Annotated in this window: 57 protein-coding genes and 1 pseudogene (1 of these 58 only partly in view); 19 read left to right on the top strand and 39 right to left on the bottom strand. The window is 44.0% G+C overall.

Translation table 11 applies throughout. The features are described 5' to 3' along the window. Nucleotides 1-439 carry the 5' portion of a PAP/fibrillin family protein gene (locus F6K57_RS14605; protein WP_293025551.1) on the bottom strand. Its footprint begins 146 nt before the window's first position, so only the first 439 of its 585 coding nucleotides appear in the window; its start codon is at nt 437-439; its stop codon lies off the left edge, out of view. 73 nt (nt 440-512) lie between these two features. Here F6K57_RS14605 and F6K57_RS14600 point away from each other — a divergent pair, with 73 nt between their 5' ends. From F6K57_RS14600 to F6K57_RS14590, 3 genes are all read left to right on the top strand, one after another. After that, nucleotides 513-734, top strand: coding sequence for a DUF3134 domain-containing protein (locus F6K57_RS14600; RefSeq protein ID WP_293025549.1), 222 nt, complete (start codon nt 513-515; stop codon nt 732-734). A gap of 475 nt (nt 735-1,209) precedes the next feature. Beyond that, on the top strand, nt 1,210-2,589 hold the full coding sequence (locus tag F6K57_RS14595; RefSeq protein ID WP_293068717.1) for a transposase: 1,380 nt from the start codon (nt 1,210-1,212) through the stop codon (nt 2,587-2,589). 231 nt (nt 2,590-2,820) lie between these two features. Continuing rightward, nucleotides 2,821-4,788 (top strand): ATP-binding protein, encoded by a 1,968-nt coding sequence (locus F6K57_RS14590; RefSeq protein ID WP_293068714.1) that lies wholly within the window; start codon nt 2,821-2,823, stop codon nt 4,786-4,788. Here the strand turns inward: F6K57_RS14590 and F6K57_RS14585 are convergent. The 4 genes from F6K57_RS14585 to F6K57_RS14570 are packed head-to-tail and all read right to left on the bottom strand — an operon-like array spanning nt 4,764 to nt 5,804. Next, nucleotides 4,764-5,006: a hypothetical protein gene (locus F6K57_RS14585; protein WP_293068711.1), complete on the bottom strand. Its 243-nt coding sequence runs from the start codon at nt 5,004-5,006 to the stop codon at nt 4,764-4,766. The two genes, F6K57_RS14590 and F6K57_RS14585, sit on opposite strands and share 25 nt — an antisense overlap. Nucleotides 5,007-5,010: 4 nt before the next feature. After that, nucleotides 5,011-5,343, bottom strand: a complete 333-nt coding sequence (locus F6K57_RS14580) for a type II toxin-antitoxin system HicB family antitoxin (RefSeq protein ID WP_293044348.1) — start codon at nt 5,341-5,343, stop codon at nt 5,011-5,013. Beyond that, nucleotides 5,340-5,594, bottom strand: a complete 255-nt coding sequence (locus F6K57_RS14575; RefSeq protein ID WP_293025542.1) for a type II toxin-antitoxin system HicA family toxin — start codon at nt 5,592-5,594, stop codon at nt 5,340-5,342. The genes F6K57_RS14580 and F6K57_RS14575 overlap by 4 nt, the downstream gene beginning before the upstream one ends. A 36-nt stretch (nt 5,595-5,630) precedes the next feature. Continuing rightward, the gene (locus tag F6K57_RS14570) at nt 5,631-5,804 is read right to left on the bottom strand and encodes a hypothetical protein (protein ID WP_293068708.1); all 174 of its coding nucleotides are present in this window, start codon (nt 5,802-5,804) and stop codon (nt 5,631-5,633) included. 162 nt (nt 5,805-5,966) lie between these two features. On the opposite strand from F6K57_RS14570, the gene F6K57_RS14565 reads away from it, so the two are divergent. Then, entirely contained in the window at nt 5,967-7,307 is a 1,341-nt protein-coding gene (locus F6K57_RS14565; RefSeq protein ID WP_293025539.1) for a DUF4157 domain-containing protein, read from the top strand. A 312-nt stretch (nt 7,308-7,619) separates the two neighbouring features. On the opposite strand, the gene F6K57_RS14560 is transcribed toward F6K57_RS14565, so the two are convergent. The 6 genes from F6K57_RS14560 to F6K57_RS14535 all read right to left on the bottom strand — a co-directional run bounded on the left by F6K57_RS14560 (nt 7,620) and on the right by F6K57_RS14535 (nt 12,011). Then, on the bottom strand, nt 7,620-8,384 hold the full coding sequence (locus tag F6K57_RS14560; protein ID WP_293025537.1) for a hypothetical protein: 765 nt from the start codon (nt 8,382-8,384) through the stop codon (nt 7,620-7,622). A gap of 179 nt (nt 8,385-8,563) precedes the next feature. Then, complete coding sequence (locus tag F6K57_RS14555; protein ID WP_293068704.1) at nt 8,564-9,358, bottom strand: DUF3598 family protein; 795 nt, start codon at nt 9,356-9,358, stop codon at nt 8,564-8,566. A gap of 76 nt (nt 9,359-9,434) precedes the next feature. Next, entirely contained in the window at nt 9,435-9,950 is a 516-nt protein-coding gene (locus F6K57_RS14550) for a hypothetical protein (protein ID WP_364302890.1), read from the bottom strand. 104 nt (nt 9,951-10,054) lie between these two features. Next, a complete protein-coding gene (locus F6K57_RS14545) occupies nt 10,055-10,330 on the bottom strand; it encodes a DUF3598 family protein (RefSeq protein WP_293068699.1) in 276 nt (91 codons plus the stop codon). Next, nucleotides 10,327-10,602: a hypothetical protein gene (locus F6K57_RS14540; protein WP_293025529.1), complete on the bottom strand. Its 276-nt coding sequence runs from the start codon at nt 10,600-10,602 to the stop codon at nt 10,327-10,329. The genes F6K57_RS14545 and F6K57_RS14540 overlap by 4 nt, the downstream gene beginning before the upstream one ends. A 167-nt stretch (nt 10,603-10,769) precedes the next feature. Then, the gene (locus F6K57_RS14535) at nt 10,770-12,011 is read right to left on the bottom strand and encodes a hypothetical protein (RefSeq protein ID WP_293068696.1); all 1,242 of its coding nucleotides are present in this window, start codon (nt 12,009-12,011) and stop codon (nt 10,770-10,772) included. Nucleotides 12,012-12,322: 311 nt separating this feature from the next. On the opposite strand from F6K57_RS14535, the gene F6K57_RS14530 reads away from it, so the two are divergent. After that, nucleotides 12,323-12,499, top strand: a complete 177-nt coding sequence (locus tag F6K57_RS14530) for a hypothetical protein (protein WP_293068693.1) — start codon at nt 12,323-12,325, stop codon at nt 12,497-12,499. 274 nt (nt 12,500-12,773) lie between these two features. Next, complete coding sequence (locus F6K57_RS14525; RefSeq protein WP_293025525.1) at nt 12,774-13,055, top strand: YiaA/YiaB family inner membrane protein; 282 nt, start codon at nt 12,774-12,776, stop codon at nt 13,053-13,055. 313 nt (nt 13,056-13,368) lie between these two features. Here the strand turns inward: F6K57_RS14525 and F6K57_RS14520 are convergent, their stop codons facing one another. Further along, nucleotides 13,369-13,788 (bottom strand): helix-turn-helix domain-containing protein, encoded by a 420-nt coding sequence (locus tag F6K57_RS14520; RefSeq protein ID WP_293068690.1) that lies wholly within the window; start codon nt 13,786-13,788, stop codon nt 13,369-13,371. A 291-nt stretch (nt 13,789-14,079) separates the two neighbouring features. Here F6K57_RS14520 and F6K57_RS14515 point away from each other — a divergent pair, with 291 nt between their 5' ends. Next, nucleotides 14,080-14,256 (top strand): hypothetical protein, encoded by a 177-nt coding sequence (locus F6K57_RS14515; protein ID WP_293068687.1) that lies wholly within the window; start codon nt 14,080-14,082, stop codon nt 14,254-14,256. A gap of 176 nt (nt 14,257-14,432) precedes the next feature. Here F6K57_RS14515 and F6K57_RS14510 read toward each other — a convergent pair whose 3' ends face one another. Further along, nucleotides 14,433-14,690 carry a hypothetical protein gene (locus F6K57_RS14510; protein ID WP_293025519.1) on the bottom strand — a complete coding sequence of 86 codons (258 nt, stop codon included), beginning with the start codon at nt 14,688-14,690 and terminating at the stop codon, nt 14,433-14,435. Nucleotides 14,691-14,960: 270 nt separating this feature from the next. On the opposite strand from F6K57_RS14510, the gene F6K57_RS14505 reads away from it, so the two are divergent. Continuing rightward, nucleotides 14,961-18,104: a HEAT repeat domain-containing protein gene (locus F6K57_RS14505; protein ID WP_293068684.1), complete on the top strand. Its 3,144-nt coding sequence runs from the start codon at nt 14,961-14,963 to the stop codon at nt 18,102-18,104. Nucleotides 18,105-18,202: 98 nt separating this feature from the next. Then, complete coding sequence (locus F6K57_RS14500; RefSeq protein ID WP_293068681.1) at nt 18,203-18,385, top strand: hypothetical protein; 183 nt, start codon at nt 18,203-18,205, stop codon at nt 18,383-18,385. A gap of 42 nt (nt 18,386-18,427) precedes the next feature. Here the strand turns inward: F6K57_RS14500 and F6K57_RS14495 are convergent, their stop codons facing one another. The 3 genes from F6K57_RS14495 to F6K57_RS14485 are packed head-to-tail and all read right to left on the bottom strand — an operon-like array spanning nt 18,428 to nt 19,509. Continuing rightward, on the bottom strand, nt 18,428-18,874 hold the full coding sequence (locus F6K57_RS14495; RefSeq protein ID WP_293068678.1) for a ferredoxin: 447 nt from the start codon (nt 18,872-18,874) through the stop codon (nt 18,428-18,430). After that, a complete protein-coding gene (locus tag F6K57_RS14490; RefSeq protein ID WP_075903446.1) occupies nt 18,874-19,260 on the bottom strand; it encodes a DUF1257 domain-containing protein in 387 nt (128 codons plus the stop codon). Before F6K57_RS14490 ends, F6K57_RS14495 begins: the two co-directional genes overlap by 1 nt. 39 nt (nt 19,261-19,299) lie before the next feature. Next, on the bottom strand, nt 19,300-19,509 hold the full coding sequence (locus F6K57_RS14485; protein WP_071108026.1) for a DUF2997 domain-containing protein: 210 nt from the start codon (nt 19,507-19,509) through the stop codon (nt 19,300-19,302). 528 nt (nt 19,510-20,037) lie between these two features. On the opposite strand from F6K57_RS14485, the gene F6K57_RS14480 reads away from it, so the two are divergent. Continuing rightward, nucleotides 20,038-21,078: a saccharopine dehydrogenase-like oxidoreductase gene (locus tag F6K57_RS14480; protein WP_293068673.1), complete on the top strand. Its 1,041-nt coding sequence runs from the start codon at nt 20,038-20,040 to the stop codon at nt 21,076-21,078. On the opposite strand, the gene F6K57_RS14475 is transcribed toward F6K57_RS14480, so the two are convergent. The 5 genes from F6K57_RS14475 to F6K57_RS14455 all read right to left on the bottom strand — a co-directional run bounded on the left by F6K57_RS14475 (nt 21,056) and on the right by F6K57_RS14455 (nt 26,628). After that, entirely contained in the window at nt 21,056-21,232 is a 177-nt protein-coding gene (locus F6K57_RS14475; RefSeq protein WP_293068670.1) for a hypothetical protein, read from the bottom strand. The two genes, F6K57_RS14480 and F6K57_RS14475, sit on opposite strands and share 23 nt — an antisense overlap. Nucleotides 21,233-21,474: 242 nt before the next feature. Beyond that, entirely contained in the window at nt 21,475-22,122 is a 648-nt protein-coding gene (locus F6K57_RS14470; RefSeq protein ID WP_293068667.1) for a hypothetical protein, read from the bottom strand. A gap of 4 nt (nt 22,123-22,126) precedes the next feature. After that, nucleotides 22,127-23,344 carry a type II secretion system F family protein gene (locus F6K57_RS14465; RefSeq protein WP_293068664.1) on the bottom strand — a complete coding sequence of 406 codons (1,218 nt, stop codon included), beginning with the start codon at nt 23,342-23,344 and terminating at the stop codon, nt 22,127-22,129. Between the two features lie 62 nt (nt 23,345-23,406). Next, the gene (locus tag F6K57_RS14460; protein ID WP_293026952.1) at nt 23,407-24,525 is read right to left on the bottom strand and encodes a type IV pilus twitching motility protein PilT; all 1,119 of its coding nucleotides are present in this window, start codon (nt 24,523-24,525) and stop codon (nt 23,407-23,409) included. A 96-nt stretch (nt 24,526-24,621) separates the two neighbouring features. Continuing rightward, nucleotides 24,622-26,628: a GspE/PulE family protein gene (locus F6K57_RS14455; protein ID WP_293026955.1), complete on the bottom strand. Its 2,007-nt coding sequence runs from the start codon at nt 26,626-26,628 to the stop codon at nt 24,622-24,624. Nucleotides 26,629-27,244: 616 nt separating this feature from the next. Between F6K57_RS14455 and grpE the strand changes: the two genes are divergently transcribed. The 5 genes from grpE (at nt 27,245) to rsgA (ending at nt 32,922) form a co-directional block, all read left to right on the top strand. Next, complete coding sequence (gene grpE / locus F6K57_RS14450) at nt 27,245-28,042, top strand: nucleotide exchange factor GrpE (RefSeq protein ID WP_293026958.1); 798 nt, start codon at nt 27,245-27,247, stop codon at nt 28,040-28,042. 149 nt (nt 28,043-28,191) lie between these two features. After that, nucleotides 28,192-30,204 (top strand): molecular chaperone DnaK, encoded by a 2,013-nt coding sequence (gene dnaK / locus F6K57_RS14445; protein WP_293026962.1) that lies wholly within the window; start codon nt 28,192-28,194, stop codon nt 30,202-30,204. A gap of 198 nt (nt 30,205-30,402) precedes the next feature. Next, the gene (gene dnaJ, locus F6K57_RS14440; protein ID WP_293026965.1) at nt 30,403-31,527 is read left to right on the top strand and encodes a molecular chaperone DnaJ; all 1,125 of its coding nucleotides are present in this window, start codon (nt 30,403-30,405) and stop codon (nt 31,525-31,527) included. Beyond that, nucleotides 31,524-31,799 carry a sulfurtransferase TusA family protein gene (locus F6K57_RS14435; RefSeq protein ID WP_293068657.1) on the top strand — a complete coding sequence of 92 codons (276 nt, stop codon included), beginning with the start codon at nt 31,524-31,526 and terminating at the stop codon, nt 31,797-31,799. The genes dnaJ and F6K57_RS14435 overlap by 4 nt, the downstream gene beginning before the upstream one ends. Further along, nucleotides 31,792-32,922, top strand: a complete 1,131-nt coding sequence (rsgA, locus tag F6K57_RS14430) for a small ribosomal subunit biogenesis GTPase RsgA (protein WP_293068654.1) — start codon at nt 31,792-31,794, stop codon at nt 32,920-32,922. Before F6K57_RS14435 ends, rsgA begins: the two co-directional genes overlap by 8 nt. 40 nt (nt 32,923-32,962) lie before the next feature. Here rsgA and pheT read toward each other — a convergent pair whose 3' ends face one another. Continuing rightward, nucleotides 32,963-35,407 carry a phenylalanine--tRNA ligase subunit beta gene (gene pheT / locus F6K57_RS14425; RefSeq protein WP_293068651.1) on the bottom strand — a complete coding sequence of 815 codons (2,445 nt, stop codon included), beginning with the start codon at nt 35,405-35,407 and terminating at the stop codon, nt 32,963-32,965. Nucleotides 35,408-35,569: 162 nt separating this feature from the next. Next, the gene (locus F6K57_RS14420) at nt 35,570-35,710 is read right to left on the bottom strand and encodes a hypothetical protein (protein WP_293068648.1); all 141 of its coding nucleotides are present in this window, start codon (nt 35,708-35,710) and stop codon (nt 35,570-35,572) included. A gap of 354 nt (nt 35,711-36,064) precedes the next feature. Here F6K57_RS14420 and F6K57_RS14415 point away from each other — a divergent pair, with 354 nt between their 5' ends. Continuing rightward, nucleotides 36,065-37,663 (top strand): serine/threonine-protein kinase, encoded by a 1,599-nt coding sequence (locus F6K57_RS14415; RefSeq protein ID WP_075903418.1) that lies wholly within the window; start codon nt 36,065-36,067, stop codon nt 37,661-37,663. On the opposite strand, the gene F6K57_RS14410 is transcribed toward F6K57_RS14415, so the two are convergent. From F6K57_RS14410 to F6K57_RS14345, 14 genes are all read right to left on the bottom strand, one after another. Continuing rightward, nucleotides 37,606-37,839: a hypothetical protein gene (locus tag F6K57_RS14410; protein WP_293068645.1), complete on the bottom strand. Its 234-nt coding sequence runs from the start codon at nt 37,837-37,839 to the stop codon at nt 37,606-37,608. The two genes, F6K57_RS14415 and F6K57_RS14410, sit on opposite strands and share 58 nt — an antisense overlap. A gap of 347 nt (nt 37,840-38,186) precedes the next feature. Beyond that, nucleotides 38,187-39,563 (bottom strand): DUF4209 domain-containing protein, encoded by a 1,377-nt coding sequence (locus F6K57_RS14405; protein ID WP_293068641.1) that lies wholly within the window; start codon nt 39,561-39,563, stop codon nt 38,187-38,189. 24 nt (nt 39,564-39,587) lie between these two features. Further along, nucleotides 39,588-39,995 carry a hypothetical protein gene (locus F6K57_RS14400; RefSeq protein WP_293068638.1) on the bottom strand — a complete coding sequence of 136 codons (408 nt, stop codon included), beginning with the start codon at nt 39,993-39,995 and terminating at the stop codon, nt 39,588-39,590. Nucleotides 39,996-40,956: 961 nt separating this feature from the next. Then, nucleotides 40,957-42,468, bottom strand: coding sequence for a GMC family oxidoreductase (locus F6K57_RS14395; protein ID WP_293068635.1), 1,512 nt, complete (start codon nt 42,466-42,468; stop codon nt 40,957-40,959). 388 nt (nt 42,469-42,856) lie between these two features. Further along, nucleotides 42,857-43,210, bottom strand: a complete 354-nt coding sequence (locus tag F6K57_RS14390; protein ID WP_293059745.1) for a type II toxin-antitoxin system PemK/MazF family toxin — start codon at nt 43,208-43,210, stop codon at nt 42,857-42,859. Further along, complete coding sequence (locus F6K57_RS14385; RefSeq protein WP_293038235.1) at nt 43,207-43,443, bottom strand: hypothetical protein; 237 nt, start codon at nt 43,441-43,443, stop codon at nt 43,207-43,209. The genes F6K57_RS14390 and F6K57_RS14385 overlap by 4 nt, the downstream gene beginning before the upstream one ends. Before the next feature lie 205 nt (nt 43,444-43,648). Then, nucleotides 43,649-44,077, bottom strand: a complete 429-nt coding sequence (locus F6K57_RS14380; RefSeq protein WP_293068630.1) for a hypothetical protein — start codon at nt 44,075-44,077, stop codon at nt 43,649-43,651. A gap of 55 nt (nt 44,078-44,132) precedes the next feature. Continuing rightward, a complete protein-coding gene (locus F6K57_RS14375) occupies nt 44,133-44,900 on the bottom strand; it encodes a DUF29 family protein (protein WP_293038241.1) in 768 nt (255 codons plus the stop codon). Nucleotides 44,901-44,983: 83 nt separating this feature from the next. Continuing rightward, nucleotides 44,984-45,619, bottom strand: a complete 636-nt coding sequence (locus F6K57_RS14370) for a heme-copper oxidase subunit III (protein WP_293038244.1) — start codon at nt 45,617-45,619, stop codon at nt 44,984-44,986. Further along, nucleotides 45,606-47,294 (bottom strand): cytochrome c oxidase subunit I, encoded by a 1,689-nt coding sequence (gene ctaD, locus F6K57_RS14365; RefSeq protein ID WP_293068626.1) that lies wholly within the window; start codon nt 47,292-47,294, stop codon nt 45,606-45,608. Before ctaD ends, F6K57_RS14370 begins: the two co-directional genes overlap by 14 nt. Continuing rightward, on the bottom strand, nt 47,291-48,232 hold the full coding sequence (locus tag F6K57_RS14360) for a cytochrome c oxidase subunit II transmembrane domain-containing protein (RefSeq protein WP_293068623.1): 942 nt from the start codon (nt 48,230-48,232) through the stop codon (nt 47,291-47,293). Before F6K57_RS14360 ends, ctaD begins: the two co-directional genes overlap by 4 nt. A gap of 8 nt (nt 48,233-48,240) precedes the next feature. Further along, on the bottom strand, nt 48,241-48,846 hold the full coding sequence (locus F6K57_RS14355) for a DUF2231 domain-containing protein (protein ID WP_070395150.1): 606 nt from the start codon (nt 48,844-48,846) through the stop codon (nt 48,241-48,243). Continuing rightward, entirely contained in the window at nt 48,843-49,343 is a 501-nt protein-coding gene (locus tag F6K57_RS14350) for a DUF2231 domain-containing protein (protein ID WP_293068620.1), read from the bottom strand. The genes F6K57_RS14355 and F6K57_RS14350 overlap by 4 nt, the downstream gene beginning before the upstream one ends. 1,109 nt (nt 49,344-50,452) lie before the next feature. Continuing rightward, nucleotides 50,453-50,950, bottom strand: coding sequence for an IS630 family transposase (locus tag F6K57_RS14345; protein WP_293021785.1), 498 nt, complete (start codon nt 50,948-50,950; stop codon nt 50,453-50,455). Nucleotides 50,951-51,237: 287 nt separating this feature from the next. Between F6K57_RS14345 and F6K57_RS14340 the strand changes: the two are divergent. Then, a pseudogene (locus tag F6K57_RS14340) lies at nt 51,238-52,415 on the top strand (ISAs1 family transposase). Between the two features lie 164 nt (nt 52,416-52,579). Here the strand turns inward: F6K57_RS14340 and F6K57_RS14335 are convergent. Continuing rightward, on the bottom strand, nt 52,580-52,831 hold the full coding sequence (locus tag F6K57_RS14335) for an IS630 transposase-related protein (RefSeq protein ID WP_293068617.1): 252 nt from the start codon (nt 52,829-52,831) through the stop codon (nt 52,580-52,582). A gap of 810 nt (nt 52,832-53,641) precedes the next feature. On the opposite strand from F6K57_RS14335, the gene F6K57_RS14330 reads away from it, so the two are divergent. Continuing rightward, nucleotides 53,642-55,063, top strand: a complete 1,422-nt coding sequence (locus F6K57_RS14330) for a transposase (RefSeq protein WP_293021788.1) — start codon at nt 53,642-53,644, stop codon at nt 55,061-55,063. A 26-nt stretch (nt 55,064-55,089) separates the two neighbouring features. Next, nucleotides 55,090-56,598 carry an Ig-like domain-containing protein gene (locus tag F6K57_RS14325; RefSeq protein ID WP_293068614.1) on the top strand — a complete coding sequence of 503 codons (1,509 nt, stop codon included), beginning with the start codon at nt 55,090-55,092 and terminating at the stop codon, nt 56,596-56,598. 123 nt (nt 56,599-56,721) lie between these two features. Here the strand turns inward: F6K57_RS14325 and F6K57_RS14320 are convergent, their stop codons facing one another. After that, nucleotides 56,722-56,844, bottom strand: a complete 123-nt coding sequence (locus F6K57_RS14320) for a hypothetical protein (RefSeq protein WP_293068611.1) — start codon at nt 56,842-56,844, stop codon at nt 56,722-56,724. Between the last annotated feature and the right edge of the window lie 267 nt (nt 56,845-57,111).

Raw genomic sequence — 57,111 nt, 5'->3', positions numbered from 1 at the left:
TTTGCTCAATGAAATCATTGGCAGAGCTATAGCTCAGGAAGCTTTGTAGGCCAATGATAGACCTCTCGAACCTAACATTAACCCGGCATTGAGATACTGGCTCGAAACTAGCACAAACACTGACAACACCTTCGAGATAGGGAATACCAGATAATTCAGCTATGTTGTAAATTTTAGTATCTGAGGTACGAACACATTGGTAGATTTGACCCAGTTGTACCAAGGGAAATCCGTCAAGATTCAAAAGTTCTTGACTCGTAGTATATAGCAGACGCCAGTTACCATCTAGCAAGTCTTGCGCCTCAAGGGGTCGAGGGGTGGGGTTTCTCCCTTCCAGTTGGGTAACTGCTGCGAGTATTGCTGTTTTATCGGTTTTGCTTGCTAAGAGACCACGATTCTTTCCTGCGATCGCTTCTAAGAGTTCCGCCTTGCCAATCATAAAATTTCCTCTAGCTGACTGCTAGACTCAAAGTTAAAGGTTTTCACCTCGTCCATATTAGCTGAAGAAGCCTATGTACAATCCTGCTCTACGTGAACTACATCGTGATCAACTCGCTGAGGTCATTCCCCTTAAGCAAGAAACTTCCCTTTTAGATTGGTTAGAGTCTAATAATCGCCTGATCCCACGGGAGATTTTAGAGGAAGAAAATCCCCTAGGTGATGACGTAGAAATCTCTGAACTGATGGGGGTAGAGGACAATAACTACGAGGAGGAGGAAGAAAGTTTGAATTAACACTAACTAGTTTGACCAAATAGTCTAGTTTTACCAAATAGTTTTAGCCGAATTGGAACCGAATGGCAATCAGAAATGATTCACAATGTAACCGTTGCTGAATCATTTCTGAAATTATTTTTCATAAACTAAATTATAGCAAAAAACAACAAGGTTTTGAGCAACTAATTAATTCATTAGCCATGAATTTACTGAGCCGATGTTCACTATTCTTGGTCACTCTACCAAAACTTCCCGAAATGTGAGAGCCCTGTGTCTTTAGACCGGGTCAGAAGTTACCGCAAGAATAAGGCAGCCTTTATGGTTGGTCGGTTATGGGTAAAAGGTTAAAACTTTATGATTAAGGCTGCCTTATTCTAAGGTTTCGTCTCCGGGGTGAAACAGAGCGACTGGATTTATCCAGTCGTATCCCGAAAACGTGGAACTTTTATGATCTAAATAGGTCATAATATATATAAGGAGGTGATAGCTTGCGATGTACAAAACGATTCCTGTAAAAGCAACATTTACTGACGAAGAAAAAGCTTTCTGGCTGTTTCAGTGTGAAAACGCTAACAGTCTGTGGAATTGTGCGATCTATTACTCCAAACAAAAACATTATAGTTGGCTAGAACAACAACCAGAAGCTTTTACTACTTACTGGAAAGAAGACGTACTTCGCTACGGATGGAAAACCTATAAGTGTAGTGTAAAGTATGCCGAACTATGCAAAGAGCTGAAGAACAATCCCCATTACAAGGCGATGGCCGCCCAATCAGCACAGCAGACCCTTAAATCTGTGGCTGAATCAATCACAAGTTACAATCAGCTAGTTCCACTTTATTACAAGGGACAAGTAGACAGGCCAAAGCTTCTTAGGTATAGAAATAAAGGAGGACTGGCTGCTGTTACTTTTCCGCGACAAGCCCTCACCTATAGAAAAGGATTATTTTATCCGTCTATAAGCAAGGAAAGTAAGCCAGAATTATTAGGTGAAATTGTACTAGAAGCCCCAGAATTCATAGACCCAGACTGGGTTAAAGAGGTAACAATTCGCCCTTACTATGGGCAACTATGGATTGATTGGGTAATAGATGATGGGAAACAACCAGTAGAACAAGATCCGAACCTAGACTATTCCCAGGCATGGAGTTTCGATCACGGTGGCGATAACTGGTTGACTGGAGTTTCGACCCAAGGAAAGAGTCTGATAATTGATGGTCGTAAGCTCAAGTCAATGAACCAAGGATATGCCCGTCTTGTTGCGAAGTACAAAGCTGGAAAACCTGAGTTTTACTGGGATGCCAACCTTGATAGAGTTCAGAGGAAGCGTAATAATCAGATGCGCGATGCTGTCAATAAAGCGGCCAGATTTATCATCAACCGTTGTCTTAGCGATCGTATCGGAAATCTTATTATTGGTTGGAATGAGGGGCAGAAAAATCGAACAAACATGGGGCGACGAGGAAATCAAAAGTTTGTGGTCATCCCCACCAAGAGATTAATAGAAAGACTAAAACAACTCTGTCGAGAATATGGAATAAAACTAACAATTACTGAGGAAGCGTACACCAGTAAAGCGTCTTACCTTGACGACGACAGCCTCCCAAAACATGGTGAAAAACCCACAGGATGGACACCGTCGGGCAAAAGGATGAAACGTGGATTGTATAAGTCTTCCAACGGTCACCTGGTTAACGCAGACTGCAACGGTGCAGCCAATATTGCCAGGAAAGTAACTGTACAGTTAGGACTCGACCTAACCAAGGCAGGTAGGGGAGCATTGACACTCCCGCACCGGTATGATCTGTTCACATCTCTGTCTAGATCGTACAGGAAAAGGAGTGAAGTCGCACGGTTTCAACCTGCGACGTAACATCCTTTGAGAATCCCCCGTGCTTTAGCTGGGGGAGATGTCAATTCAATGGCATCTATCCTTTCATTGATGTCTCTAGTGGTCCAAGCCTACTGCTGAGTTCGATTCCACCTGGGGAAAAGGGTTTCTCAGTCCCGAACAATTTCTCAAAATTGTCTACACTGACCTGAATTCCAAAAGTAATAAGTTTTGAGTCATGCTGTATGAGTAATTCACCCTTAGATCGCTATCATGAGTCGGGGAGACTACTGGTTAGAACGTAATGAGAACTACTTAGCCAAGGCACTGGATTGGCTGCGTCTGCGTTTACAACAGCTGGCTGGAAAAGAAGTCATAGATACAGACATAGAGCAGGCTTATGGTGCAATGGAAACCGTTGCAGCCATAGAGCCATACCCGGCCTTGGTGTATTTAAGTCAGCGGTTTGGACTATCCCCTTTTGAACAAGGGGTGTTGCTGTTGTGTGCGGGGATGGAACTGGATACCCGCATTGCTGGTTTATGTGCTTTGGCTCAAAACGATGGACAACGTCCCTATCCCACCTTTGCTTTAGCGCTTTCCCTGTTTGACCAACCCGCTTGGCATGTAGTTTCACCGGAACGTCCCCTGCGTTATTGGCGATTGATTGAAATTAACCAGGTAGGATATCAACCTTTAATTACTAGTGCTATACGAGCTGATGAGCGAATTGTCAATTACCTCAAAGGCTTAAATTACTTAGATGACCGACTGGGAACCTTAGTAATGAGGGTGGAACCCCCCACAGGTAACCTACCTCCTTCTCAGGAAACTATTGTTAAAAAAATTATCAACAACCTCAAACAAGCAAGCTCTGCACCCCATTTACCCATCATTCAGTTGTTGGGTACAGATAGTCCTAGTAAGGAGCTAATTGCTGGTCATACTGCTGCCGCTCTTGGTTTGCAACTGTATCGCTTACCATCGGGGTTACTACCGACCCCAGCCGCAGAATTGGAAACTTTCTTGCGATTGTGGGAGAGGGAAAGTATTTTGATGCCAGTGGTGCTTTACCTCGATGCCCAGGAACAAGAAAAATCCGCAACTACTGGTTCCGCTTCACCACTCCACCGATTTTTATCACGGTACCACAGTTTGTTGTTCCTCGATACCCACGAAGCGCGATCGCATTTAAGTAGAGCCAGTGTTACCCTTGATATTACCAAACCCACCGCCCCAGAACAACAAGCAGCTTGGAGCAACTGTCTTGGTGATGCTGGCTTAACAGAAAGTCCCTCCCTTTTAGCCAGTCAGTTTAATCTTAACCTATCAACTATTGAGCAGAATGCCCGGTTAGCACTGGATGAAAAGGTAACAGATAGGGTCGAATTCCATACTCGTCTTTGGCATGCTTGTTTACTTAGCACTCGTCCGCAATTGGATAACTTGGCGACTCGCATCGATGCCAAAGCCACTTGGGATGATCTAGTTTTACCAAAAGAAGAAATGGGCTTGCTCCATCAAATTGCTGACCAAGTTAACCAACGTCGTAAAGTCTATGAAAATTGGGGATTTCAACGACGGATGAATCGGGGAATGGGTATCAGTGCCTTGTTTGCTGGGGAAAGTGGGACCGGAAAGACGATGGCAGCGGAAGTGATTGCTAATAATTTACAACTAAATCTTTACCGCATTGACCTGTCAGCAGTGGTAAGTAAATATATCGGCGAAACAGAGAAAAATCTGCGACGTTTATTTGATGCTGCAGAAGATGGTGGGGCAATTTTATTTTTCGATGAAGCAGATGCTCTATTTGGTAAACGTAGTGAAGTAAAAGACAGTCATGACCGCTATGCTAATATAGAGATTAATTATCTATTACAGCGGATAGAATCTTATCGGGGATTGGCAATTTTGGCAACCAATATGAAGAGTGCTCTAGATCAAGCATTTCTACGGCGACTGCGGTTTATCATTGAGTTTCCCTTCCCTGGTAGGTTGCAACGTAAGCTGATGTGGCAGAAAGTTTTTCCAGAGGAAACACCTTTAGAAGAATTAGATTATAACCGTTTGGGGCGATTTAATCTTACCGGTGGTAGTATAAATAATATTGCTCTCAATGCAGCTTTTTTAGCAGCCCAGGCAGGTACCCCCGTAACCATGGAATTGGTATTGGCAGCCACACGGACGGAGTTTCGCAAGTTAAACATACCAATTTATCCAGAGGATTTTAGGTTATAGGCCGCAAGTGTGGAATCGGGAATCGGGAATCGGGAATCGGGAATCGGGAATCGGGAATCGGAACCCACCCCTAACCCCTCCCAGGAGGGGAAAGGGAATCGGGAATCGGGAATCGGGAATCGGGAATCGTTCCTGTAGGGTTGGCAGTTTCTGTAGGGTGGGCAGTGCATGAGTGCGATCGCTCCCACTCCGCCGCCTTTCGGTTGAAGCAGGGTCAAGCAGTTATCTCAGATACTGCTCAAGTGCCTCTGTCACTAGGTGGTTCAAGTTTATCCCTCGTTCAATAGCTGCGTATGCAGCACGTCGATGAAGGTCGGTTCCAGGTCTGATGTTAAAGCTTCCCTTGAAAGGCTTTTCCGGTTCTATCCCTTTGAGTTTACAAAGCTCTAGGTAGTCATCCACTGCTTCGTAAAAACTGGCCCGAAGAGATTTAACATCCTGACCTTCATAACTGATCAGGCTACGAATATACTCTACTTTCCCGTAGAAAATCTCATCCTCATCATTATAATTGACCGAGCCAAGGTATTCCTTGTATTTCATAAAGTTATTCATAACAATCCTTCGTGCCTAAGAATATCGATCGTTTGCTCAATCTGATACATCTTGAGTGTGTTGTGAGGATGAGGCTTGTGCAGAGCGATCGCCACGCCATCAGAGTTAATGAATCGTCGCCTTGAACCGCCTGTTTTTCCAGCTTTGACCTCCTCAAAGCCGAGTCCGGACAAAAGCTTGGTCAATTCATCCCAAGTAAAACCCTTCGGCTTACTTAGAAAACGTTTTATCAGCTTTTCTTGTCGAGTCATCTTGACACCCCATCTAGTGATTAATTATAAAAGGCATTACCCGAAGATGCAACTAAATTTAGTTACAGTTAACCGCCGCACTAGATTGGGAACATAATTGAACGTGAGATCAATCAGTCGGGCAAAGTCTTCAGGAATAGCAAATCGTTCCTGTAGGGTGGGCAGTGCTTGAAACAGATACATTTGCTGGCAAAGGGCGAAGGTAAGCACTGCCCACCGGAAGATTAATCACTAGAGTCAAATCTAATCCCAAAACCCAAAATCCCTTCCCCTTGACCGAGACAACTAGTCCGAAGTTTAATGTAACAAAGACTATCAAACCGGAAAACATGGGTATAAAAAATGCCCAATCTATGGACGGAGGACTGGTAAATGAAGCGTCAGGGATTAACTAAACATCAGCAACAGTCCCAGAGTGCATCCCATCCCAGTAGTGGTTGGTTACAGCGAGCGGCAGTGCGTTCGGTGCCAGAAAAACAGGTAAACTCCGACCTTGATAGGGCTTCTGGTTTGAATCGTAGCTTTGTAAATGTGCCTGTGGGTGGGAATGGATTACCGGTAGTGCAGCCGAAGTTAACCATTGGTGCAGTTGGGGATAAGTATGAGCAGCAAGCGGACAGGGTAGCCCGTCAGGTGGTGAGTCAGATTAATGCCCCTGGTGCTGGGGTTAGCAGTCAAGGAGAGACTGTTCAGTCGGGGGAAGGGAAAGAAATCCAGACAAAGCAAGAGAATCAGAGGCTACAGAGAGACGAAGAGACGGTAGTTGACTTGCAGTTGAAGCCTTTGGTGCTCCGTCGGAAAGCCATTGGAGGTGGCGCAGCATCACCTGAGTTGGAATCAGCCCTATCCCGTGCCCGGGGTGGTGGCCAAGCTTTGGATGCGGGTCTACAACGGTCGATGGGGCAAGCGATGGGGGCGGATTTTAGCCGAGTGAAAATCCACACAGACCGTCAGTCGGACACACTGAATCGCTCCCTCCAAGCCAGAGCATTTACGACCGGAAATCACATCTTTTTCAAGAGAGGCGAGTATAATCCATCAAATAAAGGTGGACAGGAATTGATTGCCCATGAATTAACTCATGTAGTCCAACAAGGAGGCTCGACGGCGAGTATTAGCGAAGGGCAAACAATCCAGCGGACGGTGGTCACCCTACCGGTGCATGACGACGAAGTGAACGCAGGCCGACGTATCTATGGTCCAAATGACAACTATCATCAAGATGTGAATCTAGACTGGTGGGTGGATATAGAGACAGCGGACTATCCCCACATGTTAGGAACGGGCATAACGACGTACACACAGGACATAACAGCAAACAGAGGAAGAGACCTAGGAGCGGGGTATGCCGCCCACCAAGGCGATGGTAGTGCTCGTGTCTTTGGACCAGACCCGGATTTCGGTGCGAGTATCGGGTGGCACTATGGCAATAAAATGTTTACGTTCAGTGCGATCAGAGGCGGGATATTAGCGTTGAACAGAGCGCAGTTCCTGGGGAATCGAATGAGAGAGACATCTCCGCAGCATATATCATCCCATGATCCAAACCAGCAATTACAGGGGGCGCACGCTCATGTCTACAATGCTAATCAGGCTCAATTGGAACGGTACTTAAGGCAAGTAATCAACCGTTGCGCGCAAGACCGCGCATGTATTCCACCACATATGGCGGCAAATAAAGCCCAGGAGATAAGAAATTATTTCGGAGTATAGCAAGTCAACAACAGGGCGTACGCTGATCTTGTTGGGTGCGTTAAGTGCGATCGCTCTTGGAACTACTGTCAGTGCGATCGCCTGATCTGGTAGGGTGGGCAAATGGGCATCATACCTAACGAAATTATCAAATTCTAAAAATTTGCCCACCCTACCCCTACTGGCACTCGGTACATTCATCCCAAAAATTTACCCAATTATGAGCGTACAAACCAATGTAAAAACTGGACGGTGCGCGCACCGCTATGTCTTCGCTCTTTTCCCTTGGCTTATTTCACAGGACCGATGTACTTTTGTATTCCTTAATCTAGATTAACTTTTTTTGTTGCTAATATCTGCTGCTTCATTAAACGTATAATTATCCCAAACATTTTTGCTATCAGCTCCAGGTTTTTGAAAGACATAGGGGCGGTTAGGCATCGATTTAAAATAGTCTTTATCAAACCAAAGACCTGTGATTGTAGACTGATAAGGTTCACCAACTTGTTGAATTTGGATAGCACCACTACTTTCATCAATGGTAATTAAGTGTCCAGTGAGTCCATAAATTACTTTTCCAGGAAAAATATTGCGACGAGAAGCTGTTTCTGATGGCGGTTTCATAATCCCACGATAAAATTGATCTCGTTGTTGAGGAGGAATACCAGCTCTTGCGTCTTTAATCGCTCTTTCTGTGGAATCAGTTCGATATAACTCAGCTAATTTCATCGGATCAGTTTCAGCTTCATGATGATTCCTTTTTTGATTTTCTAAGACAATCTCCCAAGGCACAAATATGGTTTCTATTTCACAAATAGGGTTTTGTAATTGTTTGATAATTTCTGCTCCATTATTGACAGGGGTATCATTGAGCAGCTTTAACATTATCAAAAAAATTCGCTCTCCTTTATTAAGGTTTTCACTGTTGTTAATTTTATCAAAAATTTTCTGTATTCTTTCTTTGCTAGCCGAAGGAATATTTTTTGGTAACCCATCCCAATCAACATTACTATCCAAGGAAAGATAACGTTCTTCCAGCATAGTTGCTGTTTTCATCCAAATATCATATCGGGGATCGACAAACTTATTTAAATTCATTAGCTTAAGAAAACTCTAGTAAATGTAACAGGGAGTAGGGATTAGGGAGTAGGGAGTAGGGAACAAAAATTATCACAATTCATTTAGTATCCCTATTTTATTTTGGTTTTCGTCAAAAATATCAAGTATGATCCCTAAATGATGCCAAATCCAAATCATTAGGGATAGTGCTCTATAGTTTAAAGGTGCAATAGTTCGAGCGTCAAGCCAGAAAAGGCTCCATAATTATCATAGTTAACGCTAAGTTGTTGCAGTTGGGAATCTGTCACTAGCCAATTTGCCGCAATGGTAAAGGAAGTGCCAATACTGACTTGAGTAGGACAACTCAGAGAAATACCATCAGGGAAAAAGAACATTTTGTTTCCTGCCAAGGGCCAGTTTAGTTGAGTTGCTATTGGGTCAGAAACCTTTAAATCTGGGGTCATGGTAACAGAAGTTCCTTGCCAGTTACCACTCAGATTTCTCTCAGGTAAGAGATTGATTTCCTTTGACCAATAGTTACTGGGGAAGTCTGCTGCATCTTCACGGATACTCACTATCCGCATCAAACTGCCATTAGTATCATAAAGAATTGGCACACTATGTCTTATATCTTCATGTTTGAAGAACAATTCAGCCGGTTGAAAGATCGAACCAGGTTCTAACTGTTTAGCTGACCATGTAGCTGCACCTTGTTCAAAGAAAAATGATCTCATTGACGGAAATGCTGGGTGAACCATTCCATCAGGTAACACCTTATCCTGTTTCTTAGACTGCCATTTTTTTTCTTCTATCCTACCGTCAGCGTATATATAACGATTAGTGTGATAAAGTTCTGTTTGTTCTGGATTGCTGCGGAAGCTTCTTAGACTTTGAAATGATTCTATTATCTCTCCTTCAGGAGAATACCTTGTCCAAATACCATGCCAATCCCGCAAATGGTTTTCCGTGAAGTTTTTCCAGTTTTGCTCTTTTAATTCCATATAATTAGTCACCGGATCATGATTTTTTTTGTATTGTGTGTTTTTGTGTTACAATTTTGTTATTCCTAATCCCGAAGTTTGCTATCTATCAGTAATCAAGCGATCGCTTTTTTTGATCCTGATCCTGATTGTGCCCATTGTTGTTATTAAATCTAATTATAATCCAGTTTATGCGATCGCAAAAAAAATTGCAATAAATATTTGAAGATGTTATCTCATGAAATTCATTAGGGAAAAGTGAGAGAATTTCCTGGTTATAGTGACGGATTCCCCTTTTTAAAAGACCGGGATTCACTAACCAATCCGTGATTATAAGAGATTCTCTATCATAGGCATACCTTTCTGGGAGACTAACAGTCACTCCATGGGAGAAGCTGACTATAATATTTTCCTGGGCTAATTCATCTATAGGCTTCCACTGACAATCACTGGTAGTTGCGATAATTAAGTCTGGGGTTATAGTGGAAATCATACTCCCCTTCCAATTGTCAGAAGAAGTATAGTCTATCTCTTTAGGCTCTCCTCGAAAGAAGTCTAGTGTCTCCCAGATAGAGGTAACATGATGTAATGAGCCATCTTCGAGATACTTACAGCCGCCACTCACTCCTAACCTTTCGTGCTTGAGGCATGTCTCAAAATAATATAACTGGCCCCGCTCAATCTTAGGTGTGTATCCCCAAGTCCAGCTATAGTCTAAGAAGGGAGTTGTTAGCTTCCCTTTTTTGTAAGGACCAAATGTTCTAGACTCACTCCTACCATCTTCATATCGATAGCGATGCAGCGCCGCCAAAGGGGGTTTCCACGGGGCAAACAGCGGTGCGGACGCAGGTTCCGCACACAGACCCATGCGCCATGAGCGACTGCATCAAGACAACGTTCTACTAACTCCCCATTCCCTGCCAGCCGAGTCCATATGCCATTCCAATCACCAATAGCCTGAATTTCTAAGAATTTTTCCCAGTTCTGAGTTAAGAAATCACTCATCTAGAACCTCCTGTGTTCCATTGCCAAAAACCTGAGGATTGCATCCACAAGCATAAGCAAGAGTTCCACCCAGCGCAAATCCGTTGCGCACTCCACTCTGTTTCACCAAAATGCTCCAAGACCGATTCCGGTAATAATCCTCGTGCCCCTTGGGCGATAAACTGCTTTGCGGTTTCAAATTTAGGCAGGGAGCACGGAGCAGGGAGTCGGAAAGCGCACGCCCTGGGAGTCGGGAATCGGGCAGAAGTAGTTTTCGATTCTTGTTTATGCAAGCCTTTTGCCTGACAAGTGCCCAGAAGTATATGTTTATCGTAATTCCTGCTCTGTGTCTTGATGAAGTTGTTTAACAAAAATGGTATAGAGATATCAGTTATTTTGGGTAACGTTTATTACTCAATTCAACACTTGTGGTCTAAGCTCTTTGGAATGCTAAATAATGCTAAATATTTAAACAATCTTCAGAGGCTAGCATTCCCAAAGGGGGGATAAAGAGATCAGAATGGAGTTGAACGTCATAAGGGAGGCCATGGTCTTCATTATCTGGCAAGATTGCAGTACGATTTACCAGACTTAAACGGGTATTAACAGTATGGTAATCTTCTGGGGTGAATTTATATAGCGGTTTGCCATATTTAATCAGAAACCAAGCCATCAGACTCAATTGACGGTACATCGTCGCATCATAGCAACGCCCACTTTGCCCCAGACTCCCCCCGTCTCTTTTTGTTTGTGGGTTAACTACTTGGGCAACTTTATAGTTACCTTGCTGGGAAAGGGCAACCCAATCTGCCGCAAAAAGCTGCCACACCGTTTCCATCCCATAAGCGATCGCAAAAGGAATATGCTCGACTAGCATATCCCATCTCAACATTGTTTCACCAGTTAGAGACCAGACGAGCCGATCAAAATGTTTAGCATAGTGGCAACCAAGTTCGTTTTCATGTCGCCAGGGATCGCGCATCACAAAAAGATAGTGATTATCCCTGAGTGTATTGTTTTGTGCCGTGAGCAGAAATAGACGCTCTTGATCTGGAAAAATAGCTTGGGCATATCCCAAATAGTGAAGTGGTCGATATTGGGTAGCGTTGATATCAACATCAAGAACAAATAGATCTTTGAGTGTCTGCCATTGCTGAACATATTTCAAGTAAGCAAAAGCTATCGCAAAGGCTCTTCCTTTGCCTTTATGTTTGGCAAGATCGACTGCAAAGCGCGAGTGAATGCGCTCTAGGTTAAATAAATCAAGCATAGCTGCTTCGTTGAGAATCACGCAGCCTTTTTCCTTCAGCCCCAAGTGATCCACGACAGCTTGCGCTCGCGGTGAATGTATCACGACAATTCTCTCTAATGCAATCCCCCAGTTTAGGCAATAGTTCAAAGTTTCGGGAAAAGTATCCTGTTCCCGCTTAGAGCCAAGAGGTAAGAGCAAACCTACGGTTGGCGAACGAAAATAGTCCTCTAGCATTTTATGCTTAACCGTAATATCCGCAAGAGTGGGTGTGAAAAAACCACCTAGACAGTCCTGTCGTTTGACAGCAATCACGTTGGGAAAATCATGAACTGTTCTCCTTTGATTAATGTTTTGTGACATACTTGCTTTTTTTGACATAATTTTCATACTTCGAATGGTATTATACAGTGTTAAAGCCCGAAAAAAAAATTTTTTGACATAATTTGACATCAACCCTTTACTAGTCTTTTATCACCTAGTTTTACAAACTGTAACTCAATCCCTTAAGCTACAAATAATTTAACCACCAATACTTATGCTGAATTTTAAAATTAGCAAACCAATGACATATACAATCAAAAATTATAATTAGCCAGATCAGAATCAATGGCTTAAGAAATGGATACCAAATCCTTAGTTATGGGTTGGGCTTTTGTGTTAGGATTAGAATCATATAAAGTCATGGTTTTCCAGTTTTTCAGGTGTGCCATAGCATCTTAATAAGCTCAACTATAGCATTTCCAAATAAATCATAAAACCCAATGCTGATTTATAAGAACAGGAAAAAATTATCGGTTCTCTTTCCTAGTTTTATCTATTGTCTATTCCCTATTGCCTATTCCCTATTGCCTAAAATCCACAACTTATCTACCTCACATGACTGGGAAATAAGCAGAATTGTTACCCTTACTGGGGGTGAAGTCTGGAGTGTACAGTAATTGGGAAAATTGAAGAATCATACCACCTTAGTAGGGATACTTGATCAGCTTGGGGACAGTTGGTTCAGCTGGCGACGGTTGTTGATGAGCTGACGGCTGATCACTGATAGCTGAATGCTTACCTAACTCCTGCCCCTCCACCTATTTGACTTACTCGATAAATGCTATTGTATGCAGCTCCAAAAACTGTCATTGCTCTCAACTTACTAGACAATAAGCTTTGTATGATCAAAATTAAATTCATTAATATTATCGCACTTAAAGGTTGAGTAACATGCAAGAACGATTTAGTAACCAAAGCCATAGTACAGGTTGGGTAATTCAGTCTTGGGCGTCTTTTGTTATTTCGGTTTTTGCTATGGCTATTGGCATTGCCAATTTGCCAGCAGATAACTGGATCAAAGGCTACTTAGGTATCGGTTTACTTTTCTCTATTGGCTCTAGCATCAACATCGCTAAAACTACACGAGATATCCATGAATCGAAAAAACTAACCTCGAAAGTTGAAGAAGCTAGAGTTGAAAAACTACTGACTGACCACAACTCTCTGGGCTAATATCAAGTTTATCAGCTATCAGCCATCAGCCATCAGCTATCAGCTATCAGCTATCAGTTATCAGCAAGAGGTCTATTAATCGTAGGGTGGGCAGTGCAACGTGGTTTGCAAGCTTAATTATCTGTCTTCTGCTGCACTGCCCACCCTACATGAACTATCTATCAGCTATCAGCTATCAGTTATCAGCAAGAGGTCTATTAATCGTAGGGTGGGCAGTGCAACGTGGTTTGCAAGCTTAATTATCTGTCTTCTGCTGCACTGCCCACCCTACATGAACCTGACCACTGACGGCTGACGGCTGACCGCTGACCGCTTAGGCGATGACCTTAAAATCAGAAATCGTCTCAATCCATACCCGTGCTCCACAATGTAGGGGATCATCTGGGCGATACATCACCCGACAAGGGCCATTGACTTCGACAGTATGACCGTAAGTATTTTTAGAGCCTCGTTTGACCGTAATCACCGGATTGCGTTCGCCGGTGTTGTGATTTTGGCGAATCACTTTCTGATTAACGTGGATGACCGCCTTCGTGTAATTTGTAAGCTTTGACCAATTCCGCTTCGGTCCGCGAGTGCCAGGCGTGACCACTGGCATGCCATCAAATAAAGGAATCACCCAAGTTCTACCGACCTTATAAGCTCCTTTGACTCTGCCCTTGCTCAAAAGGAAACGGACGCGAGTGGCAGAGATACCTAGTAATTTAGCGGCTTGTGCGGTAGAAATCATCATGGCTGCAAAACCATTGCTTTAACGATATTGTTATATTAACACGATTTTTTAGAAAATGCAAGGGGTGGGTGAGAAGTATCGAAAGCATCATGAGTGTTATAAGGGTTATGAGGGTGGTCAGCCAGAAAAACTATTGCATTAACGTCAGGGGTTGTAAGGGCAATGAGGGTTATGAGGGTGGTCGGATAGAAAAACTATTGCATTAACACCAGGGGTGATATGAGTGGTTAGCGTGGGAAGTTAGAAAAACTATTGCATTATCACTATGGGTGCTGTGGGTGATGTGAGTGCATGTCATTAAAGCTGCTTGACCCAGTGGTGCGTTACTGCCCGATTCCCGATTCCCTACTCCCTACTCCCTACTCCCTGTTCCCGATTCCCTGTTCCCTCAACAAAAAAAATTCGGTCAAGTTCTGGTTAATTCCAATGCTTGACCGAATTATTTTTTGTAATAGTCAAGAGCCCTAGGATTCTTGACTATGTGTTCACCAAATCAACAACATACTAACTTAGGTCTTAGACTTAAGACGTCGTACTTTCTCCTGAGTTTTGACCTGTCGCCAGCGATGCAGCGCGGTCTTGGGGGTTTCCCCCATGAGCGACTGCATCAAGACAGGGATTGGCATCCCTGGCAACTTGCTATCTTAATCTACCAACAGATGTCGAATCAATATACTGATCACCTCACTAGGATTTCCGGTAGGTTGAGGAGTGCTCCACTCATGAACTTGGGCGTAGCCACGGCCATAAAGATTATAGATTGTGACCCGCACAGTTTTGGGAGAACCGATCAATATATGTTTGATTTGCTCCCGTCCTGGCTGGGGTTGGCTAAATAATTCAGGGAGATTAGGATTGTTGGGATTATACTCAAAATTTGGGAGAAAGTTTTCGATGTCCATAATGTTTTTTGCTGTTGTTTTTGGGACATTTTTATGTTAATAAATAATCATTTATTTTGTCAAGTAAATTTTATTTATTTTTTTATATTTTTTTCGTAAGGGGGTATATTAAAAAAAAGATTAGTATTTTTTTACTGATGTTTTTAATTAGCGATCGCTCTTAGCGGAAGCTTCGCTGCTCCCTGCTCCCCGCTCCCTGCTCCCTGCTCCCTGCTCCCTGCTTTATAAATTGCTATAATTAAACCAATCCAACATAACTACCTATAAATTATGGAAGCCGTGTCCCTTTTGGCTGGTTTGGAACTATCGCAAATAGCGCCACCATTGTTAAGTATTGTTGCTAAAGAAGCAGGTAAGCGCTTAACTCAATCCCTGACTAAAAGCGATATCGAAAAAGCCATCAAAGCCGGAGCAGAAGCGGTTGATCAATGGGACAAACAACTGGATAGTCAACAGCGCTTATTTTTTCACGCTCCCCCGGATGGCTGGAATGGAGTTAATCGGTTTTTGAACCACTATTTTACTCATTCTGCTGTTGTCGCAGAATTACAGAAACCGTTATTTAATCAAGGGAAGCCAGACCGGGATATTTTAAGCACGGTATTTCAACAAGAAGCTGAATCCAAGACTATTGAACTAAATCAAGACAGTCTCAAGCCTTGGATAGAGACATTTATTAATGCGTATTTTCAGCACACGGATACTTATATAAAATTTCAGGTAGCTAAACAGGATTATAATCAACAGTTAGCTAACTGGTATAATCATGTCAAATTTGCTGGCATTGCTGTGCCTGGGCAAGATGTAGAAAAATCCGAGAAGTTAGCCCAGATTTTCGTAATGCCAGATGTAGTGGAAGACGTATCAACTGCTGGCGCTTGGGAGCGGGAGTTGTTAGCAGCTGGTAGTGGGGAAAAGCCAGAAAAGCTGCTATTGGAAAAGACAACTGGCTGCAAATTTTTGGCTCAGCAGTTATTGAGCCAAAGTCAGTGGAGACGAGTGGTAATCTTGGGTGCCCCAGGCTCTGGTAAAACCACCTTGATGAGCTATTTTGCAGTAATGTTAGCTCAGCAAAATCCTGACATTTTAGGATTAGATGGTGATACCGATTGGCTACCGATTTTAATCAGGATGCGAGACTTTGCGAGACATCTCGATAAAAGCTTGATCGACTATGCTCGGATATTTGCGGAAAACACGATGGCAGTGAAACCGTTACCAGTGGGATTTTTTGAGCATTGGTTGTCTGATGGTAGAGCCTTGATATTGCTCGATGGTTTGGATGAAGTAGCAGAAGAGGCTAAACGCCATGATGTAGTTAGGCGCATCGAGAATTTTTTAGGACAGTTTGACAGAAATCGCGCTATTATTACATCTAGACCCGCTGGTTATCGACGGGATTTTTTCCGCACTGAGGAATTTCCCCACTATCAAATCCAACCCTTTGATGACCAGAAGATTTCCGCATTTATTGATAACTGGTATAACAGTCGGTTTCAAGACCAAGCAGAAGCGGAAAGGCGCAAGCAAAGTTTACGAAAGGCGCTGGATGATAATGACCGGATTACCTTGTTGGCACGGAATCCGTTATTGTTGACAATTATTGCATTAATTCATCGGTATCAAGCGGTATTGCCCAAAGAACGGTTTGAGCTTTACAATTGCGCAGTCAAAACCTTGTTAACCTCTTGGGATGCTAACAAAGAAATCAGCAATCAGGGACTATTTAAGTATCTAGATTTCTATGATTTGCGCCGATTGATGGAATTGTTAGCTTATTGGATTCATAGCCAAGGAAATAGTGACGATAACGAAGGGAGCACCATTATTAATCAAGATGATTTAATTGCTCAGTTGAGTAAAGAGATTAAAACATTGAAGCAGGTGCAGTTATATCAAGCTAAAGAAGAAGCAGAAGCATTTGTAACCTTAATTCGCGATCGCACCGGTTTATTGAATCAGCAGGGGCAAGATTGTTATGGGTTTGTCCATAAGACATTTCAAGAATATTTGTGTGCTCAGGAGATTAACTATCAAGCGGAGAATGAGTATGATTTTGGAATAGTTTTGAATCATATTCGGGAGCATTTACATGACTCCCACTGGCGCGAAGTGTTATTATTGCTGATAGCACAACAAAAACCAAAAAATGCGGCAAAGGCAATTCGAGCAGTATTGAATAATACTAGTGACTATGAGGATTGGTTACACCGGGATTTGCTCTTTGCTGGTAATTGTTTGGCAGAAGACCCGAAAAATTTGCGTGGTGCTGATCGTGATTTGGTTCAAGAGATTTTAGAGCGGTTGGTTGAGTTGGAGGTGAGTAGTGAGGAGCGAGTTGGCGAGAGGGTTTACGAGCAGATTGATAAAATAATTTGTAGTTTGTATGAAACGGATTTTGAGGGGCAAGCTCTGGAGATGTTGAAGGAGCAATTGGCCGTAGGCCACGCTACGCGAACGGATTTAATTGATGAGTGGCGATTGCTCAACTATCGAGCCGAGTTAGGGGAAAAGGATCAGGTAATTACAATATTGCTAGCACGCCTAAAGGATGATAATTCTTATGTGCGTTGGAAGGCAGCCGAAGCCTTGGGTAAATTGGGCAACAGCTCAGACACCGTAGTCAACCGCCTCCTAGCACTGCTTGAGGATAATCACTATTATGTGCGTAGTAGTGCAGCCGAAGCCTTGGGTAAATTGGGCAACAGCTCAGACACCGTAGTCAATCGCCTCCTAGCACTGCTTCAGAATAATAACTCTGATGTGCGTTGGGAGGCAACCTATGCCTTGGGGGCATTGGGCAACAGCTCAGAAACCGTAGTCAACGCCCTCCTAGCACAGCTAAAGGATGATAATTCTGGTGTGCGTGGGTGGACAGCCTATGCCTTGGGACAATTGGGCAACAGCTCAGAAACCGTAGTCAACGCCCTCCTAGCACAGCTAAAGGATGATAATTTTAGTGTGCGTTGGAAGGCAGCCGAATCCTTGGGCAATTTGGGCAATAGCTCAGAAACTTTAGTCAGCACGCTTTTAGCAGGGCTTCAGGATCAGAATTCTGATGTGCGTAGGGACGCAGCCAGAACCTTGGGCAATTTGGGCAACAGTTCAGAAAGCGTAGTTAATGCCCTCCTAGTACGGCTTCAGAATGATGATTATTATGTGATTAGTGACGCAGCTATAGCCTTGGGCAGATTGAACAACAGCTCAGAAACAGTAGTCAGCGTTCTACTAGCACTACTAATGGATGATAATTATTATCTGCGTAGGGACGCAACCGAAGCCTTTGGCAAATTGGGCAAAACATCCAATCATATTCTGCCTACTGTGATTGAATGGATTGAACAACACCAGGATTCCGACTATGTTGGCAGTGGTATTGATGCCCTGTGGGATTTGGTCGTAGGAAGGGAATAGGGAGTAGGGAGTAGGGAGTAGGGAGTAGTAAGAAAGAGAGCCAAAGAGTTTTTGATATTATTAGAAATAAAGATATGTTTGTGCTATACTAAAGTAATTTGCAGTTTTACGGTATCTTTGTTGAAAGAGCCGCTACGCGATTGACCTTTGGTCGCCCTACGCGATCGCATTTTCCGTTTCCCTGCTCCCGATTCCCGATTCCCGATTCCCGATTCCCGATTCCCGATTCCCTAAAATCCAACCATTGCGATAACACAACACAAAACCCCCAACGGCTCTAAGCCATCGAGGATTAATTACTATTAAACGCGATCGCATTCAGCCTAGGTACGTTTTTTCCTAAGCTTCCTTGCCAGCTTCCTCTCCTTAATTTTGGCAGCCACAACACTTGGTTCAATAGGCAATCCTGCTCTAGGAATTACCTGATATTGTCGCTCGTCTTCTAGATTTTTAAGCTTAGTGTAATCAACCCAGTGGATACAATCTACTGGACAAGTGTCTATCGCTTCTTGTATCACCTCTTCTGGGTCGCCATCTTGCCGAAAAACCCGGGATCTACCGTGGTCGGCTTCCATGTAAAACGTATTGCGAGCGACGTGGGCGCAGTGTTTACAGCCAATGCAGGTAATTTCATCAACGTAAACACCTTTTTGTCGCAGAATACCCCCTAGCTCTGGCTCAAAACCAGACCGCTCTGGAGCATCTCGAAAGACACCCCCTAACTCTGGTTCTAAACCCGAACGCTCTGGCGTCGGTGAGAACTCAGACATTACGCGCTCCAGCGTTGTACCACTAAACGAATTGAACCATCTTTATTATCTTGTTGCTCAGCAACCTCAAAGCCTTGCTTAGCAGTTTCCTTAATTACAGTGTTGTAAGCGTAACGCTGGGTTACCCGTTGTAGGAAACCATCTACAGACCAAGGCTGTTGCCAATACTGAAAATCAGCAACTAGTTCGTAGGCGTTACCATTCCAACTAAAACCGATGTCGTAGTCATTCTCTTGCTCAATCACTACTTCAGCAGTGCGAGTTTGGCCTTGATAACCGCGCACAGAGCTAGGACCAGATTCCCAATCAATCCCTAAGTCAGTTAAAGCAGTTTCTAAGGATGAACGGTTACGGATTTGGGTTTTGATAGTGCTGAAATGAGACATGTTTGGTAATTAAACTAATTTACTAACTGGAACACAAATTTACCAATGGCTAACCGTAGCTTGAGTTGTCGCTGTTGCCGACAGTTCAAGCTTTTGGTCGAAGTAATCTGATGTTTTCTCAACAGATACGACTCGTCCTAGCTGAGCTTCAATAGCAGCTGTTACCTCTGCGCAAGATGCTCCGATGATCCCAGTGACTTTTTCCTGGACTCGACCATCTGGATAAATTACAAACTCTAATGTTTCCATAGTCGCCTTAGTGCTCCGTTTATGCCTATTTAGAGGTTGTGGCACCGGTTGTTGCACCAGTCCAGGAGTATCTAATCCCGGATTGATATCACTGATCACTGACCAGTGCTATAGCTGGTCATTAATCAAATGATAATAATTCAGATCATGGCGCAAACAACATTAACATAAGTTTATAGTAAATCGAGTGTATACTTTAATATTTTGTAAGTTTCTCGTAACTTTAGGGAATAGTCAAGGGGTGGTATAACCCAAAAATGGTTTATTAACAAGTAAGCTATCAGCTATCAGCTATCAGCTATCAGCTCTCAGCTCTCAGCTATCAGCTATCAGCTAATGCGCACGCTACGCGAACAGCCAAAAGCCTTGGCCTATATGTGACATCTGACGGCTGACGGCTGACGGCTGACGGCTGACGGCTGACGGCTGAATGCTGACATTAACAAAATATAGAGAATTGAGGGGACTGGGCAAAGTATGAAGTATGAAGTATGAATTATTAAAGTTCGGCGAAACAGTCTATAAGTTATGAGTGAAACGCAAGTCAGAGGTGTAAATAACCCCAAAACCGCCAATCCCAATGGATTAGAGCGAATACGAGTAGGGGTTTTAGGCTTTGGGGGATTAGGTCAAGCCGCTACCAGAGTCTTAGCTCCTAAGGGAGAAATGCTTTGGGTAGCAGCAGCTGACCGGAAAGGTTATGTTTATGACCCAGCTGGCTTAAATCCTGACCGTTGTATCCAGACCTACCAATCCCAAGGTTCATTGGGTTATGTAGAACCAGGTGGCACTTTAAGTAGCAACAGTATCGAAGACTTAATCCAAAACGCGACAGTAGATGGATATTTCTTAGCACTGCCAAATTTACCGAATACCTTTATGGCATCGGTAGTTAAGCAATTTATTCAATCGGGTTGGCAGGGAGTGTTAGTAGATGCTCTCAAGCGCACTAGTGCTGTAGAACAACTGTTGCAACTGCAAGATGAATTGCAAGCCGCTGGAATTACCTATATGACTGGCTGCGGTGCTACACCAGGACTATTGACCGCTGCTGCTGCGATCGCATCTCAAAGCTATGCCGAGATTCACAGTGTCAACATTACCTTTGGGGTAGGGATTGCTAACTGGGAAGCCTATCGAGCCACCATTCGAGAAGATATTGCTCACCTTCCCGGTTATGATGTAGAACGAGCCAAAGCCATGAGTGATGCTGAAGTCGAAGCGTTATTAGATCAAACCCAAGGCATCATCAGCCTAGAGAATATGGAACATGCTGATGATGTGATGCTGGAACTAGCAGGGATTTGCTCACGCGATCGCGTTTCTGTTGGTGGTGTCGTGGATACCCGCAATCCTAAAAAACCCCTCAGTACCAATGTCCAAATCACAGGTCGCACCTTTGAGGGTAAGATTTCCACTCACACCTTTACCCTTGGTGATGAAACCAGCATGGCGGCTAATGTCTGTGGTCCCGCCTTTGGCTATCTAAAAGCTGGAGTTTCCCTACATCACAAAGGGATTTATGGTCTATTGACTGCTGCTGAAGTCATGCCCCAGTTTGTGAAATAGTCGGGAGTAGGGAGTAGGGAGTAGGGAGTAGGGAGTAGGGAATCGGGAATCGGGAATCGGGAATCGGGAATCGTGCGTAGGGTGCGTTAGGGGCGGACTTCCTATGATTTTCCGCCTCAACGCCCGGGTTGGGATAGTCCGCCCCGTAACGCACCACCTTTGGGCGACCCCTCTTCTGTTTATAGTGCGTAGGGTGCGTTAGGGGCGGAAAGCCCTTGATTTTCCGCCTCAACGCCCGGGTTGGGATAGTCCGCCCCGTAACGCACCACCTTTGGGCGAGCCCTCTTCTGTTTATAGCTGAGAAAAACGCTATACTAAAATAATTTCCTGATAATTACCCTTAATCAAAATCTCCCCACACTCCCTATCTCCCACACTCCCTATCTCCCCATCTCCCTATCTCCCCATCTCCCTATCTCCCCATTTCCCCATTTCCCCATCTCCCCATCTCCCCATCTCCTCACCCTTTTCAACTAAGCTGGATTTTTCATCCTGTTCCAGACTAATGGTATCGGTCGTTTGTACCACAAATGGTAAACTAGCCCCTAGTAAGCCTCGCTGAATCCGTTGGGGTGTCTCTGGGAAAACCACAAAGAGGGGATAGATACGGTTTACGCCATCACTGAGAATGTGTTGATAGCCAGGAGGCATTAGCCATTCATAGTCTTTGTCTAGTAACACTTGGGTCTGACGCCAGCGACTGAGCAAGTCAGAGAAGTCTTCATGGGGGCGATGGATAAATAGAACAATCTCTATCTCCATCTTGATTTTCCATTCGGGATCGCACATTACCATAGCTAGATCACAGGGTAAAGCTACAGTTTCGGTGATCGTGCCATGGCTGACACTTTTATGCCCTAAGGAGGATGGCGAGTGACGAATTCTCACTACTGGCAAGGGAATGGTGATCACACTCTCGTAAGGTCGGCGCATACTAGGAATCATTTCCAGGTAAGGTCGATAGGATTTCAGGAGTGCGATCGCACCATCATGGTTACTATACTCTGCTAGCCAAGCTTCGTAATCAGATTTCTGAACAGGCATCGAATTAGCCCATAGTGTCAAACACTTTAAACATTGGTAAATACATAGATACCAATATCACACCAACCATGCCTCCCAAAACTACAATCATAATTGGTTCCAAGATACTAGTTAGTGCTTTAACCGCTTGCTCGACTTCATCTTCATAGAAGTCAGCAACTTTCATCACCATAGAATCCAACTCCCCCGTCTCTTCCCCAATACTAATCATTTGAATTGCTAAAGGAGGAAAAACGTTTTCTCGTTGTAAGGCCAGGCTAATCATCCCACCCTGTTGAATCTCATACTTAGCTGAGTCAATAGCATTAGCAATTACCTGGTTACCCGCTGTATCTCTTACAATATCTAAAGAATTCAGGATCGGTACTCCCGAACGAGTTAAGGAGCCAAACACTCGGCAAAAGCGAGCTACAGAGCCTTTTTCATTCAACTCACCAAACAGGGGAATTTTCAACTGCAAAGCATCAATTTGCAACTTCCCCATTGGGGTTTTATAGTAATACTTAAAAGCTGTAACTAATACAATTACAACAGCAATGGTAATCAATACTTTCCAACTTCTAAGGATGCCGCTCAACCATAGCATAAACTTAGTTAAAGCTGGCAATTCCGTTCCTAAATCTTGAAATATCCCAGCAAAGATTGGGATCAGAAACATCGTCATTGCCAGAAAAACCAGTAGGGCTAAGAAACCTACCACACTAGGGTAAGCCATAGCTGATTTGATTTGGTTTTGCAGCCGATTCATATCTTCCAGCAGCTTAGCTAATCGGTTGAGCACTTCATCAAGCACACCCCCAACCTCCCCAGCCTGAACCATACTCACGTAAAGAGTATCAAAACAATCTGGATGCTTACGCATAGCATCCGATAGATTAGTTCCTTGTTGGACCTCGCCACTGATGTTCATCAAAGCCTTTTTCAGCTTAGGATTAGAACACTGTTCCCCTAATACCCCAAGACAGCGGACGATAGCCACACCAGCATTAACCATAGCGGCAAACTGACGAGAAAAGACCGCTTTGTCTTTGATCGTGACATTGGTAAATTTTTCGGAAAGGTCAGACAGGCTAAAGCTAACATCTAAGCTTTTCTTGACGCTGCCAACAGCAGAATACCGATTTTCTAGGATGCTGCGGGCTTGTTCAGGAGTAGCAGCTTCAATTTTTTGTTTTTTGGCTTTGCCTGATTTGTCCCGAACTTGAGCAATAAAAGTAGGCATGGCTTTTTTCTAGATTAAGTCTAATCGCAAGTTTTATGGTAAGAGTCCGTGCTTTCTCTAGACTAGCGAGTCGCCTTCGCTCTAACGCCCTTAGCATTCATCCCTCCAGAACCAGCAAGGATACGTTGCAATTCATCGGGTTTAGAACTTTTACTAAGTGCTACTTCCAAAGAGATCAAGCCAGATTTAACCTGATTCGCTAAAGCTTGTTCCAGGGTCTGCATTCCCAATTTCATACCGGTTTGGATAGCAGAATAAACTTGAGAAGTTTTTCCTTCCCGGATCAGGTTAGAAATAGCTGGTGTCACTACCATGATTTCCTGAGCCATAGTCCTACCAAACTCACCAGGTTTAGGATTTTTCTTCGGTACTAGACATTGACTAAATACTGCAATCAAAGAGTTAGACAGCTGAGCTCGGATTTGAGCTTGCTGTCCAGATGGGAACACATCAATGATCCTGTCTACAGTTTGAGCAGCTGAGTTAGTGTGTAGCGTTGCAAATACCAAGTGACCGGTTTCAGCTGCGGAAATAGCAAGAGCAATTGTTTCCATATCCCGCATTTCACCCACCAAAATCACATCCGGGTCTTCCCGCAGTGCCCCCTTCAAGGCATTGGCAAAGCTCTTGGTATCTTCACCTTTTTGACGTTGGTGAATCAAGCTCTTGATGTTAGGAAACACATATTCTATCGGGTCTTCCACTGTCAGAATATGTTCTGCCCGAGTGCGGTTAATTAAGTCAATCATGGCTGCTAGGGTAGTGGTTTTCCCAGAACCCGTGGGTCCGGTGACCAATACCATTCCCCTTGGTCGTTCACTCATCGACCGCACCACATCCGGTAAACCCAATTTTTCAAAGTTAGGAATCTTGGAAGACAAAGCCCTCAAGCAAGCCGCATAGCAACCCCGTTCTTTGTAAACATTGACACGGAAACGAGCCAACCCCTTGACACCATAGGAACAATCAAGTTCCCAGTTTTGCTCCAATTCCTTACGCTGTGAATTGTTAAGCATACTGAAAATCAATCGCTGACAGGCTTGAGGGTTCAGGGCTTGGTCATCAATGGGTTGGAGTTTACCACTGACGCGGAAGTAGACTGGCGCACCCGCTTGGATGTGCATATCTGACCCCCCCATCTCAATCATCTGCTCCATCAAGTCTTCAATCATCAGTTCCATAATGTTGTCTCCCTTAAAAACCTCAGTAGTCGTTAGTGATTAGTCATTAGTCAAAATAAAATAGCCAATTGTTCAAACAATATACTAATAACTAAATTAATTTTGAAAACGCGGTGTCATACAGTAAGGACAGTCTAGCCACTCCGGCTGTAATTGAGCTGAGCAAGTGACACAGGTTAGAGAACTCTTGCGCTTAGCTTTGAGTTCTGCCTCTAAGCCGGAATCAGTAAAGGTTACTCGTTCCACTTCTTCAAAGGTGGTGTAACCTTCCTTTACCAAATTCAAGCTATAGGCTAATATGGTGATCATCCCTTCCTCTACAGCAGCTTCCTTAATCTCCTCCGTGGGGGCACCTTCGTTGATTAAGGCTTGCAGGTTTTCAGAGATGCGCATAACTTCATAAACACCAACCCGTCCTTTGTAACCAATACCATTACAGGTTTTACAGAGTGTACCTTGTGCCCTAGCTTCAGCAATTTGCTCCGGTGTCAGGGTATTGGCGCGATAGATGGTAATCCCCCCTTCTCTAGAGGATGATAAACCATAGCGCGCTAGTTCCGCAGAACTTGGTTGGTAAGAAATGCGGCAATTGGAACAAACACGCCGCATCAATCGTTGAGCTAACACTCCCAGCAAGGCACCAGAAACCATGAAGGGTTCAACACCCATTTCATCTAAACGAGCGATCGCACCAGCCGCATCATTAGTGTGTAGAGTAGTCAATACTAAGTGACCAGTCAAAGCTGCTTCAATGGCGGTTTTAGCTGTTTCTTTGTCTCGGGTCTCACCCACCAGAATCACGTCCGGGTCTTGGCGCAGAAAAGCTCGTAGAATTGAGGCAAAATCCATGCCTTTTTCCCGGATAACTTGCACTTGGGTAATCCCAGGTAAGGAATACTCAATCGGGTCTTCTGCAGTACTGATATTCACGCCAGGGTCATTACGTTCTGCCAGAATTGAATACAAGGTTGTTGATTTCCCCGATCCCGTTGGACCCGTCACCAAGATTAATCCAAAGGGACGCTTAGCCATTTCCCTGACCAATTCTAAGGTGTCTGGGTCTGTGATCAACTTATCCAACCCCAACTGGGTGGATTCGTTATCTAGGATCCGCAGAACCACCTTTTCCCCATAACGACTGGGCAAGGTATTGACCCGAAAGTCAACTTTCCGCCCCTGGAACATACGCCGAATTTTACCGTCTTGGGGTAAGCGTCTTTCCGCAATGTCGAGATCTGCCATGATTTTGAAACGAGCCGCCACCGCTGTATGTATTCGCTGTGGTAAGGCATCAAAGGCTTGACGCAGTACACCATCTTTGCGATAGCGCACCCGCAACTGATCCTCTTGGGGTTCAATGTGAATGTCAGAAACCCCTTCTTGTAAAGCCTTAGCCAGGATTTTGTTAACCAGGTTGATGATTGGAGCTCCCCCGGCCTCATTCAAAGAAGAATCTAGGTCTGCTTCCGCTTCCTCTGGGGCATCCTGTAAACTCTCAAATGAGCCTAAATTCTCTAAATCCTCCTTTACATCTACGGATTTTTGTTGATCTAATTGCTTTTGCCGTGCCAACTGATCGTCAAGATACTGACTAATGATTTGCTGATAGTCTTCTTTAGTGATTACCATCCGTTGCCACTTGATTCCCTGAGGTCGTAGAATCCGATTCAAATCATCCTGGGCTTCTAGATCATCAGGAGAAACCATTGCCACCAAAACCGATGGCGGCTCAGTTTCATGCTTAGATATCGGGAGCAGGTGATAGCGACGGCAAATATCAATAGGAATCAGGGTTTCGATCAAGCCACCGACTTGCTGAGTAGAAATATCACTAATTTCGGGATCTAGAGACTCAACACCAAAAAGAACTTTCAGTTCAAACAACTGCTGTTTCTTGTATTGGCGGATCAAGTCCGGTGGTAACTGACGTCCGGTCATTGCTTCGATGACTTCCGTCAGGGGTCTTCCGGACTTGCGAGTTTCCAGCCAAGCTTCCTGCATCTGGTCAGCATTAACGTAACCAGCCTGAATCAGTTTATTGCCAAAGGGAGAAAAATCGTTACGGACTACTAGGGCGCGTCGTTGAGATGAGGAGTAAGTCATGACGGAATAGGAAGTCTCCTTACTTTACACAGTATTCCCAAAAGCCTTATGTTAAATAACATAGGAGTGGCAGCCACTCCCTTATTTTTACGTTTTAGTTAGATTGACGGACTCGGATAATTTGTCGTAGCTAAATATCACATTATACATCATAAAAACTCAGCAAACTCATTCGCTGTATAATTATTATCAACCCCTAATCCATCAAGGTGGTTCACAATCTCAGATGCTAGATTTTGATTAATGACTGATTTAGCCACAACATTCAACTATGCAACAAGACCAGCAAAAGTATGCAACAAGACCAGGCAACGGAAGTAGCGCCATCAAGGACAGTCCGTGGAAAAACCACAGTCGGTGGGCAAGTAAGGGTACAGGCCATAAGGATCTGATCGGCGACCCTGTCCTTGACCAGCATTTTTGCTGACGGAGGGCTTGGAAGACCAGACAGTTGAGGTAAGTAGTCTGAGGTCGCAACAACTCTCAATGAGCTTATAAACCCATGGTATAGTCGTTAGACTTAACTAGGTTAGTTTACAAAATTTGCTGGAAAATTGGTTGGCTAGTAAGAAATTATAGATAAACTAGCAGTCTATTGAATTGGGATGAGTGGAGCATGATTGACGAAGCAAAACAGTCAGATAACACTTCGCAGCAGACAAATGAAGAGTCCACCACGGTACTCGAAGATAATCTTCAGGCGGAAGCGGTAGCCGTAGCCTCTGACTCAGAGGTCAACCCAACAGCCGCACAACCAACTGAATCCCCTGCTGCTGAAGCATCTGAGTCAGGGCCCAACGACCAAGAAGCCCAGACCGAGGTAGCTCAAGCAGCAACAACCGATGAATCCCCTACCGAGGACGATTCCAAAATTATAGAAACCATCAAGCAGGAAAATGAGGCTCTGAAAGCTCAACTAGAAGAGCGAACTCAGCAATGTGACTCCTTTAAATCTCAATACATCCGGATTGCGGCAGATTTTGAGAACTTCCGCAAACGGTCAGCTAAAGAAAAAGAAGACTTGGAACATCAAGTTAAAGGAAACACCATCACGGAGTTATTGTCAGTAGTAGATAATTTTGAACGGGCGCGTACCCAAATTAAGCCTCAAAATGATGGGGAAATGTCGATTCACAAAAGCTATCAAGGTGTTTATAAACAGCTGGTAGACAGTCTCAAGCGCCTTGGGGTTGCTGCGATGCGACCAGAAGGGAAAGAGTTTGACCCCAATCTCCACGAAGCGGTTATGCGAGAACCAACGGATGAATATCCAGAAGGAGTGGTGATAGAACAGCTAATGCGGGGTTATTTCCTTGGGGAGCGGGTGCTACGTCACGCTATGGTGAAAGTAGCTGCTGCGGTAGAACCACAGGAAACCTCGGAAGCTCAGAAGTCTGCTGAGCCAGAAAATTAGCTGCCATTGATTGGTTAAGCTTCCTTTGGTGTCAGTCTGAGATCATCCTACCAAAAGGGACTTAGCACCAAGGGAAGTTCTATTATTTTGACCAACTCAACAAAAAATCAAAGTAAAATAACTTAACATAACCTTTAACCCGCAACCCTATGGGAAAAGTTATTGGCATCGACCTAGGCACAACCAATAGTTGTGTTGCTGTCTTAGAAGGAGGTAAACCCATAGTCATTTCGAGCTCGGAAGGTGGGCGAACCACACCGAGTATTGTCGGATTTGGCAAATCAGGGGAGCACCTAGTGGGTCAACTGGCCAAGCGTCAAGCAGTGACCAATGCGGAAAACAGTGTCTACAGTATCAAGCGCTTTATCGGACGTCGTTGGGATGAAACCGCTACAGAGCGTTCCCGTGTCCCCTATACCTGTGTTAAGGGTCGTGATGAGACCGTAGATGTCAAGATTCGGCGTCGAGATTACACCCCTCAGGAAATCTCGGCCATGATCTTACAAAAGCTCAAGGCTGATGCTGAAACCTTTCTTGGGGAACCAGTAACTCAAGCCGTGATCACAGTTCCTGCCTACTTTACCGATGCTCAACGACAAGCCACCAAGGATGGGGGTACCATTGCTGGCTTGGAAGTGTTGCGCATTATAAACGAACCGACTGCTGCTGCTCTTGCCTATGGCTTAGATAAGCTGGATCAAGACCAGCTGATCTTGGTGTTTGACTTGGGGGGTGGTACCTTTGATGTCTCAGTTCTGCAACTGGGGAATGGGGTCTTTGAAGTAAAGGCAACCTCTGGTAACAATCATTTGGGGGGAGATGACTTCGATAATGTGATTGTCCGCTGGATGGTGGAAAACTTTAAAGCCAAAGAGGGCATCAATCTCACCCAAGACAAAATGGCTCTTCAGCGTTTGCGAGAGGCAGCGGAAAAGGCAAAAATTGAACTGTCTAGCATGGTAGCCACCCCCATCAACTTGCCGTTCATTACTGCTGATGAAACAGGACCAAAACACTTAGAGATGGAGTTGTCCCGGGCTAAGTTTGAAGAACTATCCAGGGACATGATTAACGCAACTATAGAACCGGTAAAGCAGGCGCTCAAAGATAGTGACCTCAAGCCAGAGGAGATTGACCGGATTTTGCTGGTAGGGGGTTCGACCCGTATCCCGGCGGTGCAGGATGCTATTAAAAGGTTTTTTAATGGTAAGGCTACCGATCGTTCGGTTAACCCCGATGAAGCTGTGGCATTGGGAGCAGCAATTCAGGCTGGTGTTTTGGGCGGGGAAGTCGAAGATGTCCTGCTACTGGATGTTACTCCCCTGTCCCTGGGTATAGAAACCTTAGGGGAAGTGTTCACCAAAATTATCGAGCGCAATACTACTATCCCTACCAGTAAGTCCCAGGTATTTTCCACCGCTACCGATGGACAAACCTCCGTAGAAATCCATGTATTGCAGGGGGAGCGGGCAATGGCTAGAGATAACAAAAGCCTGGGAAAATTCCTGCTGACTGGTATTCCCCCAGCTCCCCGTGGTGTACCTCAAATTGAAGTCACCTTTGAAATCGATGTCAACGGCATTCTTAAAGTCGCTGCCACTGATCGAGGAACTGGGAAAGAGCAAAGTATTGTGATTACCAATACGGGGGGATTAAGTCCAGCGGAGGTGGAACGGATGCGCCGTGAGGCAGAAGACTATGCTGACCAAGACCGCCGTCGCATGGAATTGATCCAACTCAAAAACCAAGCCGATGGCTTACTATATAACTATGAATCTACCATCAAAGACCATGGGGAATTGATTAGCACTAACCTTCAGGCTCAAGGACTCAAGGAGCAAGCAGATCAACAAAAGCAGCACCTAGATACCATAATGACAAACCCCTCAATTGAGGTCGAGGAGGTGAAAGAAGCTATTGAAACTTTGCAGAAAACTGTCTTGGAAATTGGGGGTATCATTTACGCCAGTGCTAGCCTTGGGTCAGACCCGGAATTTATCACCTCTGACGAAACAGCTCAAGAGTCAAATTCCAACGACTCCACCCAAATAGCACCGGATGCTCTAGGAGAATTTGTGGTTGATTTTGAGGATGAGACCTTAGAGGTGGATGTTGACTACGAAGCAGTTGATTACGGCAACAGCTCCCTAAAAGATAGATAATTTCACTCGCTGCTTTGACTAGCTCAAGCCGACCTTGACATTATGGTCATATAAGCAGGTGGCAATCAGCTGATTTTTTTGATAGACAATGATATAGGATGCAGGTAATGCTGAAATGCGCTCATGGTGCTTTTGTCGCAATAACCTGAGGAATAACAATAGCCCCTACTATGTAAATGGAATACCGATCAGCGCTCTATGGCTGACTATTATGATCTGCTTGGTGTCTCTCGTGATGCCGACAAAGATGAAATTAAACGTGCTTACCGTCGCTTGGCACGGAAGTACCACCCAGATGTTAACAAAGAACCAGGAGCTGAAGAGCGCTTTAAGGAAATTAACCGGGCTTACGAAGTCCTATCAGAACCAGAAACACGAGCAAGATATGACCGTTTTGGGGAAGCTGGTGTTTCCTCAGCTGCGGGAGCAGGCTACTCAGATTTTGGGGATATGGGCTTTGCTGATATTTTTGAAAGCTTCTTCAGCGGCTTTGCTGGTGGTATGGGTCAGCAAACTGGTCGTCGGCGTAGTGGTCCGGTGCGTGGTGACGACCTCCGACTAGACTTGAAGCTGGCTTTCAAGGAAGCTATATTCGGTGGTGAAAAGGAAATCCGAATTCCTCACCTAGAAACCTGTAAAGTCTGTAACGGCACAGGGGCAAAGCCAGGAACTCGACCCCGCACTTGCCCAACCTGTAACGGTACAGGTCAAGTACGGCGTGCTACTCGTACCCCCTTTGGTAGTTTCACCCAAGTCTCAGTCTGTCCTACGTGTAACGGTGAAGGGCAAATCATTGAGGATAAGTGTGAAGCCTGTGGTGGTGCTGGTCGTAAACAAGAAACCAAAAAGCTGAAAATCACCATTCCAGCAGGAGTGGATAATGGTACCAGGCTACGGGTTTCTAAAGAAGGAGATGCTGGATTACGTGCTGGTCCACCAGGAGACCTATACGTTTATCTATTTGTAAACGAAGACAGCAAGTTTCAGCGGGATGGTATTAACATTCTGTCTGAAATGAAAATTAGCTATTTACAAGCCATATTAGGCTGTCTTATCGAAGCAGAGACAGTGGACGGTCCACAGGAATTAACTATTCCACCCGGTACCCAGCCCCATACGGTATTAACTTTAGACAATCACGGTGTCCCCAAATTGGGCAACCCAGTCAGTCGGGGCGATCACCTAATCACCATTTTGGTAGATATCCCCACTCGAATTACCGCTGACGAAAGGGAATTGCTAGAGAAGCTAGCGAATATTAAGGGAGAGCGCACTGGCAAAGGTGGTATAGAAGGATTCTTGGGAGGGTTGTTTGGCTCATGAGTAAACTAGCCTCCTCGCAGATGAGTTCATTACCTGATGATCAGCTGGATCTGCGCGGCACCCCTTGCCCGATTAACTTTGTTCGCACTAAACTCTATCTGGAGAAAATGGCTCCAGGTGCCCTATTAGAAGTGTGGCTCGACCCGGGAGAACCAATAGAACAGGTTCCTGATAGTCTGACTATGGAGGGTTACCCCATAGAGGGCGTTGAAGAACGCGATCGCTATTTTGCTCTGAAGGTGCGTCGTCCACACCAGCATCTTCATGATTGAATTAGAATACACTAATTCATCCAACTTGTCAACCCCTTGGCTGGGTACCGTGCTGGCGGTTCAGGCAAATTTCTATCAGGTGCGTTTAGATCAGTTGAAGGTTGACAAGTTGGAGGTTGTAGGTTGTGAAGATAACCTTCAAGCAAATAACCTACAACCTTCAAACCTCTTATGTACCCGTAGAGCCCGGTTAAAAAAAATTGGCCAGCAGGTGATGGTGGGAGACAGGGTTGTAGTAGATGAACCTGACTGGGCTGGTGGACGAGGGGTGATTGCCGAAGTGCTACCCCGCACAACCCAGCTCGACCGCCCACCAATCGCCAATGCTCAGCAAATTCTGGTGGTTTTTGCTCTGGAAGAACCGACCCTGGATGCTTATCAGCTGAGTCGGTTTTTGGTGAAGGCAGAATCTACTGGTTTCAAGGTATGTTTGTGTCTGAATAAACGTGATTTAGTAACACAACAGCAACAGCAGCATTGGCAACAGCGTCTGGAAGCATGGGGTTATCAGCCAGTCTTGATCAGTGTTCATAATGGTACTTGTTTAGCACAACTGACTGACCTGTTGAGTCAGACAATTAGCGTTATGGCTGGTCTTTCCGGTGTCGGTAAATCCAGTCTAATTAATTATCTGATTCCAGCAACAAGGGTGCGGGTGGCAGAAGTGACTGGTAAACTGGGTCGAGGACGCCACACCACTAGGCACGTGGAATTATTTGAGTTGCCTAGAGGTGGTTTTTTGGCAGATACCCCCGGATTCAATCAGCCTGACTTGACTTGTACTCCGGAGGATTTAATCCATTACTTTCCAGAAGCAAGAGAGCGTTTAGCCCAACACCGCTGTCAATTCAGTAATTGCCTACATCGGAATGAGCCAAACTGTGCTGTGCGAGGAGACTGGGAACGGTACCAGCATTATCTGGATTTTTTAGCAGAAGTGATTGCACGACAAGAGGCTTTGAACCAAAAAGCTGATATAGAATCCACTATGAAGTTAAAAATTAAAGCTTCTGGTCGGCGTCAATACGAACCCAAGCTAGAAACAAAAAAATACCGCCGTCGCTCCCGCCGTACTCAGCACCAGACCCTAGATGAACTGTTAGACGATATTAATGAAGGATGAAGTATGAATACTTCATCCTTCAACCGTTTAACTTCTCCGTTTAACTTCTAAGGCTAACCCCAAATTTTTCCTCTAGGGCTTCTCGCACTTTCTGATGCACTGGCTCGACTTCTGCATCAGTAAGAGTGCGATCGCTAGCACGGTAGATTAGCCGAAATGCCAAACTTCTCTGTGCCTCAGGAACAGACTCTCCTTTATATTCATCAAACAATTGCACTGACTCCAACAAATTCCCCGCAGCTTTCCGGGTTGAACGTTCGATTTCTGCCACAGAGACTTGTAGTGGGGCAAAGAACGCAATATCCCGGTCAATGGCTGGGTAGGTGGAATAGACTTGGAACCGGGGAGTAAGAATTTCATCGCGATCAAGAGCTTCTAGAATTAGATCCAAGTCCAAATCAAATACATAAACCTGATCGGGAAAACCTCTTTCTGAGCGTAGCTGGGGGTGCAACTGCCCAAATTTTCCTAATTTCTCACCTTGCAACCACAAGGATGCAGTGCGTCCTGGGTGAAGACGGGGATCGCTGTGGTCTGGTTGGTATTCTACTGTCAGACCGCAACGGGAAAACACTCTCTCTAGTACTCCCTTAGCCTCATACCAGGTCATGGGTTCGGAACGCCCTCCCGTGACCCAGTTACCTTGGGTGATATTTCCCCCTAAAATCCCGGCAATAGCATCAGCTTCTGCGAAACCCTCTTCTGCTCGCCAGAAGATCCGACCAATTTCAAAACCGTTGAGTACACCATTGCCTTGCTCGATATTGTACTGACAGGCATCAATAAGCCCTGATAGTAAATCCGTGCGTAGGGATGAGTATTCTGTAAACAGGGGATTATCGAGACGAATTTGGGTCTGTTCCTCTGGCTTTACCAAGGAATACTGGACTAATTCAGTCAACCCAACTGCACGGAATTGCGATCGCAGTTTTCGCTTTAAAAATTCCTCAGCAGAGAGATAACCTGGTTCAGTTTTGTCTGGTAAGCTATCACAGAAGTTGTCATAGCCGTAGAGACGGGCAATTTCCTCAATTAAATCAATTTCCCGCTCTAAATCCCGGTAGCGGTAGGGGGGTACAGTCACTTTCCATTGGGCAGAATCCTGGGATGCTATCGGTTGTAGTTGACATCCGAGGGCAGTCAGGATTCTTTCCACATCTTCTGGCAGGATTTCCCCAAGCTCCTCTCCCTGATGAACTGGTCCTAAAATCTGATTGACACGGTCAAGACGTAACTCAATGGAACGTGCCCAAGTAGAGGGGTCAGGGCGCTGGTCAGCAATACTCTGGGTTGTGGGGGTACCACCAGCTAACTCAGTAATTAATGCGATCGCTCTTTTACAAGCAATATCCAATTCTGCTTGATTGACACCACGCTCATAACGGGAAGATGATTCTGTCCGTATGCTTTGACTACGGGAAGAACGACGAACAGTCACTGGATCAAACAGTGCTGCTTCCAAAACAATACTTTGGGTGTTGTCGTTCACTTCTGTGGCTTCCCCACCCATAACCCCAGCCATCGCAACGGGTTGGTCGTTAGCTGTGATCAGTAACGCTTGTGGTTCCAGGGAACGGGTTTGACCATCAAGAGTAGTCAGGGATTCCCCACTGTTAGCAAAGCGGACACCAATGGTCAGGTTTTCGACCCCAGCAACAGCTTGCAAGCGTTCCCGGTCAAAGGCATGGAGAGGCTGACCCCATTCCAAGAGAATGTAATTAGTGACATCCACTACATTATTAATCGGTCGTACTCCAGCGGCTTCCAAGCGCTGTTGTAACCAATCCGGAGAAGGAGCAATCTTAACCCCTTCAATCACAGTGCCAATATAGGCGGGACAAGCTTTGGGTTCAGATACTTTCAAGGTCAAGGCATCGGATTTTTTTGGAATAGACACCTCAACAGTTTCTGGCAAGGTTAATGATGCCCCAGTTAAGGCCACTACTTCTCTGGCCACGCCCACCATACTTAGAGCATCCGCCCGATTAGCTGTAGAGGTAACATCAAGAATGGTATCGGTTAACCCCAGTAAAGGACGAGCATCACTGCCTAGGGGTATAGTTTCTCCCTCGAAAATATGAATGCCAGCGGATTCCTTGGCCAAGCCCACTTCTGCTAGGGAACAAATCATCCCTTCTGAGCGAACACCGCGCAGTTTTGAGGCGCGAATTTTCAAATCAATAGTTGGTAGGTAGGTTCCGATGGTGGCGACCGGCACGTAAATGTCTGGTCGGACATTGGACGCACCACAAACAATATTCAATGGGTCACTGCCACCAATATCCACTTGACAGACCCGAAGCTTATTTGCATTAGGGTGAGGCTCTACCTCCAGAACCTTGCCAATCACCACGCCATCGGCCAGGTTTCCCTGGTCTTCAATATCTTCTACCTCAAACCCAGCCATAGTTAGGGTTTGAGCTAGCTCTTCTGGTTTCAGAGTTACTTCTACTAGTTCTCGCAGCCAGTTTAACGATATACGCATGGACTCCTAAATTTTTTTGCTGAACTCTAATATAAGGTAATAAATAAGGTGCAAGTTGCCCGTTACTTCCACCGTAAGCATATGCGCTACGCGCACGCGTGCGCGTTCAGCAGTCAGCGGTCAGCCGTGAGCTTTAGGCTCACGCTGCTTGAGGTGCTTATTTTATTCAAAAGCTGTTCGCTTAGCGTGGCCAAAGACCAATGGCACCTCAAGTAGCGTGCGCATAAGCTGATAGCTGATAGCTGATAGCTGATAGCTGATAGCTGATAGCTGATAGCTGATAGCTGATAGCTTACCTTCCACGAAAACATTTTTCTATTGTGATGGGTCTAACCCCTTAACGCTTGACAAAAGTACACTATCTATGGTCAATGCTAAATAAACGCTCTAAAATATAGGTAGCTTCATATACGTTTTACTTTAATCACCCTTTACTTAACTCAAAATTGTCCTTTGTACCCTTAGGTGGATACAAAAAATAAGGTATCCTGGTTGAGGATCAGGTTTCACCGGAATAGTTGTCTAACTAAGGGGGTAGTAAGAGGCATTTTGCATAAAATAAAGAAAAGTAAAAGACTATAAATCATCTTTCCTGCTCAGGTGCTCCGAGCAAAAGTTTTAGTTCCAGTATGGGCAAAGGAACATCAGTAAGGCTGAATGAGCTACTGTCTAAATCCTACCTGCACTCAGGCAAAAAACCCAGAACACGCCGACTTTTGTCAGGCGTGCAGTTCTAAATTATTATTAGTTGACCGCTATCGTGTGATAAAACCACTCGGTCAAGGCGGATTTGGAGCAACTTTCTTAGCAACAGATCAATCCTTGCCCGGTAAGCCGACCCGTGTAATCAAACAACTCCGCCCAAGCGCCAAAGGCTCAGAGATTTCACCGATGGCAAGGGATCTGTTTGAGCGAGAAGCCCGAACCTTGGGAGAAATAGGGAATCATCCCCAATTCCCACAGTTATTCGATTACTTTCAAGACAATGAGCATTTTTATCTGGTTCAGGAATACATTAGCGGTTTGACACTGCAACAGCAAGTCAGACGGTCTGGTTCATTCTCGGAAGAGGGAGTTAAACAATTTTTAAGTGAAATTCTACCACTCCTGCAATATATTCATCAGAAAAACGTAATTCACCGGGACATTAAACCAGCGAATATAATTCGTCGTGACCAAGACCGCAAACTGGTACTGATTGATTTTGGGGCTGTGAAAAACAGCCAAACCAATCCCTCCAATTCCTCAGACACAGTATTGACCAACTATGCCATAGGAACTCCAGGCTTTGCCCCTCCTGAACAAATGGCATTGCGACCTGTAATTGCTAGCGATATCTATGCAGTGGGGGTTACTTGCCTTTATCTGTTGACGGGTAAATCTCCCAAAGACCTCGATTATAATCCTTCAACCGGAGAAATAGTCTGGCAGACTAATGTCAACGTTAGTGACCACTTTGCTAAGGTTTTAAGAAAAATGCTGGAGTCTTCTGTCCGTTATCGCTATCAGTGCTCAGAAGACATCCTGAGAGCTCTTGACCTAGAGCCATATCTGGAGAGTTTAAACAAAAGCTTAGTGTCGCAACGGATGGATGACGCTAATTCTCACTTCAACTCAGAGAATTTGGGTCCTGTGAATGGTTATTCATCCCCGTCGTCAGTTCAATCCCGAAGAATGGCAGAGCAAATTAGAGAATGGCGGGAGCGTCGGGGATTGAGCAATGGTCGAAGATCAGAACCTAAAAACGGTGGAGGTTTTACCAACAGGGATTCTACAGCTGTGAGCGGTAGTAGGAATAGCATTACAGGCAAGTCGAAGGGTAATGGCAAGTTGGAGGCGGAAACGTTATTAAAAGCTTACGGCTCTGGCAGAAGAGACTTTGCGGCTAAAGATTTGAGGGGACTTAACCTTAATAATGCCCAGTTATCTGGGATAATTTTCCGCCAGGGCAAACTGTTAAATATTAGTTTGAAGGGAGCGGATTTATCTAGTGCTAATTTTGGTGAAGCGAATCTCCATCAAGCCGACTTACGCAATGCCAATTTGGGTCGAGCTTACCTGAAAAAAGCTATTTTGGCAGGAGCAGACTTGCGTGGGGCAAATCTTAGTTATGCTCATCTCGAAAATGCTAATCTACGGGGAGCAAATTTGTGTGGAGCCAATCTTGCTAATGCTAAAATTACTAAGGAACAGTTGGCTCAAGCTAAGACTAATTGGACAACAGTACTTCCTACTGGGAAGCGGGGGTTTTGGTAATATAGCGAAGGGAGTAGGGAGTCGGAACCCACCCCTAACCCCTCCCAGGAGGGGAACGGGAATCGGGAGTCGGAACCCACCCCTAACCCCTCCCAGGAGGGGAACGGGAATCGGGAGTCGGAACCCACCCCTAACCCCTCCCAGGAGGGGAACGGGAATCGGGAGTCGGAACCCACCCCTAACCCCTCCCAGGAGGGGAACGGGAGTCGGGAGTCGGGAGTCGGGAGAAAGAGATGGGATTATTTTTTGGTGTTATGAGAAATCAGCAATTTTAATAATAAATTGTCTAGCTTACGGTCGGGTGCAGTGATTGGTTAAACTTTTTTGGTGGTTCAGTAGCGGTCATGAGTTATTTGAGTACATTTGTCATGGAAATTTGACATGCTCCCAACACACCCTACAAAATTAGCGATTGGCCGTAGGCCACGCTACGCGATGAAGCGTTCGCAAAGCGTGGCCAACGGCCTCAGCTTCCGCTAAAAGCGATTAGCCCGAAGGGCGTTGGCTAGCGATCGCACTAATCTTAGATTGCATCAGTACTTGTGTTTGATTGCTCAACTTGCTGCTGATGTATCAAGATAGGCAAGCAACAAAGCCTCAATGTAAGCCACCAGATATATGACATCAATGGACTCATAAACTCACCATCCCGAATCAAACCATGAGCCATACGATTTCTTAAGTTACTACCAGCATGTTCAACCAGTAAACATTTCAAGTCAAATAGCGTATTTTCATCAAAAATAGAGGTTATCTCTGGACGATAAAGAGTAGAGTTTAAATTATGTTCCTTCTGAATACCGTTGTCGTCCAACCCAGAAGTAATGATGCCTCTTTGCCACATGATATAACGGATAGAGTTTTCAATTTGGGGAATTAGGATGTGGGTAGATGTGAAAAAGTCTCCAGTAAGTCCAGCATACAGCCCCTTTGCAAACAGGTACTCACGCTCAGGGGGAATAAATGGACTATTGGAAACGATGAAGAGAATATCGTTAAGTCGCACACAATGCTCTAAATTAATCTGATATCTGGCAGGTTCAATATATGCTTGAGCTTGTAGCTTATAATAGTCAATGGCTTTCCGACACATATAAAAATTGGTTGCAGCCTCCGCTTTTTTAGGATTACTGGAGAAAACAGAATCTGGTTGATTAGCAACAGTTTTGCCCATTTCATTTATGATGACATTAGGGACAAGATGAGATCCTAAAGACTTATGAGCGTCCTGCTGTACTTCTTGTTTCAATTTAGAGACATTAGTTGGAACAGCTAAAACAGACAAAGCTAATAGTGCCTCTTTAAAGTCTTTGTCCCTAACCCAATTTCTGGCTTCCTCTACGACCTTGCTAATATCCATTTTATGAGAAATGGTCATCATCTCGTTGCGACTTTTTTCTTGGTACTGAAGAAGCAGCCTGTGAAGTTCCTCGGCTCTTGCTTTGGCATCCACAGTTTCTTCCTTTGTGCCTCGAATGCTTCTAAAGGCTTTAACAGCTTGTTCTAAAAAGTGTGAGGCGACCATGTAGCTTGGTGGAGTTCTTTTGGGAGCAGACTCGGCTTTCTTGACATAAGTCTCAGCGGCTGACATTGAAGCAGCACGCTCTTTGCTGTAGTCTTTATCCATACGATGCCATACTGCTTTAATACTCCAGAATCTTCTTGCTATTTCCCAATTAGAGCTTGATTCTGCTAAAGTTGCTGCTTTTTCAGCAAGGGCTGCATATTTGGCTGGTTCTCCACATTTATGTTCCTGCAATAGCTCCATTAATTGTATAGATGGCCACAAATAGTCTTCCCCTTCATAGCATTCAAGAACTGCTTCTATATGTTGAAAAACAACTTTTTTATTATTTTTAAATTGGCGTTCGAGCCGAAATGCTCGTTCTATTCTCTCCAAATAATGATGCCAATTCTTAGAGCTTTATAACGTAGTTGCTGATTCTAAGTAAGCGGTAATTGACAACTGAGCCATTGGATGGTCACGTCGTCTGACCCAAAGAATATCTGCTACTCGCGCTTTAAGTTCATGATCTGATATTTCAGGTGCGATTTCAGCAAGAAAATTTAGCTGCTCTTCTGTAAGATTTTTAAACCTATCAGCAAACAACTTTTCGTTGCATTCTGGATTAATTGGAGCGTTAGTCACGACTGCCAGAATTTCAAAAACAGCTTGTTCTCTAAAATTTCCTGATTCTTGCGCCTCTTGGACTTTTTTCCAAAAAGCACGCCCATAGGTGCGACAATCCTTCCGTTCGCTGCTGTTCACTATATCTTGCCAGCAAGTGTTAGTGAAATCATTTTTTGTAAGAGGTTGGTTCAATTCTGACATAGTGCTAATTCATTCTTTTTTTTATAATTTGCCAAATTTTTCTTAAATTAGCTTAAGCATAAATACTTAAAAATAAAGTTTAAAGGACGATCCCACAAGTCACTTAAGCCATCGAATTAGTAATTATTATACTAAAAATATTTGATAATACTATATCAGTATGATAAGGTTTACCTTATAGAGCTATTGATTAAGTTTAAACTAAAAATCATAATTTATTTGCTATTTACCATAACTTCAGTTTTCGATAACATCTCTACAAAAATCTTGAATATTCTCTCTATCATGCTGCTCTTTATAGTTGACTAATATTTCATAGATTATTTGCTCAGTAGTTTTCCTACCCTGAGGAGGTATCAAGTCGCTCATTGTTGTTATGATTTGCTGACTAGATTACCGAGAACACAAGGATTAGGGCTGGTGTGAAATTTTTTGCGATTAGCCCGAAGGGCTACGCTACGCGAACGCATATAGCCTAATCCAGGATATATTCTTTTTTTGAAAGTTATGTTACTATTCTAGTAGGTTAGGTGTTAAGCCCTAATCAGTGATTCTGCGGGAAGTTTACTGAAAGTGGTTGGTTTATCTGGTTTAATTGCCTTAACAGCCACAAAAGCTTCAGATTTTTCAGTCTGTTGATAAAGACTCCAGAAGCAATAATCGAGCTAAGAGTCATTGAAGTATCAAACAACAGTATCGAGTCATAGATATTGACGTAGAGTCTAAAGGTGGTGCGTTACGGGGCGGGCTCTCCAAACACTGGTGACTGTGAAAATGAGGGCAAGCCCGCCCCTAATGCACCCTACATGCGGGTGCATGTCAGTTTTGTTAAGCCCTGATTCAGATCCCCCTAAATCCCCCTTAATAAGGGGGACTTTTGAATCTAATTCCCCCCTTTTTTAAGGGGGGTTAGGGGGGATCTATGTACCTAATTTCAAAAGTGACATGCTCCCCTACATGCTTACCCAAACTGTTCAATCAGATGATCGCCCACCCTTAGAGCATTAGCAATAATGGTTAAAGCTGGGCTAACACTGGCATTGGATGGAAAGAAACTGCCATCGACTACGTAAAGATTTTCCACATCATGAGTGCGGCAGTTGCGATCGAGCACAGTAGTAGCAGGATCGTCCCCAAAACGGCAGGTGCCACACTGATTTGCCATTACTTGAATCGGCACTTCCCCACGAGGATATATTTTACCGCTCTGAAAACTATCCAGACGTTTTTCAATAACTTTTAGTACCTCAGTCAAGCGATAAATCAGGCGATCGTGCGCTTCGATATTATTGGGAGTGTAGTCAATATACAACTTGTTTCCATCAATTCGTACTCGATTATTGGGATCGGGCAAATCCTCCGTCTGCACCCACCAGCCAATGGAACGAGTAGCTAACTGCTTCAGTCCAAATCCTGGCATAAATTTTGCCAGAACCGATAACAGTGGTGGTGCTTCAGCAAAAATAATATCTGTCAGCAATCCACCGGAATTTTGAATGTGACCCATTGGGTAAGGAAAATCGGGATCACCCCAATAAAAATCATTGAGATAAATACTTCTTTGAAAAGCACCTGAATTGGGCTTAGTGCTCAGTTGCACTACAGCAGTCATTAGGCTTTTCATCAAATTCCGTCCCACTTGCCCCGAACTGTTAGCAAGTCCTTGGGGGTGTCGATCATTAGCAGAGTGTAATAGCAATGCTGCTGAATTCACGGCACCACAAGCAACCACGACAATCTCCCCCATAAACAAGTAGGATTGTCCGGCAATTTCGGCTTCGACTGCTTTAACTACTAAACCTGAGGGGTTAGTGTGCAAACAGACCACTTTCGCATTGGTTTTTAAGGTCACGTTCGGATGTGTCAAAGCTGGCACAATTCCGCTGACCTCGGAATCATTGGTTGGGTCGTCGTCTTGGCGCGTCAGTCCTAACGGTAGGTAAGATGGATGCAGACCTTGTTGAGCGATCGCATTGTAAATTTCCGCAATTTGAGGCTCTTGGGGGATTGCTTCAAAGGGATAGTCTTGACTATGAAATGGCTCGGTGGGATCGCTGGTTGCCTGACCGTGAACTTTATAAAGCTGTTCCGCTTGAGTGTAGTAGGGTTCAAAGTCGGAATATTTCAAACACCACTCCGGCGATACTCCCTCTTGATGTTGCACTTTCTCAAAATCCCGCTCCCGCAGTCGTAGCAATGCTGCACCATAGATTTTAGTATTGCCACCGATAGCGTAATTCATTTGGGGGAAAAAGGGTTCTCCAGCAGTGTCATACCAAATTTCAGGAGCGTGATAGCGTTCTCGCTTAAAAATATCGACATTACTGCGATTTTGCTCTTCTAGAGGCATAAAATCGCCTCGTTCTAGGATCAGAATTTTCTTTCCTGTTGGCGCAAGTTTATAGGCTAAGGTTCCGCCGCCAGCCCCTGTGCCGATAATAATAAAGTCGTAATATTGGTCGTCGATAATCATAGTAAAAGTCCGAAGTTTGAAGTGGGAAGTCGGAAGTCAGAAGTCAGAAGTCAGAAGTCAGAAGTCAGAAGTCAGCTATGACTAAGTTTCGGAGTTTAGGAGCGATGCAGAGGTGCGACCCGTGGCGAATTAAATTCGCCAACGGAAAACGCACCATTACGGTCTTGGGGGTTTCCCCCACTCGCTATTGCATCAAGACAATGTCAAACCTCTGAATGTGTAGTGCGCTTGCAGGAGTTCAGGAGTTACAGATGATCACTGACTTGTGATATTTTTGAGGATAGGTGCGTTACTTAATTAACATACCCTAGAAAATTAGTGATTGGCCGTAGGCCACGCTACGCGAACGCACTTTTGTATAGGTGGATTATCTTATGGAAAGCAGGATTTATAGCTCATATCCAAGTGTTAGCAAAACCACTTCTTCCAATTGAGCAACTGTTTTAGGACTAAGGTGCCCCAGTTTTTGAATTAAACGACTTTTGTCAAGCACTCGCATTTGGAAACACAGTGCAACAGAATCTTGAGCTAATCCACCCTCTCCTTGTGCAATCTGAACACAAATTGGTAACGAAGCGCGGCGTTGATTTGTCGTTAAAGGAATTGCAATAATTGTTGTAGAGAACTGGGAAACAATGTCATTTTGAAAAATAATGACAGGACGAATACCTGCTTGCTCAGAACCTTGACTTGGATTGAGATTAGCTACCCAGATATCGCCACGCTGATATTTATTGGTCATAGCTTATCTTCTTGATCAAGACTTGCCGCATAATCGCTCATTCCCACTTCAGCAAGAGCGCGGTCTTCCTCAGCAAACTCATGAGCAAGGGCTTTTAACTGAGCAGGATCTAGGACAATCCGACGACGTTTATCTTGAAACTTAAGAAATGCAATAAAATCAGCGACTTGCTGAAGTTGTTCAGCAGTAAGTATATCCAGGTCTTGCTTGATAGCTTCGGTGCTGATTGACATAGCAGTAACTTAGTACAATTATAGGTTAGTGATAGGTTATTCCCCAGAAATGTTGAATCTAGTAGGGCTGATGGCTGATGGCTGATAGCTGATAGCTGATAGCTGATAGCTGATAGCTGATAGCTGATAGCTGATAGCTGATAGCTGATAGCTGATAGCTGATAGCTTACCTCATAAATACGATAAACGCTATCGACAAGTTTAGCTAGGGACAAGGCTCAATTGTCCAATCTTTAGGTTTCTCACTTTTATAACAGGACTGTTGACGACCTGCTTCTTTTAAATTCCATTTACCGGTAGATTGATCGAATTGAAACTCAAGTCGATAACGCTTGCCCCTAATTTTGTCATCAGGTAGATTCATCTGGGTTAGAATCACGATTTTCTCAAAAGCTTGCTGCTCAATCACCTTTATTTCTTCAGTAAACTCACTCTCGACCGTTTCTTTGTTACCAAATAAGTCTAATGCGATCGCTTTCGGATCATCTCCTATTCTCTTACCTTTGATTTCAGCTATATTCAAGGGTTGATAACGAGATTTTTCTAACGCATCATCAGAGGGATTACAACCCATTATGATTAAGCTAATAGTAAACCCTACTCCTAGAAGCGGTAACCTGTCTTTTCTATCCATGGTCATTTAAAATTAAATTGGTTATAGCCTTTATTTTATCAAACACGAATAAATTTTAATTGACGGCAAATTCAGTTTGCTGACGCATTTCGGGAGGATAGAAAGCTAAAACAATATTTTCTTTCTTGATGCCAGCATTAACTAAATCAGTAGTGATACCCGTTTCTATTCCATCATATTCAATATAAATTTTAGTATTTTTTAGAGTAATATATATTAGGTTCCCTCTGATTCTTTTTCCCTGTGACCATCCTACCTGCATTAATCCATAGTGCTCTCGTGTTTCGTCAAAAATAGGATCAAGTCGGATGTCTCCATGAGAGGGACGAAATTGAGCGTATTTTAAAATAACTTGTTTGATTATTTCTCGATAGGTCGTTTGGGTATCCATTGTTTTACCTCCAATTGGAGGAAACCAATCCGATTGGATTTGCTCAGGGGAATAGGGACAGTTGTCAGGAAAGTCCCAATCGGAAATTCCGGTTTCATTAGCAGCGTCGGCTCTCGCATCACCATAAACTTTTGATAAATCTGCCCAGTATCGCTTTAAACTAGGAGTATCTCTGAGATAGCGTTTAAGGTTATTGCGCTCTCGTTTGATGGTGATTTCCCAATACCTAGACCGTTTTTCAGGTTGATATTCCCATTTCAACAGATGTTGAATCGTTAAACGAATCGAGGATAAAAAGCGGTCTCGCTCTCGTTTACTCAAGTCTTCAATCTCTTCTAGGAGATTAACCCAGTCTACTTCACTATACCGTTGTTCTTTGATCAGGGAAACTTGTTGTTCAACCCATTGGATGATGTCAGTTTCATAGAGCATTTTTTTATTGGAAATATCACTAAACGTGACGAAAGCCTTACCTGGTTGGGTTACGCTCCTGCTCACCCAACCTAAGAATAACGCTACTGCCAGATGTAAATCAGCACAAACAAAATAATCCAGATCACATCGACAAAATGCCAGAACAGGGAGGTGGCAGCAACCCCAAACTCACCGTTGTTGTAGTTACCGGGAATGAAGGAGCGTCCCAGCATAATCAATTGCAGCAAGACTCCTGTGAGCACGTGCAAACCATGAAACCCGGTGAGCAAATAAAAGGTGCCGCCAAATACCCCATCGGTAAATCCAAAGGGGAGACTGCCCCATTCCACTGCCTGACCATATAAAAAGTAGCTCCCCATTGCCATGGTCAGGAGCCAGAATGCCCGAAAGCCCCACAGATTTTTGACATGAAGATATCGTTCGGCAATGTAAATTACGAAACTACTAGACACCAGCACTACAGTATTAATAGCTGGCTCTTTGATCTCTAGCCCTGTGACACCGGTAGGGAGCCAGTCGGCTGTGGTAGTCTTGTAAACAATGTATCCAGCAAAGAAGCTCAGGAAGATAACACTTTCCGAGAGCAAGAAAATGATGAAGCCAAACATGCTGTTGCCTGCTTCATCATGGCTATGTTCTGCCGTCCCATCAGAGGTATGGGTCTGACTCGGTATTACACCAGAGGTGAGTGATGGATCGATTTCAGTTGGGTTCATGGGTAACTTCTAGGGCATCAGGGTTAGAAATCAAAGCTTCAGATTTGCCATAGCCATAGGGTTCGGCAATCACCACAGGCAACTGTTCAAAGTTCTCGTGACTGGGCGGGGAGGAGACAAGCCATTCTATCCCGATCGCCCGCCAGGGATTGGCTGGTGCTTTTTCTCCTTGTACCCAGGAACCGACCATATTGAGGATAAAGGGCAAAGTAGACATGCCCAACAGGAACGCTCCAATGCTAGCAACCACATTCCAAAAGGCAAATTCGGGATCGTAGGACGCAACTCGGCGGGGCATTCCTTGCAGTCCTAATGGGTGCATGGGGAAGAAATTGAGATTGGCTCCAATAAAGGTTAGGGCAAAGTGCAGTTTACCCAACCCTTCATTATACATCCGCCCTGTCATTTTGGGGAACCAATGGTAGAAGGCGGCATAAATTCCCATAACTGTTGCGCCATAGATAACGTAGTGAAAGTGACCAACAACGAAATAGGTGTTGTTGACGTGAATATCTACTGGAACGGCTGCTAACATAATGCCAGTAATGCCCGCAAATACGAACATCACCAAGCCACCTAGTCCGAAAAGCATGGCGCTGGTTAGTCTGAGTTTGCCTCCCCAAATGGTGGCTACCCAAGCAAAGACTTTGATGCCAGTTGGCACGGAAATCAACATTGTGGAGAACATAAACAGCATCCGCATCCATCCGGGGGTGCCACTAGCAAACATGTGATGCACCCAGACTATAGCGCTCAACCCGACAATAATTAGGGATGAAATAGCAACTACTTTGTAACCAAAAAGGGGCTTGCGGGCGTAAACTGGGAATATTTCTGAAAAAATGCCAAAAATCGGCAGGATAATTACGTAAACGGCTGGGTGAGAGTAGAACCAGAAAAAGTGCTGGAACAGAATGGGATCGCCCCCTTTGGCAGGGTCAAAAAAGCTGGTGCCTAGGGTTAAATCAAACAACAGCATGATGGCTCCAGCAGTCAGGGCAGGTAAGCCAAATAATTGAATAATCTGGGCACTGAGTACAGCCCAGACAAAGACAGGCATTCGGAAAAAGGTCATTCCGGGCGATCGCATCCGAATAATCGTGGTTACGATATTGACAGCTCCTAGAATAGAGGATACTCCCGAAAGCGCCACGGCTAGTAGCCAGAGAAATTGACCGTTAATCAAAGCACCAGTAGGGTTTTGCAGGCTCACGGGTGGATAAGACCACCAACCTGCCTGGGCTGGGCCTCCTGGAGCTAAAAAGCTTCCCATCAGGACAACCCCAAAGACGGGCACCATCCAGAAGGCGAGGGCATTTAGCCTGGGAAATGCCATATCCCGTGCCCCAATCATCAGCGGTACTAGGTAATTGGCCAGCCCGGCTAACACTGGAAAGGTCCACAAGAACAGCATTACTGTTCCGTGGAGGGTAAACATAGCATTGTAGACGGTGCGATCAACCAGATCGGCCTCTGGGGTAATCAGTTCACCCCGGACGATCATGGCAAAGATTCCACCAATGAGAAAAAAGAAAAAAGAGGTGACAATATACTGAATCCCAATCACTTTGTGATCGGTGCTGAAGCTGAAAAACCGTTTCCAGTCTTCAGGGGTACCTGGCGAGGGCTGTTTGCCCAAGGATGCGATCGCGTCAACCGAAGAAAGATTGGTCATAATCCTTTATTTGGCAGATTGGAACCGGAGTAATTAACCATAGGAGGCGCAGCTGGAACCACCGTTTTCCAGCCTGCATTAATTGCTGTTTCAGAGGCTCGACGATATTCCTCGAAGGCTTGATTGTAGGCTGCTTTGGGGGGTTGAACCGCTGCTTGAGCAAGCCACTGCTGATAGGATTCCGGGGATTGTACCACCACATCCGCCTGCATTGCTGCAAAGTAAGTCCCACTGTATTGAGAATCCCGCAACCGATAGTTGCCTTCGCGAATGGGAGTAAATTCAAACTCGATCGCCTGATTTGGGATAATATCCTGCTTGACTCGAAAGGCGGGTATATAAAACCCATGTATCACATCCTCTGATTTGAGGGTAAGCTTGATGCGATGGTTGTTGGGTAAATGCAGTTCTGTGCTGCTGATACTTTGCTCGGGATAGCGAAATTCCCACGCCCACTGGCGAGACAAGACTTCAATACGCTCTATTGGTTCGTTGGAGTCAGGCATTTGTGAGTCAGTACTTGGTTCAATTGGTGCAGCCTCAGCGGTTGCCATTTCTAGATGAACATGCTCCATCGGACCGAGAATCGACATCTGGTCGTAGACCTGGTAACTGTAGGCTGCAATCCAAATTACTAGGACCAAGGGAATTGCTGTCCAGACGATTTCCAGGGTGATGTTTCCTTCAATTGGTGGACCATCGCTTAAGTCATACTTGCCTGCTTGCTGAAACAAGACTGAATAGGTTAGGGTTCCTACTACTCCTAAGAAAATAAAGGTTCCCAGTGTCACTAGGAAACTGAATAAATCGTCAACTAGCAGGGATTCAGCTGAAGCTTGGGGAGGAAACCAATAGTAAGCCTGTTGACCCATCCACAGACTAATCCCGGCTAATGCGATCGCAACGACAACCAAAGTCAAAATCCTGCGAATATTCATGAGCTTATTTATTTCAAGAGTAAGTTTGGATCTTCTCCCAGTCTCAACAGGCGATCGGCGCTAATATGTAGGCCAAAATCTGCCGCCAGTTGCGCTCCCAGGGTACCGTGAACAAACATCAGTGCAAAAATCCCTAGTCCCGCTAACAAATAGGTCCATTGTACTTGTCTGGCCCTATCTTTATTCCAAACAAATCGCTGAAATCCGCGCCATACTGTCATTGCTACAATCAGCAGCAGCAGCAAGACTCCGCCAACTCCATGCCAAAGCATGGTTTCCATGGCTTGTAATCCCCAGGCACTTCTAACCTCTGTGGGTGGGTCTGCCAGCATGATTTCATAGAAACCGGCTGCAACGGTGAAGAAAGTAACCACTGCTGCTGCCAGCATGTTGTACCAGCCGACATCAAAAAAATTGGATCTTGTGGCAGGAATTGCCAGTATCTTAAAGACTGGCTTTTCCAGGGGAAACAAGACCCCAACGATATCAAAGCCGATGGCCACGATAAATAAACCAAGGGTTAGATGTACCAGATTGGGATGAATCGGAATCGGGTAAGGCAAGCCATTGGCTCCCAATTGGCTCCCTAGTTGGTCAATTAGGTTTGAACTCATTGCAACAAGCCCTCCCTAGTCCCTTCTACTACCGGAACAGTATGTAATCCATAGACCCAAACGAGTAAGTCACCCAGGTAGACCTGGACAAACACTAACCCTACTAACAACACCCCCACCCCCAAAAAAGGTATGGGTAACTCTTTGGGATTGCGAGAACGAATAATGTAGCGCCATGCTGTCACCGCTGCAATGATGCCAGATAGAGACCAACCAATCAGCGTATGCAGGTTCAATGTTGCCTCTGCTGCTGTGTAAGGCTCTGCTAATCCAGCTTCAATTTGCCCAAAAATAACAGCAATAAAGATAGAAATAGTCGCAAAAAATAAATTCCACCAACTTACCTCATACAGACGATAATTACGGCTAAAGTAGCCGACAGCGTCACACAAGACGGCAAACAATACCATGGCAATCACAAAATGAACCACGATCGGATGAATTGTATCGGGATACGGCAAGTTGTGATCGTTGAGTGGGGGGAGATACTCTAGCATATTGTTCTCAATGAGGTTTCAATGAGGAATTGTTGGTAGTGGTAAACAAGTAGTGATTTTCACACCCGAAACCTTCACGCTTACCGTAGCAAAATCACTACATATTTACCACTAACTTACTAAGTTTGAATTATACTACTCAAATAATAGTAAAATAATAGACTAACTAAAACGCTAGTATCAAATTATTAGGCATCTTTGACATTAGAGCCATAAAAACAATTATATTCAGGCTGAGCAGCAATAAAATAACATAAAATTGTTGGGGCTTTATTCCTTTCAAAAAAAACACTGCGATTCTCCTATTTTTTAGTTTTTACCTAGATATAAATCCTCATTAACTGAGGATTTACTTAGACTTGATCAGATATCTAGTTAGTGACTGCTAATTTTTAAGCAAACAACTAACTTTGTCAAATTGATTGACTCAAATGACATGGTTTACAAAGCAAGCAGCTAGCTCCAGTTAGTAGATATAGCTACTAACTGGAGCAAGGATAGCGATACCTTACTTTAGATATATCACCTGGTTTTAGTATAGCCAGCTAACCCTTAGTATTAGTATATTTTCAGGAAGTTTTAAGATTTATTACAAAGCCAAAAAGGTTGACAATTTGTCTTATCTGACTTTGACGATTTGTATTGTTATAGCAAAGGTAAATTTGGCTCAGGTAAAAGGGAACAGGGAGTAGGGAGTAGGAAACTTTGGAATAGGGAATAGGTAAAAAAATGTATCCATAATTACTATTATAACCGCTAGATCAAGTATTAACTGTATAAATTGAAGGGGATTGGCTTTGGAAACTATAGGCTAGAACTGTTGAGTAATTTTACTTATGGTTTTCCTTCGATATCGTGCCAACGTGATTTCGACATAAGCAACGTTATCGAGGTGCGACCCGTGGCGAATTTAATTCGCCTAGCGATGCAGCGCGGTCTTGGGGAGGCAGCGCGGTCTTGGGGGTTTCCCCCATGAGCGACTGCCGTGGTTCCCCCCATGAGCGACTGCATCAAGACACGGAAAGCGCACCTCAGGAGTCAGGAGCTTCGAATCAGGAGCTTCGAGTCAGAAAAACTTAATTTTTTACTTATAGCGGTTTGCACTTAAGTTAGTTACAATAACAACAATAAGAAAACAATTTTTTTATGTCTTCTTTAGTCAAAGAATCACAACACTCTACTAGACCTTGTTCTAACTCATCTCTAGTCATCGGGACTAATGAACGCAAATATTCTTTCAAAATAAACCAAAACTTTTCGATGGGATTAAAATCGGGAGAGTAAGGAGGTAAAAAGAAAACACTAGCTCCAACTGTAGATAATATTTCTACAATTTTTTGACTTTTATGGGTGGGTAAATTATCCATAATTACCATAGCGCCAGGCCATAATGATGGTGCTAAAACTTGTTTTATATAAGTTAGAAAACTTTGAGTATTCATTGAACCATTTAACGTCATAGTCCCTAAGATACCTTCCGAAGAAAGAGCACTAATTATTGTAATATTTTCTCCTCTATAATAAGGACGATAATCGACAACTCTAGTTCCTCTTTGAGAACGGCCATAAATGCGTTTTTTGCCTAAATTAAACCCTGTTTCATCCAAAAAAACTAGGTTCTTTACTAAAAAATTAGTAATTTTTTGCCAATAAAGATATCTTAAGTTACCAGGGTAAGCGCATCTAATTTTGTATAAAAAAGTACAGATTTATTGATTAATATATGTATAAGTGCCAGTTTGAGTATTAATGATGTTAAGTAGTATCGTGATTAGCATTGTGTCTACTTTAGATTAGGGTTAGTCTCATGGGTAATGGTTTTCAATCTCGAACAGTTTCGAAATTAAACTCGAAAGCTTTAAGTGTAGCTAAAGCGACTGCGTTAACTGAAAAAATGGCATTAATTTTCAGCGAGATAGAAGACCCCCGTGTGGCTAGAACACGTGTCCATTTGTTAACAGATATTTTAATCATCGCAATACTATCAGTAATTGCAGGAGCCAAGGGATGGGAGGATATGGAAAATTATGGATTAAGTAAATATGAATGGCTAGAGCAATTTTTAGCAAAACCGAAAGGTATCCCAAGTGCAGACACATTTCGCCGAGTGTTTGTTCGCGCAGCGTCTCCGTTGGAGTTGCGTATCAACCCAAAAATATTCGAGAGATGTTTTAGACGTTGGGTCCAATCGATAGTTGAGACAGTAGAAGCACAGGTAATTCCCATTGACGGTAAAACTATCAAAGGCTCTTATGATAGAGTACTGGGAAAAACCGCTTTGCACTTAGTCAGTGCATGGAAAGCGTGAATATCGTCTTGTTTTAGGACAAGTAAAAGTAGCTGATAAATCAAATGAAATCACGGCAATTCCCGCCTTATTAGAATTACTAGATTTAGCTGGATGTATCGTAACAATTGATGCTATGGGTACGCAAACTGCCATTGCCTCTCAAATTATCAGTGCCAAAGCTGATTACGTTTTAGCTCTTAAAGCCAACCATCCTACCCTTCATAAACAAGTAAAAGATTGGTTTTATAAAAACCTAGAACAGGGATTTAAAGGGATTACTCATAGTTATGATAAACGGATAGAAAAAGGTCATCATCGGACTGAAACAAGGCAAGTGTGGTGTGTTCCAATATCTGAAATATCACCTCTACATAACCAAGATGATTGGGTCGGACTTAAGTGTATTGTCATGGTGATAAGAGTACGTCATCTGTGGAACAAAACTACACGCGAAGTTCAGTTTTACTTAACGAGTTTGGATTGTGATGCTCGTAAAGAGCGGGAAAGCTATCCGTCTCCACTGGGGTGTAGAAAATGGGTTGCATTGGACTTTAGATGTCACTTTTCATGAAGATGCTTGCCGTGTTCGTACTGGCCATGCTCCACAAAACTTATCATTGCTGCGACGAATTGCACTTAACGCATTGAATTTAGAGCAATCGTTCCGGCGTAGTAATCGTCAAAAATCGAATCGAGCTGCCATGGATAATAACTATATGTTGACGATTATCGCTGCTTGTTTATCTCATTATCATGATGCCTCAAAACCTTTATGTCAATAGGTTTTGAGATGCGCTTACCCTGCTTAAGTTACCTACCCTTTCCGTTTTGGCTTGAGTGGCATATAAAGTTTTTTTTTTCGGGTTATATTGAGTTTTTTTAAGAATCTACTTAAGGTAGTTATGTGGACAGTAATTTTTTTTTCGTTTTCAAGTATTTCCACTATTTAGGATAGAGTTAATGAGGGATAATCTGACAACATAGATTTGATAAATTCTGTGAATGGTTCTAATTTAGAGGCTCGGTTATTCCCTTGTTTACCTGGTGATAAATCTCCGGTATCTTTAAATTTTTTAATAATTATAAATACAAAATCACGACTCACTTTAAACCTTTTAGATAACTGCGTAATTGATCCTTCACAGTCTAGATAAGCTGTGATAATTTTAGTTCTTATGTCAACAGAATAGGCTTTCATAATTGGGATATATATATTATACTTTATTTAAACGCAAACCGCTATAATTTGCAATTAATCAAAGTTTAATCCTCTGATAAAATTAGCGATTGGCCGTAGGCCACGCTACGCGAACGCACTTTCGTTTTTCTACTTTGACTAGAAAATGCGATAAGTCTAAAATTACCAATTTTTGAACTTATATCCGATTTTTTGGGTCAATTACCCTGTTAGTGAGGATTGGACTGACTAATACTGGGGTATTGGCTTGAGGCGGTGACAGATTGGCTATCAAAACATCCAGAAATCTGAGAACCCTGCGTCTTTAGACCGGCTTAGAAGTTACCCCAGCGAGCAATCCCTCCCTGGGGCAGTCTTTATAGTTGGTCGGCTATGCATAAAAGAGGTGCAGAGACGCGCGCCAAGCGTGTAGGGTCGCCTTTATAAGTGACTGGCTATGAAGATGCATGGTTAAAACTATTGTATTAAGGCTCCACTACACTTACGGTAACTTCAAGACCCGTGGCGAATTTAATTCGCCTACGGAAAGCGCACCTTTGGTTAAAACTTATTCATTAAGGCTGCCCTATTCTAAGGTTTCGTCTCCCGGATGAAACAGAGCCACGGGGTAAACCCCGCCGTATCTCTTCGTGTGGGTTCAGGCAGTCTGGCTATCAAACTCCTAATCAACTCAGACTGAGTCATTCCCAGCCGTTCAGCCTCCTCCTTTAACTGCTGCTTCTGGCAAACTTGTGATCCTAATTTGTTTTCATATTTATATATGACAATATAGGCAGACATTTGTTATGATTATAGTAGGAGGTGATGAAGTTGTACAAAACCATTCCGGTAAGAGCAGAATTTACAGACGAAGAGGAGGCTTTTTGGGTCTTTCAGTGCCAGCGAGCGAATAGCTTGATAAATTGCGCTATTTATTACATCAAGCAGAAACATTACGATTGGTTAAAAGAGCAGCTAGAAGCTTATTCCACTTATTGGAGAGGTGACGAGTTAAGGCTGGGATGGAAGACTTACAAGTGTATTACAAAGTATCCAGAGTTAGACAAAGTCTTGAAGATGAATCCTCATTACAAGGCTATGGCGGCTCAATCAGCTCAACAGACTTTAAAATCAGTAGGAGAATCAATTTCTAGCTACAACCAACTAGTAGGTTCTTATTACAAAGGGGAAGTCGATAGGCCAAGGCTGCCTAGATACAGAAAAAAAGGTGGATTAGCTGGTGTCACTTTTCCAAGACAGTCACTTACCTACAAAGAAGGCATTTTTTACCCTTCAATCAGTAAAGAATCTAAGCCAGAACTAATTTGCAAGATAACGTTAACTCCGCCTGACTTTATAGATCCAGATTGGGTGAAAGAGGTAACCATTCGTCCTAACTTAGGGCAGTTGTGGATTGACTGGGTTATAGATGACGGGAAGCAGGCCGTTGAACATAATCCAGATCTGGACTACTCTCAAGCTTGGAGTTTTGATCATGGCGGAGACAACTGGCTAACTGGTATTTCGACCAAAGGAAAAAGCCTGATAATCGACGGTCGAAAGCTTAAATCAATGAACCAAGGCTATTCTAGGTTGGTCGCTAAGTACAAGTCAGGGAAATCCGAATCTTATTGGGATGCTAATTTGGATAGAGTGCAGCGTAAGCGCAACAACCAAATGAGAGATGCGAAGAACAAAGCTGCCAGGTTTATTATTAACCGTTGCCTTAACGATAAAATTGGAAATCTGATTATTGGATGGAATGAGCGGCAAAAAAATGCATCTAATATGGGTAAGCGAGGTAATCAAAATTTTGTTTTAATTCCCACTAAAAGATTAATCGAAAGATTAAAACAACTTTGCTATGAATACGGAATTAAATTGACAATTACTGAAGAGTCATACACTAGCAAAGCGTCTTTTCTGGATGAGGATCCATTACCTAGACACGGTGAAAAACCCAGTGAATGGAAGCCATCAGGAAAAAGAGTGAGACGTGGGCTTTATAAGACTTCTTCTGGATGCTTAGTAAACGCTGATTGCAACGGTGCCGGAAACATTGCAAGAAAAGTAGCCACACAGTTAGGTCTTGATCTAACCAAGGTGAGTAGGGGATCCTTGACAGTCCCACACCGATATGACGTTTTTAGTTCCTTGAAAAAATCATATCGAAAAAGAAGTGTTGGCGTTCGCGTAGCGTCGGCGAAAGCCGATAGAGGCTCGGTTTCAACCAGCCTCCTAACAACCTTTTAGAATCCCCCGTGTTTTAACCGGGGGAGATGTCAACAGTAGCAGCTCAAACCGTGAAGATTCAAACCTTTGTTCAACCCATTGACCGTACTGCTGGGGTAGTCATAGTTATACTGAGTCTACTGATTGGTATATTACTGTGGACTGGCGATCGCACTGCCCCCAGGGTACGGGAATTTTCCTGGCAAGATAAACAAATCGGTGCGGAGGATAAAGCATTTATCCTAACCTTCAGCCGTCCTATGGATCAGACTAGTGTGGAAGCGAATCTGAACATTGTTCCACCAATCCCGGGCAAAATTAGCTGGGCTGGACGCAAAATGGCTTATACTCCGCTGCTCCCTTTACCCTATGGCACCGAGTATCAATTCCAGCTCACTGGGGCAGTAGAGCAATTCGCTAAGCCTGGCAATAAGACTGCCATCGAACCGTTTAAGGCATCCTTCCGTACCCGTGACCGAGCCTTTGCCTATGTGGGTGTTAAAGCAGAAGAACAGGGGCGATTAATTTTCTATAATCTCACTCGCCAACAAAAAACTATCTTAACGCCTCCAGATTTGCTGGTTATGGACTTTAAGTTCTATCCTGATGGCAGCCGAATTCTTTTCTCTGCTGTTAGAAGTCAGAATAAAGAACAGGACTTGCTCTCTGCAAAATTATATACTGTGACCACGGGCATATCTACTCGTGCCCCAGCTCAAGAGACCGTATCCTCAGACTCTGGTGGTAAAGTTGAGCTGGTTCTCGATAGCAAAGACTACCAGAATCTGAAGTTTGATTTGTCTGCTGATGGTAAAACGATTGTGGTACAGCGGGTCAGTCGCAGTAATCCTTCGGAATTTGGGCTGTGGACCATACAAACTGGTACTAAACCGAAACCATTAGACCATGAACCAGGAGGAGATTTTATGATTACTCCTGACAGCAACGCTATTGCGATGGCTCAAGGTCAGGGAGTGGGCATTTTACCCTTGACACCAAATGCTCAACCCCTAGACTTTTTACCGAAGTTTGGCATGGTCCTAAACTTTGCTAAGGATGGTTCAGCAGCAGTGATGGTGAAGTTTAATAGTGACTATACGCGATCGCTATTTCTAGTCAAAAACCAAGGCTCTGAGCAAGAGATACTGCGCACCACTGGTTCTGTCCATAGTTGTGAATTCTCGGCGCAAAACCAGATTCTCTATTGTCTGCTCAGCCAACTCATTGCTGGGGAAGAGTTCAAAGAAGAACCGTTCCTAGCAGCGATTAACCTTAAACCTAATGACAAGAATGAGTATACTTTAAAGCGCTTGGTAGTTTTACCGGAGCAACAGGAAGTTCATATGAGCTTGTCCCCAGATGACTTAGGTATACTCTTTGATCAAATAGTCCCTGAACGGTCATCTGAGGAAGGTTTGATCACTGATGAAGGACAAATAATTGCTAATGCTAGACTCTGGCTATTACCTTTAGAGGATGATACATCGTCAGATACTCCAGTGAAGCTGGAAGCGGAACCACTCTTAACTGGATTTAATGCTCGTTGGCTACCTTGAAGGGTTGAAGGTTGAAGGTTAGTAGGTTGAAGGTTAGCTGGTTGAAGGTTAGTAGGTTGAAGGTTAGTAGGTTGAAGGTTAGTAGGTTGAAGGTTAGTAGGTTGAAGGTTAGTAGGTTGAAGGTTAGTAGGTTGAACGCGATCGCGTGGCCAATAGGCCAAGGTTAGCTGGTTGAAGGTTAGTAGGTTGAAGGTTAGTAGGTTGAAGGTTAGTAGGTTGAACGCGATCGCGTGGCCAATAGGCCAAGGTTAGCTGGTTGAAGGTTAACAGGTTGAACGCGATCGCGTGGCCAATAGGCCAAGGTTAGCTGGTTGTAAGCATTCAGCCTTCAGCGGTCAGCTGTCAGCAGATGAATAGCACTAACCTTAATTGGTAGTGCTATAACCCTGACTGACGGACACTTTTTTTTGTACATTTAGCAGTACATTTAGGCCCAGGCATCAAATTCCTGAATCAGAGAGAAGGTAATCTTTCGATAGTAGCGGTCACGAGCTTTTTGGGAAGCGAAACAAG

Origin of the sequence: Moorena sp. SIO4A5 (assembly GCF_010672005.1) — a bacterium.
GTDB lineage: Bacteria > Cyanobacteriota > Cyanobacteriia > Cyanobacteriales > Coleofasciculaceae > Moorena.
The sequence above is the reverse complement of the archived record's forward strand: the minus strand, read 5'-3'. Positions and strand labels throughout refer to the sequence as shown.

What these genes read in the sequence shown, in the direction of transcription:
- F6K57_RS14390 (WP_293059745.1), bottom strand. Translation starts at nt 43,210, where the DNA reads ATGACCAATAAATATCAGCGTGGCGATATCTGGGTAGCTAATCTCAAT.
- F6K57_RS14470 (WP_293068667.1), bottom strand. Translation starts at nt 22,122, where the DNA reads ATGCCTGTTCAGAAATCTGATTACGAAGCTTGGCTAGCAGAGTATAGT.
- F6K57_RS14455 (WP_293026955.1), bottom strand. Translation starts at nt 26,628, where the DNA reads ATGACTTACTCCTCATCTCAACGACGCGCCCTAGTAGTCCGTAACGAT.
- dnaJ (WP_293026965.1), top strand. Translation starts at nt 30,403, where the DNA reads ATGGCTGACTATTATGATCTGCTTGGTGTCTCTCGTGATGCCGACAAA.
- F6K57_RS14385 (WP_293038235.1), bottom strand. Translation starts at nt 43,443, where the DNA reads ATGTCAATCAGCACCGAAGCTATCAAGCAAGACCTGGATATACTTACT.
- F6K57_RS14535 (WP_293068696.1), bottom strand. Translation starts at nt 12,011, where the DNA reads ATGTCAAATTATGTCAAAAAATTTTTTTTTCGGGCTTTAACACTGTAT.
- grpE (WP_293026958.1), top strand. Translation starts at nt 27,245, where the DNA reads ATGATTGACGAAGCAAAACAGTCAGATAACACTTCGCAGCAGACAAAT.
- F6K57_RS14590 (WP_293068714.1), top strand. Translation starts at nt 2,821, where the DNA reads ATGAGTCGGGGAGACTACTGGTTAGAACGTAATGAGAACTACTTAGCC.
- F6K57_RS14505 (WP_293068684.1), top strand. Translation starts at nt 14,961, where the DNA reads ATGGAAGCCGTGTCCCTTTTGGCTGGTTTGGAACTATCGCAAATAGCG.
- F6K57_RS14575 (WP_293025542.1), bottom strand. Translation starts at nt 5,594, where the DNA reads ATGACTCGACAAGAAAAGCTGATAAAACGTTTTCTAAGTAAGCCGAAG.
- F6K57_RS14495 (WP_293068678.1), bottom strand. Translation starts at nt 18,874, where the DNA reads ATGTCTGAGTTCTCACCGACGCCAGAGCGTTCGGGTTTAGAACCAGAG.
- rsgA (WP_293068654.1), top strand. Translation starts at nt 31,792, where the DNA reads ATGATTGAATTAGAATACACTAATTCATCCAACTTGTCAACCCCTTGG.
- F6K57_RS14465 (WP_293068664.1), bottom strand. Translation starts at nt 23,344, where the DNA reads ATGCCTACTTTTATTGCTCAAGTTCGGGACAAATCAGGCAAAGCCAAA.
- F6K57_RS14380 (WP_293068630.1), bottom strand. Translation starts at nt 44,077, where the DNA reads ATGGATAGAAAAGACAGGTTACCGCTTCTAGGAGTAGGGTTTACTATT.
- F6K57_RS14375 (WP_293038241.1), bottom strand. Translation starts at nt 44,900, where the DNA reads ATGCTCTATGAAACTGACATCATCCAATGGGTTGAACAACAAGTTTCC.
- F6K57_RS14560 (WP_293025537.1), bottom strand. Translation starts at nt 8,384, where the DNA reads ATGAATTTAAATAAGTTTGTCGATCCCCGATATGATATTTGGATGAAA.
- F6K57_RS14515 (WP_293068687.1), top strand. Translation starts at nt 14,080, where the DNA reads ATGTCATTAAAGCTGCTTGACCCAGTGGTGCGTTACTGCCCGATTCCC.
- F6K57_RS14355 (WP_070395150.1), bottom strand. Translation starts at nt 48,846, where the DNA reads ATGAGTTCAAACCTAATTGACCAACTAGGGAGCCAATTGGGAGCCAAT.
- F6K57_RS14580 (WP_293044348.1), bottom strand. Translation starts at nt 5,343, where the DNA reads ATGAATAACTTTATGAAATACAAGGAATACCTTGGCTCGGTCAATTAT.
- F6K57_RS14485 (WP_071108026.1), bottom strand. Translation starts at nt 19,509, where the DNA reads ATGGAAACATTAGAGTTTGTAATTTATCCAGATGGTCGAGTCCAGGAA.
- F6K57_RS14325 (WP_293068614.1), top strand. Translation starts at nt 55,090, where the DNA reads ATGTCAACAGTAGCAGCTCAAACCGTGAAGATTCAAACCTTTGTTCAA.
- F6K57_RS14370 (WP_293038244.1), bottom strand. Translation starts at nt 45,619, where the DNA reads ATGAACCCAACTGAAATCGATCCATCACTCACCTCTGGTGTAATACCG.
- ctaD (WP_293068626.1), bottom strand. Translation starts at nt 47,294, where the DNA reads ATGACCAATCTTTCTTCGGTTGACGCGATCGCATCCTTGGGCAAACAG.
- F6K57_RS14350 (WP_293068620.1), bottom strand. Translation starts at nt 49,343, where the DNA reads ATGCTAGAGTATCTCCCCCCACTCAACGATCACAACTTGCCGTATCCC.
- F6K57_RS14335 (WP_293068617.1), bottom strand. Translation starts at nt 52,831, where the DNA reads ATGAAAGCCTATTCTGTTGACATAAGAACTAAAATTATCACAGCTTAT.
- F6K57_RS14525 (WP_293025525.1), top strand. Translation starts at nt 12,774, where the DNA reads ATGCAAGAACGATTTAGTAACCAAAGCCATAGTACAGGTTGGGTAATT.
- F6K57_RS14415 (WP_075903418.1), top strand. Translation starts at nt 36,065, where the DNA reads ATGAGCTACTGTCTAAATCCTACCTGCACTCAGGCAAAAAACCCAGAA.
- F6K57_RS14395 (WP_293068635.1), bottom strand. Translation starts at nt 42,468, where the DNA reads ATGATTATCGACGACCAATATTACGACTTTATTATTATCGGCACAGGG.
- pheT (WP_293068651.1), bottom strand. Translation starts at nt 35,407, where the DNA reads ATGCGTATATCGTTAAACTGGCTGCGAGAACTAGTAGAAGTAACTCTG.
- F6K57_RS14520 (WP_293068690.1), bottom strand. Translation starts at nt 13,788, where the DNA reads ATGATGATTTCTACCGCACAAGCCGCTAAATTACTAGGTATCTCTGCC.
- F6K57_RS14460 (WP_293026952.1), bottom strand. Translation starts at nt 24,525, where the DNA reads ATGGAACTGATGATTGAAGACTTGATGGAGCAGATGATTGAGATGGGG.
- dnaK (WP_293026962.1), top strand. Translation starts at nt 28,192, where the DNA reads ATGGGAAAAGTTATTGGCATCGACCTAGGCACAACCAATAGTTGTGTT.
- F6K57_RS14400 (WP_293068638.1), bottom strand. Translation starts at nt 39,995, where the DNA reads ATGTCAGAATTGAACCAACCTCTTACAAAAAATGATTTCACTAACACT.
- F6K57_RS14510 (WP_293025519.1), bottom strand. Translation starts at nt 14,690, where the DNA reads ATGGACATCGAAAACTTTCTCCCAAATTTTGAGTATAATCCCAACAAT.
- F6K57_RS14530 (WP_293068693.1), top strand. Translation starts at nt 12,323, where the DNA reads ATGCTGATTTATAAGAACAGGAAAAAATTATCGGTTCTCTTTCCTAGT.
- F6K57_RS14480 (WP_293068673.1), top strand. Translation starts at nt 20,038, where the DNA reads ATGAGTGAAACGCAAGTCAGAGGTGTAAATAACCCCAAAACCGCCAAT.
- F6K57_RS14600 (WP_293025549.1), top strand. Translation starts at nt 513, where the DNA reads ATGTACAATCCTGCTCTACGTGAACTACATCGTGATCAACTCGCTGAG.
- F6K57_RS14435 (WP_293068657.1), top strand. Translation starts at nt 31,524, where the DNA reads ATGAGTAAACTAGCCTCCTCGCAGATGAGTTCATTACCTGATGATCAG.
- F6K57_RS14360 (WP_293068623.1), bottom strand. Translation starts at nt 48,232, where the DNA reads ATGAATATTCGCAGGATTTTGACTTTGGTTGTCGTTGCGATCGCATTA.
- F6K57_RS14565 (WP_293025539.1), top strand. Translation starts at nt 5,967, where the DNA reads ATGAAGCGTCAGGGATTAACTAAACATCAGCAACAGTCCCAGAGTGCA.
- F6K57_RS14490 (WP_075903446.1), bottom strand. Translation starts at nt 19,260, where the DNA reads ATGTCTCATTTCAGCACTATCAAAACCCAAATCCGTAACCGTTCATCC.
- F6K57_RS14595 (WP_293068717.1), top strand. Translation starts at nt 1,210, where the DNA reads ATGTACAAAACGATTCCTGTAAAAGCAACATTTACTGACGAAGAAAAA.
- F6K57_RS14545 (WP_293068699.1), bottom strand. Translation starts at nt 10,330, where the DNA reads ATGAGTGATTTCTTAACTCAGAACTGGGAAAAATTCTTAGAAATTCAG.